Raw genomic sequence first — 57671 nt, 5'->3', positions numbered from 1 at the left:
GCAATTTGTCTAAATAATGATTTATTGATCATTACAGGCGATGTGACTGTGGTTGCCAATTCGGCTGGACCAATAGCAGCTTATGGCCAAAATCCCCAGGATGGTCTGACCATCTCCGGCAATGCCAATGTAATGGCCTCGGGCGGCGGTGAGCAGAATATCTACTCAAACGGCACGATTACCATTAATACCACCGGAGAAGTGAATGCACCGAATATTAGAACAACAGCTGATTTTACATATACGAGCGGTACCATGACCGGTTCCTTGGTTCTTGAGGGCAAGGATAACTATTACGAAAATTTTGTTTATTCGGTTTACGGCGATTTTGCATTGACCACAGATCAAACCATTAATTCCTGTTCTGGGGAAGATGGTCTGACCGTCTTAACTGGCGCAACACTGACCATCGACGAAGGGGTAACCCTGACGATAGAAGATGGTGCGGAAATCACAAATAACGGTACCATTATTAATAACGGCACCATCAATTTTATGGATGAAAGCATCACCGCTGAAACGATTAATAATTTGAATTTGAGCGGCTGCGGCAAAATCCAGATAGACAGCAATAATGTTTTGCTGATTGGCGGCGAATTTAATACAGTTTACTCTGATATCAGCAATGATAAACTTGACTTGAATACGGACACTCCCACTGAAAAACGCTTCTACACCGCAGGCGATGGCTACGTTCTGTGGGAACCAACGTTGGACGACAGTAGTGTGGTTACCAGCGGAACCTTGACCCTGCACAATGCGACGATTAACAACACAAGCGGTGGTGCACTGTACCTGCCTAACCTTCCTGTTACCATTGAGGTGGAAGGAGAAAACAATATCACATCATCCTCCACTGGGATTTTTCACGATAGTGGCGATACCGACATCCAGGGGAGTGGGATATTAAATGTTACATCCAATGGTAGTAGTAGCGATGGGATTTGTCAAGGCAATGATACTTTGACAATTACAGGTGATGTGACCGTAGCAAGTGCAACGGGTAATATGTCTTACGGCATTAACGCCCAGAAGGCATTGACAATCTCCGGTAATGCTAACGTAACAGTATCTGGAGTTTCAAGGGGAATTTATTCCAATGGCAGTATTACCGTCAATACCATTGGAACTGTGAACGCGCAGAGAATATCGACAGGTTACTTTTCGTACCAAAGCGGTAACTTGACTGGCTCTTGGGTCTCGGAGGGCAAGGAAAACTATTATAATAACTTGGTTCAGACAGTTTATGGAAGTTATGAACTGACCGACGATAAAACCATTACTGCTTGGACTGATGAGGATGGGCTGACTGTGGCATACGGCGGGACGCTGACCATTGACGATGGAGTGACCATTACGGTTGAAGACGGCACGGAAATTACAAATAACGGTACCATTGTTAATAACGGAACCATTAATTTCCAAGGCGAAACTATTTCCGCCGCAACGATTACGGCATTGAACCTCACGGGGGACGGTAGTGTTCAGGTGAACGGCACCCCTGTTTTAGTAGTTGACGGAAAATTTTATTCCCCTAACATTGAAATCAGCAATAGTACTCTCGATTTAAGTACAGGTGCCCCAACTACTGACACTGTCTACATAGCAGGAAATGGCTATGTTCTGTGGAAACCGACGGTGGAAAGTGAAGCCGTTACCGCCGGCACACTTACACTTCACAATGCGACCATGGAAGCAAACGAGTACAAAGCGTTGATTACCCTTCCAACCGTTGACGTTATTGTTGAACTTGAGGGTGAGAATAGCTTGACCAATAATGTTGATGCAAATGATATAATTGCTATTATTAAGCAGGGCGGTATCGCAGTGATTGACAAGGACAATCCTGTGAAACAAGTTCCGCAGGACTACAAACTAACTTTCTTAGGGGATGGAACCTTAGAAACGGAGACAAATAGTAAAATACCAATTTCCACAGATGGTACACTGATTATCGCAAGCAGTGGAAATATTGATACAGAAAACATCTACGCAGTTAATTTTGTCATGGATAGTGGTTATCTTAAAGGCAATTTATATTCCAGTGGAGATACCGTGATTAACGGAGGAACGATTTATAACGAAAAAGCTGGTATTTGTCAGGGAGATTTTTCTATGACGGGTGGAACAGCCAACTATCATTCTTTAGATTCTTATGGACTGGTATGCATCGGAACAGTTACCTATACCGGCGGCACACTCAATGCCAGTGTCTTAACTGTAGATGCTGCCAATTTCATCATCACTAACACGATTTATGGTGACTGTGCATTGTCTAATGAAACAATGCAAACTGGCATATCGCAGTATTCCGCTAAATATATTCTTAGGATCTCCAGTGGCAGCAGATGGACGATCGACAGTGACTCTAAGATGTATACGGCAGGAAATGCTTCAGGATTAGTTATGTCGGGAGTAACGGCGGATAACATCGGAGAATACATTATCAATAATGGGACTCTGGTTAACAATGGAATCATTCTTTTGCCGAATGGGCTGACAGAGGTTCAGGTCAAAACAATTGCCCAGAATGTTTTAAAAGCTTCAGGCACCGGCAAAATTCAGGTGTATGATGGAGTTGATGGAACAAACAATACTATTTATTCCAATAGCGGCGAACGAATTACCGTGATTCACGGTGATCTTGATTTGGCACGCGGTGACCACAGTAGTGCAACGCTTGCAGACGATGGTTACACCTGGACAGGCAATAGTACAGACGGCTACACGTTGACTTTGGGTGGTGCTTATGTGGACGGCAATCTTACCCTGCCTGACAATTCCCCTGTGAAGATTCACACGACTGCAGACAGCGTCATTAATGGTGTTATCCAGGGTGCTGGCTCCTATCTTATTGATTTTACCTTTACCGGAACTGCAGAGCTGAGTATTAACGGAGATATTGTCGGTTTTACGAATGGCGATACGATTACCGTGCAAGACGGCGCACAGTTAACGATAAACGGACTTATTTCCATCGGTGCTTCCGGAACAGACGGTACGTTGGTAGTAACTGGGGAAGGAACTACCATGTCTATTCCTTCTACTGGTGCTTACGCCATTGGTTGCGATACTGTACGGGTAGAAGGGGGTGCAACGTTAAATGTAAGCGCAGAGTATTACAGTATACATACTTTAGACGGTGGCATTTCTGTCACTGACGGATCGACACTTACAGTGGGATGTGACTACGGCGTGTATATAGAGGACGGAACCTTTACTGTGGATGATTCCAGTATCTTCACCGCAGATGCAGCAGTTGCTGCAATTTGTGTAGTGGATAAAAGTACAACAAAATCCCAGAGTGAGACACTGAATGTGTCATCGACATTGCTTCCAAGCGGCACGGAAATTGCCAGTGCCATAGGCGATAGAAGTGGCTATGGGTATACCTACTGGAGCATCGTAACGAGCGGTAATATCCTGTCCGCAACCGATGAAAATTATACACCAGTAACCCTTTCCAATGCAGTAGGTGAACTGACTCTGAAAAAGAATAGTAGTTCAGGTGGAAGTAGCAGCACAACATCATATACCATCACTGCAACGGCAGGAGAAAATGGTAGCATCAGTGCTAATGGTAAGGTCAATGTGGTTAAAAATTCAGACAAAAGCTTCACCATTACCCCTGACAGTGGGTATGTTGTTTCTGATGTCTTGGTAGACGGAGTGAGTGTAGGAGCAGTAACATCGTATATCTTTGAAAATGTTGCAAAGAATCATACTATTACAGCTAGCTTTGTTAAGTCTGTTGAGCAACCTGAAACAATTACCTATGATGATGTAAAAGATAGCGATTGGTTTAAGGATGCAGTTTACTACGTTACTAATGAAGGTCTTATGAGCGGAATGGGCAATGATGAGTTTGGTCCTTATATCAACACTGACCGTGGGATGATTGTTACTATCCTTTGGAGATTGGAAGGACAACCTGAGGCTTCCAGTGATGCCAGTTTCTCAGACGTTACCGAGGGCAAGTATTATGAGGATGCAGTCAACTGGGGGGTAGAAAATGACATCGTGAAGGGCTATGGAAACGGAAACTTTGGTCCTACAGATACCATTACTCGTGAGCAGATGGCGGCAATTTTGTATCGATATTCGCAGTTTAAGGGATATGATACGACACAAGGCGGTATGGCTGTCCAAAAATTTTCTGATTACGACATGATTTCAGATTGGGCGCTTGAGTCGGTAACGTGGTCCGTAAACGCAAAGTTGATGTCTGGTAAGGACAATAATGTGATTGATGCACGTGGAGAGGCTACTCGTGCAGAGGTTGCGACAATTTTAATGCACTTTTGCCAGAACGTGTCTAGGTAATTCAATCTTTTTGAAGTAAAGGTGACCGGGAAATTCCCGGTCACCTTTTGTAATTGGGGCATTGTATCATTCGGTATGGTATGATAAATAAATTTTATAAGAGTTTAAATCAATTTTATAAGCAAAAAATTCATAAGTCGTAAATAGGCTAAGCCTTAGGTCAACTTAAACGACCTACAGACTTAGCCTATTTTTTATGACCAAAAACAAAAAATCGGCTTTACACCGATTAATCTATGTGGACTTTTATATACTAATTGTAATATAATTCGTAAATATTCCAAATAATTTATATTTTAGGCATGTGTTTGGGTTTATGAGAAATGTAAAAAGTGGTAATATAAGTTTAACATTACGTTGGAGGGGATAACCTTGTATAACATATTAATTGTAGAGGATGATTTAGTTTTAAGCAAAGGTATAACACTTGCTCTAAAACAAGAAAACTATGGATTTACCTGCATAAATACTATTAAAGAAGCTAGATGCCTTGTAAACGAAAATAAATATGACTTAATAATTTTGGATATAAATTTACCAGATGGAAACGGGATTGATTTTCTCATAGACATAAGAAAATCTTCATCTATGCCTGTAATTATGTTAACTGCCAATGATTTGGAAACAGATATTGTGACAGGGTTAGAAATGGGAGCAGATGACTACATAACGAAACCATTTAGCCTTATGATTCTACGTGCCAGAGTTAATGCTCAGCTAAGGAAAGCTATAAACTCAAATTCCCAGATAATATTAATAGATAATTTCAAATTCTGCTTTGAAAAAATGAAGTTTTATAATAATGGACAAGTTATTGAACTTAGCAAAACAGAACAGAAGCTACTTAAAATTCTAGTAGAAAATAAAGGAAATACCGTAGCAAGAGCTACACTTGTTGATAGAATCTGGACCGACAGTACGGAATATGTTGACGAAAATGCTCTGTCTGTGGCGATAAAACGTCTTAGGGATAAACTGGAGGATAAGCAGCCTTCGCCAAAATATATAAAAACAGTCTATGGAATTGGATACACATGGGCGGTGAAATAATATGAGCCTAATTAATTATGTTTGTATATTAGTCGCTACTTTTTCGATTATAATCTCCATTTTTCTAGTGTTTAGAGAACGAAAAAATACTGATAAAACACTTTTAAATTTAAAAAAAATGTTGGATAGTGCAATAGATGGAAGTTTTAATGAAGAAATTTATGATGAAACAAAGGTTTCTGCAATAGAGTCGCAAATGGGCAGATATTTGGCTGGTTGTGTTGTCTCTTCAAAGAATATAAAGAAAGAAAAAGAGAAAATAAGCACACTAATTTCGGATATTTCACACCAAACAAAAACAACAGTATCCAATATTCTGCTGTATTCTCAACTACTTTCTGAGTATCAGCTCAATGATGAATGTAAAGAGTTAGTTAATAATTTAATATATCAATCCGAAAAGCTTAGCTTTTTAATAGGATCTCTTGTAAAAACTTCAAGGCTAGAAACAGGAATTATCTCTGTTTTACCAAAGAAAAATAGTGTAGTTGATTTAATATACTCGACTATAAGTCAAGCCAAACCAAAAGCTCAAAGCAAAGGAATAAAAATTATTTTGGAAAAGTGCGATTATACAGCTAACTTTGATATGAAGTGGACTATGGAAGCCGTTTATAATATTCTAGATAATGCTATAAAATACTCTAGCCCAAATTCTAAAATCAATGTTAAAGCTAAGATGTACGAAATGTTTTGCAGAATAGATATTAAGGATAGTGGAATAGGAATAGAAGAATTCGAACAATCAAAAATATTTGCAAGGTTTTATCGTTCTATATCTGTAGCAGATAAAGATGGAGTCGGAATAGGATTATATCTTGCAAGAGAGATAATTTTTGCCCAACAAGGATATATAAAAGTTAAATCCCAAAAAGGGAAAGGTTCCATTTTTTCTGTTTTTCTGCCAACTGAATGTCCAGACTAGTCGTAAATCTTTCAAAACTGTTAGATTCTCGAAAGATTGTGGAAAGAAAGGTTTGCTAAAGTCTATATATAGAGAGAAATAATTATATATAGATTATTTACTGGAGGTAGTAGAATGACAATTCTAGAAACAAGCGACTTAAAAAAATATTATGGCAAAGGTAGCACCACAGTGAAAGCTTTGGACGGTGTTAATCTAAAAGTTAAAAACGGAGAATTCGTTGCCATTATTGGAACATCGGGTAGTGGTAAATCCACATTATTGCACATGCTTGGAGGATTGGATAGACCAACAAACGGAACTGTTTTGGTGGATGGCAAAAATATATTTACACTAAAAGATGATGAATTAACCATCTTTAGGAGGAGAAAAATAGGCTTTGTATTCCAGAACTATAATCTAGTTCCAGTTCTTAATGTTTATGATAATATTGTGCTTCCAATACAGTTGGATGGAAATAAGCCAGATGAAAAATATTTGAACCAGATTATTAAATCTCTTGGTTTGGAAAGCAAACTATATAATCTACCAAATAATTTATCTGGAGGGCAACAGCAGAGGGTTGCAATTGCACGGGCACTTGCAACAAAACCAGCTATAATCCTAGCAGATGAACCAACAGGTAACTTAGACAGCAAAACAAGCCTTGATGTTATGGGGCTTTTCAAAGTGACTAGTAGCAATTTCAACCAAACTATCGTTATGATTACTCATAATGAAGAAATTGCACAGATGGCAGATAGAATTATCCGAATTGAAGATGGAAAAATCATAGGTGGTGTGGATAATGATTAAAGTTAGCAACCAAAAAACAATTAGTAATCTTGCTAAAGCCACTGTTAAATTTAATAAGCTGAGAAATGTTTTTGCGATTGTAGGAATTATATTGACAACAGTTCTTTTCACAAGTGTTTTTACAATTAGTATGAACATGATTGATTCTATGGAAGAGAGCACTATGCGTCAGGTTGGCGGAAGTTCTCACGGTGGTTTTAAATATTTAACCGAGGAACAATATAATAAGCTAAAAGACAACAAATCCATAAAAGAGATTCACTACACTGTTGTTTTAGGCAATGCGGAAAATAAGGAGCTTATAAAGCGTCCAACAGAGATTCGTTATGCTTCTAGTGATAGAGAAGCTGAACTAATGTTTTCTAAACCTACTGCAGGAAGAATGCCTGAAGACAAAGGCGAAATTGCAGTAGATACTATAGTTTTAAATAAGCTTGGAGTTGAGCCTAAATTAGGTGAAAAGGTAACTCTCGAATATTCTATACACGATAAAAAGCATAAGGATACATTTACTTTGGTTGGCTTTTGGAAAGGCGATAAAGTGATGAAAGCGAGCCAAGCTTGGCTTTCTAAAGACTATATAGAGGAAAAACTGGAAGGTTATGTTCCAAATAATGAATATGATTTTATCGGAAGAATTAATGCAGATATTAACTTTTCCAACAAATATAATATTGAAGATAAACTGACAAAAGTTATAGAGGATAGTGGATATAAAGCAGAAGATATTTCTATCGGTGTAAACTGGGCATATATAGGTTCTGGCGAAGTGGATATGGTTTCTGTTGTAGTAATTGTGGGAAGTTCCTTGCTTATAACACTTTGTGGATATCTAATAATCTCGAACATCTTTTACATTTCTATAGCAAAAGATATTCGCTCCTATGGTCTACTAAAGACTGTGGGAACAACAAGTAGACAGATACGAAAACTTGTAAAGAAACAAGCATTATTTTTGTGTATTATAGGAATACCAACAGGTTTAGTTTTGGGTTATTTAGTTGGTGCAATATTAACTCCTGTTGTTATTAGTATTACAAATGTCAGTGTAATAAAAATGTCTTTAAATCCGTTAATATTTATAGGTTCAGCACTTTTTGCACTATTTACAGTACTTATTAGCGTTAATAAATCCGCAAAAATGGCAGGAAAAGTAAGCCCAATAGAAGCTATTAGAAGCACAGATATAATGGAGAAAAATATTAGAAAAAATACTAGGAAAAGCGGTAAAGCTAGTCCTGCCAAGATAGCCTGTTCCAATGTTCTTCGCAACAAGAAAAAAGTAGTACTAGTAACTCTTTCTTTATCTTTAAGCTTAATAATGCTCAATATAACATTTTCGGCAGTCAATTGCTTTGATATGGATAAATTTTTAAAAGGTTCTATAGTAAGTGATTTTGCTGTTGCCGATGCACGGTATTTTAATGTTTATAACGGATATAGTAATGAGAACACATTAACAGATGAGTTTTTAAATGAACTTTCCTCGCAAAATGGTGTAGAGGAAATAGGAAAAATATATTTTATAGAGCTACCATATAAAATAGACGAAAACATTATGAGAGCTTTGCAAGAAGCGGATGCAAAATCCCCTTTTTCGGAGAAGGATAAAGAAATGTACCAGTATTATATAGATTCGGGTATTGCCAGTGGGCATCTTTATGGATTAGATAAAATGTGTGTAGATGCAATAGAGGTTTATGCTGGGGAGATAGATTGGGAGAAGTTTAAAACAGGAAATTACATTATAGTTTCTTCATTTGATCGTAATGGAGAAGTTAACTATTATAATGTTGGGGATAAAGTTGGCTTGGATTTTGAAGATGGAAATATAAAGGAATACGAGGTAATGGCTGTTGGAAATATAGAGCACAGCGTTTCTGTTCGTCACTCCCACCCAATAGACCCAAATTTTTATCTACCATCCAAGGAATTCCTAAAAGAATATAGCGATAGGGCCCCAATGATAACAATACTTAATACAAATGATGATAGTGAAGATGATATGGAAACTTATCTAAAAAACTATTGCAACAATGTTAACGACGAAATGCAGTACGAATCCAAAGCAGTATTTGAAAAAGAATTTGAAAATCTACAAAAAACGTATCTGTCTGTTGGATTAGTTCTAAGCTTTATAATAGGGTTTATAGGAATAATGAATTTTATAAATACAATAGCAACATCGGTTATTGCAAGGAGAAGAGAACTTGCTATGCTCCAAAGTATAGGCATGACAAACAGCCAGTTACGACAAATGCTTATGACTGAAGGGTTAATGCATGCATTCTTAACTCTAATATTTACATTAACTATAGGAAGTATGCTAGGCTATTTTGGAGTTAATACACTTGTTGGAGATATGTGGTTTTTCACACCTCACTATACAATAATTCCAGTTATATACTGCGTGCCAATATTCATAGCTATCGCCATTTTAGTACCTATATTGTGCTACAAATTATCTGCCAAAGAAAGCATAGTAGAAAGGCTTCGAGAAGTTGAATAAATCAAAACCCTAAAGAACATAATACTGCTATCTCTTAAGAGGTAGCTAAAAATTCGACAATCGAAGATTTTTCTCAGGATACTGTTAAAGCCACTTTTTCATTGCCTATTTATTCTTGTTCTTGTCTAAAATGTTCTCTTTAGAAAAAACTCTTTTATCTGAAAAGAATCCTGATGAAAAAAGAGACTATGAAATAATTGAAAATATAACAATAAACGGACAATAGACAAAAAGCCCCCAATTGTAGGATAATAAAACTACGATTGGGGTTATAATTATGTCTGGGAAAAAAGAAATAAAGCAAAAGAGATAAGAATTGAGATAATAGAAAAACAGAAGGACGGACAGACTGCACGATCTTTAAATAAAGAATACGGAATCAGTAGATGGTCAATTAGGTGTTGGTGTGGGCTAACAAATATGTCAATGACGGTGATAAAATATAAAATAACATTGATGAAAAAATCGCTAATATCAATAACACAGCGCTTCTATTAGAGTTAGCTAATCAGGTAAAAAGAATTGAAATAATATTTCTTAATATTGGAGAGTTTATTTCAAAATTGAAAGATGGACTTTGAATCCTTATTCAGTAACTTTTACTTTCAAGAGAGGTTTGATAGTTGAGGAAGATTGCACAGCAAAGAAATAATTGATGTTAATATTATTCAAATGCCCGTCACCAAAATCGTAAAAATTGTCCATTTATTTATGATTTTTTGCGCTGTACTTATTTCTCAAGTTATTAATTTCCATGATTACTGTTCTCAGACTGTTCAATCTTTCTTCCATAACTCCGGATATGCAAAGTCTTACTGAATCATTACCTTGAAAGCAGTTTGACGGATAGCAATTTGTTGCTGTCTTTATGAGAATGCCCTTGTGCCTAAGATTGTTTTCGAGCTCCTCTCCCCTTACACCGAAGGGCAAGCTGAGCCACAAAAATATTCCGTGGTGTGGAACGTGAAAGCTTACATCCTCACAAGAAGAGGTTTTGAAAATCGCATCACAGATTCTAAGCTTTGCTTCATATGATTTTCTGACTTTTTTAATGTGTTTTTCATACATCCCAGACTTAATAAACAAATCAAGAGCCGCCTGAGGGATCAAGGATGTATTTAAATCGCTCACGTGCTTAAGATTAAGCACATCTTCGTAAATTGATTTTGGAAGAACCGCCACCCCAGTTCTTATTCCAGGCATGAAGGTCTTTGAAAAGCTTTTTATGTACACAGAGCTTTTCGTTGTATCATAGTAGTGAATGGGCATAAACCCTTTTGCAGAGCCAAGGTCTGCAAGATAATCATCCTCTATTACAAGAACCTCGTATTTTTTAGAAAGCTTTACAATTTTAAGTTTGTCATTTTCCGAAAGAGAATAACCTGTTGGATTGTGGTGCCTTGGTATTATGTAAAAGCACACTATTTCACCTGTGCGAAAAATTTTTTCCATAGCATTGTAGTCAAAGCCATCAACTTTTTTTTCGATTCCCACAGCTTCAACACCTAATTGTCTTGCCATGTCAAGAACAAGGCTGTAGGTGGGAGATTCAACAAGAAGCTTTCCATTTCTTGTCCTAAAAGCAGACTGAAGCACAAGCCACAGTGCCTGCTGGGCTCCGTGAGTTATTATCATCTGCTGAGAAGAAGTATACACACCGTCCTTTTCAAATTCAGTTTTAAGAGTATTTCTTAAAGAGCTGAGCCCTCCCTCATGCTCGTATCCAAAGAGCTCACCTTTGTATAAATCCACAGCATTGTTCATCACGTGGGCAAACTCTCTGTAGGGAATAAGTTTTTCATCAGGCTTGACAGTGCAAAAGTCAACCAAATCATCTTCAGTGTCCCTTGAGTTCTGAGCTGAATCCACAAGATAGAATCCTCCTCTTGGAATGCTGTATACTCTGTGCTCATCCTCCAATTCATTGTAGGCTTTGTTTGCGGTAATTTTATTGACTCCAAGCTTTGAAGATATTTCTCTGCAGCTTGGCAGACGCTGGCCTGCTTTAATTTTTCCTGACTTAACTTCATTAAAAATATAGTTTTTAACTAAATCAACCTTACTTATTTCCATAACACACCTCAAAGAAACTGTAGTAGTACAGAATGAAATATTTGCAATTGAACTATTATACATTATATTATATATTAAAAATGAAAAAAATAAATCATTATTGGAGGAAAAAAATGAACAAATCCTACAATGACATGCATATTAGAATGTTTCCTGATCCCAGCGTTTCCATCACTGCCGTTAAAGCTTACGGAACAAAACTTCTTACTGAGGAATACGGAGAAATTATTGATTTGGAATCTGGCTGCTGGGCTGCTGTCTTAGGTCACTGCAACTATGAAATTACTCACGTACTTCAGGAAATGGCAGGCATGCTGTTTCACACCAATCAGATGATAGGTACAGAGCATCCGGGAGCGTTGGTGAAGGAGCTTGGAGAAGCTGCAAACTTCAAATGCAGCTACAAGGGTACATTTATGACATCAGGAAGTGAAGCTGTATCTCTGTCAGTTGTTCTTGCAGAGCTTCTCACAGGAAGAGAAAAAAAACTCTGCTTTTCAATTTCTAATTTAGGTTCGGCACGAGAGCTGCGAATGCCGAGAGATACAAAATTTTGGAATGATGTGAATATAAATGATTGCCTTAACTGCAAAAAAAATATAACATGCGGCGAATGCGGCAAATTTAATTCTATTGATTTTTCAGAATATGCTGCTTTTGTATTTGAGCCGGGTAACTCAGCAGGTCTGGTTCTTTGTCAACCACAAAAGCTCATAGATTTCTTTGTGCAAAAATGCAGAGAAGAAGACTGCCTGATAATAGCAAATGAAGTAACAACAGGCTTTGGAAGAACAGGAAAGTGGTTTGGATTTCAGCATTACAACTGCTTTGACAGCAAAGAAAATTTCCCTGATTTAATATGCCTTGGCAAAGGCCTCGGCAACGGATATCCCGTGAGTTGCCTGCTAATTCGTTCAAATCTTGCAGAAGCTACAGAAAAAACTAACTTTAAATATGTGCAGTCCCACACAGATGATCCACTGGGATGTATTGTGGCAAGAAAAGTTGTAGAAATTATAGAAAAGGAAAAGCTCATAGAAAAATCACAAAAAACCGGTGAATATTTCAGAAAAAGGCTCTTTGAAATTGATGGCATTGGAGAAATAAGAGGCAGAGGCATGATGAACGTGGTCATGCTCAATAAAACTTTTAAATCCAAGGTTGTATTTCACAAGCTTCTTAGTAGCGGTTTCTTTGTTGGTTATTCTGAGCTATATAATTTTATTCATCTCTATGCGCCTTTGACCCTTTCAGAAAGTGAAATCGACAGCTTCTGCAGTGCTCTTGAAAAAATTTTGAAAGCTTACCATTTAAATTTCCAAGAAATATAAATGGTACTACTAACTGCTCAACATCTTGGCAATGTAAATAAAGTGATTCCAATTTGTACAAACAAAAGTCTTTAATTATAACACTAATATTGTGGTGTATCTTCTAGAAAAAATATATTTATAGTAATAGAAATTGTAACAAAATTGTGATAAGCTTTTGGTAGAGATTAATATATCTATTGCCTACAAAGTAGCATTAATAATTACTTAGAGAAATAGAGGTGGGAGCTGAGATGAAAATTAAAAGGTTGTCATTCATGGAATTGGCTTTCCTTTGCGTATGCATGATTCTCATTTTTTTGGTTCGTACAAAGTATGTATTCTCATTCATATTATCTTTAATGGTATTAATTGTTTTCGAGAATCAATTAACAAATTATAAAGTCGAAATAAAGAAGGAAAAAAAATTTTTATATGCATTTATTTTAGTTTTTATTGCATATATGATTATTCAGATTATTGCTAATTTAGTGAATACAGATCACTATACGCTTAATCAATTGAGACTGTTATTTCAAGTGCCATTGACAATGACTATTTTATTAGGATATTTATTTAAAGTTAGGCTGAACGATTTCAACTGGGCTATTACTACTAAAAGTTTTTTTATAGTTATAATGATATTTATTTTGTTGGAGTCAGTAACAATTGTTGACTTGCAAACGGAGAGCAATACGATTAGCTTTTATATCAAAAATTTCATACAGAAATTATTTTATCCAAGTATAATAGAGGAAGTACTTTTTAGGGGTCTTTTCATAAATGGGCTGCTTGCATTTCATATAAGAGAAGATAAAGCAAATATAATTCAATCTATTATTTTTGGTATAGTTCATATTGTTGGTTATAAAGAAATATCTATAGGCATACTTCTATCAACTTGCATTCAAATGTTTATAGGATTTATATTTGGGAAAATATGTATTCAAACAAAGTCATTAACACCATGTATACTATTACATGCACTTATAGATACAATTTAGAGAACAGGAAACAGAGGAACTCAGAATAGTTCAGCTTGGTCGGCAGCCAATCGAGTCCTTCGTAAAACGAATTTTGAAGAGAATTTTCAAGAAATATGAGCTTATGCCAAAAGGATATCTGAATTGCATGAAAAAGCACATAAAGAAGATAGAGAGGTACTATGAAGCGAGTGTTAGAAGAAGATTTGATTTATGAGATTCTTTCCGTTGTAGAGGAAATTCCGGAGGGTAGTGTTGCTACATATGGACAAATAGCAAGGCTAATTGGAAGAGATAAAAATGCAAGACTTGTTGGAAAAGTACTCAGCAGGGCAGAATGTTATGGAGACTATCCTTGTCATAGAGTAGTTAATCATGCTGGTAGACTAGCGCCAGGATGGGTTGAACAAGGTGCATTGCTTCGCAACGAGGGTATTCCTCTAAAAGATGAAACCCATGTTGACTTAAAGAAATGTCAATGGGACTGCTGACAGTAAAACTTAGAGATGATTATTGACTTTTCTTATTGTTAATTACATATAGTGAATCGGTAAATATTCTGATTTCGTAAAGAAGTAAAATGAAAATTATTAAAATATAATCTAAATCGAAGTTCATCTTATTATGGATGAACTTTTTTGATGTTATCAAAAATTGACTTGAAGGTTTATTTATAAGATTAAATACATGAAAAAAGTCTAGGCTAATTTGTTTGAAGAAAAGAATGGAAGTGTAAAAATTGTTAAAAAAATAATCAAAGTCTATTGACAAAAAAAGATCTAATGATTAAAATATAACCAATTGATTATTTTGTGAAAGTTATAACTTAACATTATTAATAATTCATACATTTGAGGAGGCAAAAAATGGCAAAAATTGAGACAAAAAAGGGGAAAATTGAGTGGTTGCGATTTGGTATTCTTACAGTTTTTTTAATCTTGTTTATTCTAGGTTCTCTAATAAATGGTAGTACTACCTACAAAGCGATTATCGTAGGGTTTAACTTTATTTCAACAAATCTAGGTGGCCTTACACAAATTTTGATGTTTCTCTTATGGGTGATTGCACTTTATGTTGCAATATCAAAATTTGGAAATATTCGTATTGGCGGCAAAGATTCAAAGAAAGAAACAAATACCTTTAGTTGGTATGCTGTTATCATTACAACAATGCTTGCAGGTGGAGGAGTGTTTTACGCAACAGCAGAGCCATTTTATCATTTTATAAATTTGCCTCCGCATTTTAATGGAATAGAGTCTGCAACAACAAAAGCAGTAGGATATGCTTTAGCTCAAAGTGCATTTAATTGGGGATATTTGGTATGGGGGGCAACAGCTTTCTGTATTCCACTATTAGCTTATGTTATCTATGAAAAGGGTTTACCAAATAGGCCAAGTTCTATGCTCTGGTTAATCAGTGGCGAAAAAGTAACTAATGGTGTATTAGGTAAGGCTTTTGATATATTTTCTTTAATTGGTGTTGCAGCTGGAACGATTGGACCTACAGGATTTCTAGGGCTACAAATTGCCTTTGCGCTAAATGCGGTGTGGGGAATTCCAAATACAGCATTAACACAAATTGTTGTTATTTTAGTAGCTTCCATTACATTTGTAATTGGTGCAGCGACAGGCTTGAAGAAAGGTATTGATTTATTATCGAGGGCAACAGTGTATCTAGGAGTAGTTTTTGCTGCGGGCATTTTGACTTTAGGATGTGGAATGTTTGTATTTGATTCCTATATCAATAGTCTAGGTGTGTTTATGCATAATTTTTTTGTTATGGCATTTACAAGAGTAGACCCTACTTGGTTAGGTAGTTGGACAATTTTCTATCAGATTTGGTTCCTGGCATACGGGCCATCTATGGCGGTATTAGCATTAAGTATGTCTAAAGGGCGTACATTAAGAGAAGTGATGATTGGAATTGGAGTAATCTGTCCAATGATTGCGGGTGTGTGGTTCTCGATTTTTGGTGGAGTCGCAATAGGATTTGAAATGCAAAACGCTGGAATATTATCAACTGTTATGAACACAGATGGGTTACCAAGTGTTCTTATTACCTTGCTTCAACAGTTACCCCATTCTTACATTATGATTCCTTTAGCCTTAATATTAATTACATTATTTCTTGTCACGACAGGCTCTGGAGCTGCATACAGTATGTCTGTTCAGGTCACTAATATGGATGTGCCATATGCATGGATTCGAGCCCTATTAGCAATTCTACTAGGTGCTTCAGCTGCAGCTTTAGTTCTTATTGGAGGAAATGATGCAATGAGCGCTATGCAGAACTTTATAGTTATATGTGGATTACCGCTTATTGTATTTTATATTATGTTAATTCCAAGTGTTTTTAAAGCAGCTAGGTTGCTATATCAAAACAAGCAACTGAGAGTTGAGGAAGGGATACTAGAAACAGAAGAGTAATTTCTTTATCGGTTCTAATTGAAAATTATTAAAATATAATCTTAATCGAAGTTCGTCTTATTATGGATGAACTTTTTTGATGTTATCAATAAAAGGTTTGAAGGTTTATTTTTAAAATTGAACACATGAAAAAAATGTCCAGACTAGTTTATTTGAAGAAAAGAATGGAAGTGCAAAAATTGTTTAAAAAAATAAATAAAGCCTATTGACAAAAAGCAATCAAGTGATTAGAATGTAATCAATCGATTATTTTGTGAAAGTTATAACTTGAAATTATTACCAATCATACATTTAAGGAGGCAAAAATGGAAAAAAGTGAAATGAAAAAGGGAAACATTGAGTGGTTACGATTTGGAATTTTGGCAGGATTTTTAATTCTATTCGTAATATGTTCATTAGTTAATGGTGAAGCTACATACGGAGTCATTTCCAATGGATTTAATGTTGTTGCTAATTACTTTGGCGGATTTATACAGCTGATGATGGTAAGTTTTTGGTTGATAGCGTTATTTATAGCAATTTCAAAATTCGGAAATATAAGAATTGGTGGGAAAGATGCAAAAGTAGAAACTAATACATTTAGCTGGTATGCAATTATCATTACAACAATGCTTGCCGGTGGTGGTGTTTTTTATGCAGCAGCAGAACCATTTTATCATTTTGTAAATGTACCCCCACATTTTGAAGGTGTTGAAGCAGGAACATTTACAGCAGCTGGCTATGCTTTAGCTCAAGGTGCATTTAATTGGGGGTATTTGGTATGGGGAGCAACAGCTTTCTGTATTCCACTTTTAGCTTATGTAATTTATGAGAAAGGACTCCCAAATAGACCAAGCTCTATGCTTTATCTAATTGGTGGTGAAAAAGCAGCAAATGGTGTTGCAGGTAAAGCTTTTGACATTTTTGCTTTAATTGGTGTTGCTGCAGGGACAATTGGGCCAACAGGCTTCCTTGGACTTCAGATTGCATTTGCTTTAAATGCTGTATGGGGCATTCCGAATACAGTTATGACACAAATAGTGGTTATTCTGATTGCAGCAGTAGCATTTATATTTGGTGCGGCTACAGGGCTTAAAAAGGGTATGGATTATCTTTCTAAAGCGACAATATATTTAGGAGCGATATTTGCTGTATCTATTTTACTTCTTTGTACTGGAATGTTTGTAGTTGACAATTATGTAAATAGTCTTGGAATTTTTATTCAGAATTTCTTCATTATGTCCTTTTCTAGATTAGATATCGCATGGATGGGTGGATGGACAGTCTTCTATCAAATTTGGTTCCTTGCTTATGGGCCATCAATGGCAGTGTTAACCTTAAGCATGTCAAAAGGACGTTCTTTACGCCAGATATTACTTGGTATAGCAGTTGTATGTCCACTTATTACAGGAATTTGGTTTGCTATTTTTGGTGGCTCTGCAATTGGTTTTGAAATGTTAAATCCAGGAGTTCTTTCAGAATCGCTTAATTCGGCAGGGTTACCTAGTGTATTAATAAGTTTGCTACAGCATATTCCGGGTTCATTCTTTATGATACCGCTAGCTCTTAGTTTGATTGTATTATTCCTAGTGACAACAGGAGCAGGAGCTGCGTACAGTATGGCTGTACAAACTACTCGTATGGAAGAACCGTATCCATGGATTCGTGCTCTTTTTGCAGCTCTTCTAGGCGCTGTAGCAGCAGCTTTGGTAATAATTGGTGGAAATGATGCAATGAGTGCTATGCAAAATTTTATTGTAATTTGCGGGTTACCTTTAATCTTCTTCTATGTTGCACTAATTCCGAGTGTACTTAAAGCTGGAAAGCTTTTGTATAATAATGTATTATTAAGAATTGATAATGAATAGGTTGAATGGGATAATGAAACCTAGATAAGAAATATTAACAGTGAAATAAAATAATATTGATAATTTGTTGAAATAGAAAAGTAACATCTGGAGAAGGAAGAACTCCTTCTTCTGTTATTAGATAATAAAAATGTATTAACTGCATAGCCATTAGTGGCTACGACATTAATTATACTAGGAGGCTTATAAATGGAAAAAATGGTATTTATTTATGAGGAACAAGTTAAAGAAACAATGAATATGAGTCTGGCTCTTGAAACTATAAGAGAAGCATACAAGGCTTCTGCAGAAGGAAAAAGATATGCACCAGGTAGGGTTGTTGGACCAATCCGAGGAGAAGAAAATTGTGGTCAATGGCTAGTGGCAAATTGTTTAGATGTTCCATTCTTTGGATCTAAGTTTTCTGCAGTATTTAAAGACAATATTACAAAGGGACTGCCAAGCGTAATTTCTAAAATTAGTCTTTATTCTGCCGAAACTGGAGAACAGGTTGCTTTAATCAATGCAAATTATCTAACTGCAATTAAGACTGGTGGTAGTGCTGGTGTTGCCACAGATGTAATGGCTAGAAAAGATGCTCATTGTTTGGGTGTAATCGGAACTGGTGAACAAGCCTATACGCAGGTTCTTGCTGTACAGGAAGTTAGAGAACTTACAGAGTTAAGAATTTATGATTCACTTCCTGATAGAGTGGATAAATTTGCAGAGAGAATCGCAAAAGTTCAAAATAAACCGTACATAATCATAAAATGTAAATCAGCTAGTGAATTGGTATCTAATTCTGATATTATTTGCACATGCACACCTTCCCTTACCCCAGTATTTAATGGCTCTGAATTAAAACCTGGTACTCATGTCAATGCCATAGGCTCTTTTACACCATTTATGCAAGAAATTGATGAAGAAACAGTTGTAAAAGCAGCGCGCATCATTACAGAACATGTTGAAGGACTTTGGGAAGCTGCAGGAGATATCCTAATTCCTGTAGAAAAGGGAGTAGTTTCTAAAGAAAAAGTCGTTGGATCTGTAGGTGATTGCCTTGTTGGCAATGTTAAAGCTCGTGAAAATGATGAAGAAATCACTCTATATGAAAGTGTTGGATCTTGCGTACTAGATGTATCTATGGCTATAGCAACATATGAAGCTTGTAAGTAATTAGTTCTCGTAAATTTAAATATATCTCACCTTCAAGGTTTAATAATAAGCCTTGAAGGTATTTTTTAAATTATGCAAGTTAAATTATTGTTGATTAAATCTGCAGTTTAGTGATATGATAGTTTTATAAAAAATAATCATTTGATTATAATAAGGAAGATTAGTAATGAAAACGAATATTACATTAAAAAAGAAAAGAGTTATGTTATATTTTATAGAGTCCGCAGCTAATATTATGGCAAATGAAGGTGTGGATCAGTTAACAATACGTAATGTTTCGGAAAGAGCAGGTTATAACAGTGCTACATTATATAACTACTTTGATAACTTTGATGAGTTGAAAGAATGGGCATCTATCTATTGTATAACTGATTACTTAAGTGAATGCTGTGATATTCTTGCGCAGAGAATTGATAGTCTCGATAATCTGATGGAAATTTGGTTGACATATTGCCGATATGCATTTCAGAATCCTCAATTATATTCATATATATTTTTTTCATCTCAATCGAGTAATATACAAAGAAATTTAAAGATAGTTTCAGAAGCGTTTCCAGATTGGCTACATCGTGATCTTCGCAATGAACGCATTGAGAAGTTTGTCAATGGTCCAAATACAGAAGTTCGTTCTCTTTATCTTGTAGAATTATGTATTCAAGATGGTTATTTTAAGGAAGAAGATAAGATTGATATTAATAATATTGCGGGTATTTTAACAGCAGGTTTGCTCCAGGAATTATATGCTAAAGGAGAATTAGTTAATCAAGAAATGATCGAAGCTGCTTTGGAAAAATTTAAGAAGTATTTTGGTCAATATATTGCAGCTAAAAGAATTAGATAAAAATATGAATGCTAAATGCGAATCCGCTGGTGTAATATCGGTGGATTTTTCTTTGGAGTTAATAGTCCATACGGATATAAGTCTGATGCAGAAAAAATTGGGAAAGAATGAAGAAGAGCGAACTATTCGGGGAAACCGAATAGTTCAATTATTTTAGGAATGAATAGAATTAAAGAATCCTCAATTAGGATAATAGATAAAGATTTAGGAACTGAATTAATATATGTCATTGAGCAAAATGCAGAAATTTGAACTCGAAGTGAAAGAACCAGAGAGCGAAGGATTCGTTAGAAATTTACGGAACGTGATAATAAGGATAATTAAATATAAATATAAAATTTAGCATTGACATATTAGTCTATAGAGGATAGACTAATAGCGTGAGGTCGATATTGTATAGACTAGGGAGGCTTGTCATGAAAGAATATAAACTTACTGAGAGTGAAGAAAAGTTTGCGGATATCATTTGGCGTAATGAGCCCATAGGTTCTGGTGATCTTGTCAAGCTATGTGAAAAAGAAATGAAATGGAAAAAGTCCACAACATATACAGTACTTAAAAAATTATGCGAAAAAGGTATTTTTCTAAATGAAAATGCTGTTGTTACATCGATAATCACAAAGGAAGAGTATTACTCAAATCAAAGTAAACGCTTCGTTGAAGATACTTTTGGAGGGTCATTACCTAAATTTTTGACAGCTTTTATTGGAGGTAAAAAATTAAGTAATCATCAAGCAGAAGAATTGAAAAAACTGATTGATGATCATAAGGAGGTATGAAATGAGTGAACTATTTCTTGCTATTTTGAACATGAGTATTACGGCTAGTTATGTAATTATTTTTGTTATACTCATCAGGCTGGCGATTCAAAAAGCTCCAAAGGTTATTTCCTATGCATTATGGGTTGTGGTAGCTTTTCGCCTTGTTATCCCATTTTCATTTGAGAGTGTATTCAGTTTATTACCGCAGACTGCTGCTCCTATTCCTCATGATATAATTTATCAACAAAAGCTACTGATAAGTAGTGGAATACTATCTGTTGATACGATGGTTAACGAAGTACTTCCTTCACAGGTTATAGGTGGTAGTGTAAACCCTATGCATATTTATATAGAAATAGGTGCACATATTTGGATGATAGGTATAATTACATTACTTGCATATAGTCTTATTTCTATTTTTCGCCTAAAAAAGCTATTAAAAAATGCACAATTAATTGAGCAAAATATTTATGAAGCTGATAATTTAAAAACCCCCTTTGTATTGGGTATTATAAGTCCCAAAATTTACCTGCCAGCGGGACTAGATAAAGAAGAATGGAAATACATTCTTTTGCATGAACAGACACACATTTATCGAAAAGACCACATCATTAAGATAACAGCCTTCATAATATTGACAATACACTGGTTTAATCCTCTTGTGTGGGTTGCATTCATGTTAATGAGTATCGATATGGAACTTTCCTGTGACGAACGAGTATTGAAAGAAATTAATATTGATATTAAAAAATCTTACGCTAATTCATTATTGACACTTGCAACCGGAAGACGTATTTTAAATGGAAGTCCTCTTGCTTTTGGCGAGGGTAATGTGAAGTGGAGGATAAAAAATGTGTTAAATTATAAAAAACCAAGATTTTGGGTTGTTGCTATTTCAACTATCGTTGTGATAGCGGTTGGAATTGGTCTAATAGCAAATCCTAAAACTGATTCACTAAATAATGCTATTACAGATTTAAGGCCAATGATTATGGTTAACGGTGAGCTATATCTTGATACGGGAAAACAAATACCTGTTGAGATAGATGAAAGTGCAATAATTGGTGAAGTCAGTTCTTCGGTTGACCAGTCGGAAAAACCTACTGAAGAAGGACAAACCAACTTTGGAAGCATAGGTTCAAAGTATGCTCATTTTGAAGAGAATATTGTTGTTTTAATTAATAATGAATGGGTCCTTTTTGAGAAGGAAACGATGGATTAAAAATAATTACCAAAGCATTTACCTAAAATAAACACAAAATGCTTAGAAAATAACTTAAAGATGCAGAAACATCATAGGACATGTGATTTTAAAGTGCAAATTTGGGGCAATAATCGGCTTAAAGAGAGGGACTTTGCCCCTTTAAAGTTGCGGAAAATTGCAACTCAATCACAATAATATTTTTTAAAATAGCCAGGATTGATATATTTACCACATGGATAATATTCTCCCATAACTTCAGGTGGAACAATATTACCAGGTGGAATATTATTTGCTGAATAAGGAAAGTCTTGAGAGACTATCTTATTTCTATAAAAAAGTTGAAGGGGAATTAAAGGAAGATGGCTCGCATCGATCCAAGTAAATCCGTTTTCTGTTGTCAAACAAGATGGACGTGGTGCACCGAAACTGATTATTAGATTGACATAACCATTCTTATCAATAACTGTCTCAAAATCTGCAAGTGTATAAAGTCCCAATAAGCCTACTGGGGATATAAATGACATACTCCAGTATCTCATGTCTTCATTTCCTAAAATCCCAATGTTGTGATACGTATCTGGGAATGCAGGGGCTTTCCAACGAAGAAACAATAACCTACTTGGGTCTCTTTGAAGTTCATTAGAAAGTATATAGGCATCATTATAATCATATTGTATAAGTGCAGATGAGCGACCTAGGGTACTCCAAGATAGATCGCCATTTTCTTTACAATTCTTTTCATTAGAAGAAATATACCATTTATTATGTTCGAAATTATTTTTTTGTTTTAATGCAGGATTAAAATTGGCTTTACTTATTGGTTGAGTGGTTAGTGAGTATTTATTATTATTTGGTGTGTGATTATACATGATTATAGGAAAACCTACACCTCCCGTAATGTCATTATAACCAATACTTGGAGCATAAATACGGAGACCTATGGTTCCATGCGTATTTTGTAAGCCATTTTTTAACGTTCCTGCATAAGCTATGTTATTACCTGCTGCTGGAACAAAATGATCAAACCCTTCTGGTGGTGGAGTAAAACGGATTTTTAAAGTATAATTACGATTTTTGGCGTTCCAATTAGCACCAGGCAAAAAAGGATTCGTACTTCCTGGATCAGGAATTAAATCTCGGTCAGGTATTGTGGCGATAGTAAGGTCTGATTTACCTACTATACTATAGGATAAATATCTTGCATAGGGGAATTGTCCTTTGATTACAATCTCAACATTAGGATTCACTGTATACGGAAAAGTATTATAGCTAGCATTAAAATCTCCCAATAGAGTTAAGCTGTCGCTAGATTCATGAATCCATTTTTGCATACTTAATGGTAACGATGGGCTTGGAAAAATATTTTTTGGAGTGTTGTCGTAATGAGGACAGGTATATTTATTATACATATTGATAACTCCTTTCATTTAATATACATTAGTATATGTTTTGGTTTAAAGAAAGTGCTCAGTTTTAAAGAACCTTAACGATACTGTGCCAAGTGATGGATCGGCTATAATAAACGGGGTGGATATAATTATCATAGCTGCAAATTTTAACTGCTATTCCATCAGTAATTGCATTATCGATGGTATTAAGATATATAGATTTTTGGAAACTGGTAATGTGTAATTAGTCTATGAGCATTTGCAAAACGCTAATTAATATGGTATGATTTTCCAAGGTGTAATAATAAAAATTAGCTGAAAAATTGATTGAGGAGGTTCTAAGATGAGTAGCATTTTCTTGAGAATTAAAAATGTATTGAATTATAGGAAACCCTATTTTTGGTTGGTTATTATTGCAGTTGTTGTAGTTGTAATTGCAGCTGCATCATTTGGAACTGATTCATCAAATGGCTCTTTTGGCTCTGTTAGTTGGACCGATGAAAACAATAACCAAATCCAATATGTATTTACGCTTGGAGATCAGATTGTATTTGATGATGAAGTGTATAAGTAAAATGTGAAATAAATTATTTGAAAAATAGGAGTTATTTATAATGAAAAGGGAAAGATTTTTTTTACTAATACTAATTGTTACCATTGCAATGGCTTTAGTTGCTTGTTCAAACAAAGCAACTTTACCTAAACTCTTAACTAAAGAAGGAATTGTGCCATACGAATTATCAGAAAATGAGAAATATATATTACAATCTTTTGGGATGGAAGGTAATTCACAACTTATTTCTTTTCATGCACCAAAAGAGGCAATAACTTTAAAAGTAAATGTATGCAAACTTGAAAACGACAAAAACTGGAGCCGCATCGGTGGAGGAGCTATTTCAATAGGCACAGAGAGAGAACCTATTAAACAGTTAACTGGTACTTTCGCAATGCAGCTTAAAGAAAATTATGCGATTGATTTAAATATAAATGCTGGTGGAAGGGCTTCGTACAGAACAGATGAAATCATGCTTAGCGCAGAAACAATGTCATCTACTAAAGGCTTTTTACAGGAATTCAAGAAGATAGAAATCAATAAAGAAATTCCTGTCGCGCTTATGGTTTATGATAGCGGTACAAGTATGAGAAGCTATTCACTTCAAGACTATTTTAGTCCGTCTAAGTTTGGGGGAATGGATTTAGTGCAGGTAGTTACATTAACATTTAGTGATAAAGAATTGTAAAATTTTCATTATTAACATTATGTAGTTATTGCGATATACGCGTTTTATATAGGCAAATAGATAAATAGTTAGGAGATAGTAGCTTCCAATTTTAGACCATAAATAATTATTTAAAACTGAAAATGAAAACTTTAAATGCACTGAGATATAAAAATCTTGGTGTGTTTTTTATATAAACGAAACTTGGCAACAGTTAGCTTCTTTTTTTCTACCCAATTGTTGACATATATGTCTAATGATGTTAGACTATAAATGTCTAAAACTATTAGACAAAAGGAGGCATTTCTGTGGAAAAATATAAGCTTGGTGAAATGGAACAAAGATTTGCAAATATTATTTGGGATAAAGCTCCTATTAAAACTCGAGAATTGATAGAAATATGTACTGAAGAATTTGAATGGAAGAGAACGACAACATATACAATGCTAAAGCGGCTATGCGAGAGGGAGATTTTCAAAAATGATAACGGAACTGTTGTAGTATTGATAAAAAAGGAAGATTTTTTAGCAGAAAAAGGAGAAGATTTTTTAGAAAAATCCTTTGGCGGATCTTTGCCTAGGTTTTTAACAGCGTTTACTAGGAGAAAAAAATTAAGTAAAAAAGAGATTGATGAAATACAGCAATTGATTGATGAATATAGGGAGGGATAGGATGTTGGAAAAATTATTTTTACAAGTTATCAATATGAGTTATATTGGCAGTATCGTTATTATGTTCATATTATTTGCAAGAATACTTCTTAAAAAAGCTCCTAAAAAATATTCGTACATATTATGGACAGTTGCTCTATTTAGACTTATTGTACCAATTTCATTTGATAGTATTTTGAGCCTTATTCCTGTGAACCCAACACCTATATCTAATGACGTCATGTATAATCTAGAACCTTATATTAATACGGGAATGCACAATATTGATCAATCTATCAGTGGTTCGCTTCCAACAGCAGATGCAGTTGCTAGTGTAAATCCAATGCACGTTTGGATCTTTCTTGGATCGTTGATTTGGGTCTTGGGGATTGCTGTACTTTTAATATATGGAGCGGTGTCGCTTACAAAAATAAAAAAAAGATTAAAAAATGCAAGCTGTGAAATGAATAATATTTACTACTCAAACAAAGTAGAAACACCGTTTGTTTTAGGCTTAATTAAACCGAAGATATATCTGTCTGCTTCTTTGTCAGAAATAGAGAAGGAGTATATAGTGCTACATGAACAAACTCATATCAAGAGATTTGACCATGTTATTAGATTTATCAGCTATCTGGCTTTATGCATTCATTGGTTTAATCCTTTAGCTTGGATTGCGTTTTGGTTGAGCGGTAAAGACATGGAGATGTCTTGTGATGAATCCGTTATAAGCCAATTAGGTCACAACGTAAAAAAAGACTATTCGCAGTCATTGCTGAACTTATCTATAAAAAGAAGGAATTTTGGTATGACACCTCTTGCCTTTGGCGAAGGGGAGACCAAAGGACGAGTTAAAAATATAATAAATTTTAAACAACCAAAGTTTTATGTTGTTGTGATAGCAACAATTGTTCTTTTAGTTGCTGTAGTTGGATTACTGTCAAATCCTAAGAATGAAGAGCCTGATTTGTCGTTGTTGAATATTAATAATTTCTTGTCTGCAATGGCAACCTGCGACTATATTGCTGTAGAAACTGAAGATAATGATTCTTTAAGTGTTTCTCCTAATTCAAGCTTTCTCGAGATTTTTGAACAGGAAAAATGGAAAGAAAAAAGGATGAATCCTCCAATAGAAGGTACGGCAACACTTAGAATTATTTTGCATGATGGATATTATATCAACTTTTATTCTGATGAAACTTATGCAATGATTTATAATGAAGACACCCAAGAAAAATATAGATATTATGCAGTTTCTGAAAGTGTATATATTAATTTACAGAACTACGTTTTAGAAAATGGAAAAGTAATTGATGCCAAGGTTCCACCTACAACAGATTCGGAAGAAGTTGGGGAATTCACATATATTGGTTACATTTCTGGGTTCGAAGAATCTGATGGAAACCAAATTATATTTGATCCCATCGAATGGATAACTTTAGAGGATAATGATAGAATTCAGGAACTTAAAATAGAAGAATTTGATATGCCTAATGGATACTATATTTATAATCCAGAAGTTGAACAAATTGTATACGAAGTTGGTGAGAATGCAGAATACAGATTTATTGATTGGGGAAATGATTTCGCAAGCAGTGATGAAGACAGATTTCACTATAGCACAAAAGATAAGGAAGAGTTTATTAGATATCTAAATACTTATTCAAACAAAGCAGTTAATGTGCCGTTTTGGATTAAAATGCAGGACAGTGTTGTGGTGATAATTGAAGAGCAGTATGTGCCTTAAATTTTGAATCTAAGTAACGTGGAGCATGAATTTAAAATTTGCTTCCATTATGTAATAATAGTTGTAAAATTAGTTCCATTAGTTTTTTCAGTATTGTAAACTTCAGTATATGGGAGAAAGTGAAAATGCTACATATCGATCATAAAAGCCAACAACCAATTTATCAGCAGATTTATGAACAAATAAAACATGATATTCTGGCGGGAAAACTACCTATCGGTACGAAAATAACGTCTACGAGAGCATTGGCAAGAGAATTGCAAATTGGACGAAACACAGTAGAAAATGCCTATGCTCAATTGGTATTGGAAGGCTATCTTACAAATGTAGCAAGCTCCGGTTATTTAGTGAATAACCTGCAATTTAACCTTAATCCAAAAGAAGCAAAAAAAACTAACACGAGCACAGAATTAGCTGTTTCTTCCAACCATAGAACAGAATCTATCAGGTATAATTTTCAATACGGAAATCTTGATGCTGCAAGCTTTCCTGATAAACTTTGGAGAAAATATTTGACTGATGTATTGGATGGCGCAGAAATGCAAGAGGTTCACAGCTGCGGCGATGTAAAAGGTGATATTAAATTGAGGACTCAACTGAAAGAATACTTGTATCATAGCCGCGGTGTCAATTGTCAACCGGAACAGATTGTAATGTGTAGTGGTACACAATCTGCCCTTGAAATCATAATAAAAATATTTCCTTATGCGAAAAAACAAATTGCTATGGAGGAACCCTGTTATAATGGTGCCAGCATTATTTTTCGCAGTAATGAATTTGACGTTTTACCTATACCTGTTTATGAGGATGGGATTGGAATAAACGAGCTTTCTTCGTCATCTGCAAGGATGGTTCATATTTCACCATCCCATCAGTTTCCAATGGGCGTTGTTATGCCAATACATAAGCGAATCAAATTATTGAACTGGGCACAAGAACATGACAATATCATCATTGAAGATGATTATGATAGTGAATTTCGCTACAATGGGCGGCCAATTCCCGCACTCCAATCAATTGATGAATATGAACGTGTAGTTTATATTGGAACATTTTCCAAAGCACTTTCTCCCGGGCTTCGCATGGCATATATTATATTGCCTTCATGGATGCTTTCTAAATATCGAGAAAGGTTTATTGGGTATCAATGCACTGTTCCAATGATAGACCAGAAAATTATAGCTCGTTTTATGGAAGATGGACATTGGGAAAAACATATGCGGAGAATCTGTCTATCTCAAAAGAAGAAACATGATATTCTTATTCATGCAATCAAAGACAGTATTGGAAATAAGGTACGAATTCATGGGTATCAAGCGGGATTGCATATTCTTCTGGAATTTTTGGATGGGCAGCAGGAAGAGGAGCTTGTTCAAAAAGCGCTTGACCATAAAATAAAGGTATGCCCTGTATCTCCTTTTTGGCTGAATAAAAAGAATTATAGGAACAATGCTCTTATATTAGGATATGGCATGATTTCAGAGGATGATATTCCAAGGGCAGTGGAGATTTTATCGCAGGCTTGGTTTGGTTAGATTATCTGTATCCTATAAATTTATTTAAACCGGCTCTTATAGCAGAGCCGGTTTTGTAGTATAGTGAAATGAAAACTAAAGGTATAAATAGGAGGATGTACTATTATGCAACATCGAATGAAAACGCACCGCCTTACTGAGCAACAAATGAATCAACTGCTTGAACAAGTACAAATTGGAAGTTTTGCGACACTTAACTCTGATGGCACACCATATATTACTCCAATGCATTTTGTTTATTATAATAATGCAATTTTTTTACATGGATTGCCTAAAGGTAAAAAGCTTGACAATATACACAATGATCCAAGAGTGGGATTCTGTGTTTATGAAATGGACAAACTGCTGTTGGACCCAAATGGAAATCCATGTGACACAAATACAAAATATGAAAGTGTCATTATTTCTGGTACTCCTAAACTTGTTGATAATATTGATGAAAAAAGAAGTATACTGAAAAAAATTGTGGAAAAATACACACCTCATTTAGCAAATAAGGAACTACCAATTAACATGGTTAAAGGTACGGCGGTAATACAAATTGATATAACTGAAATGACCGGAAAATACTATTCGTAACAAACCATATACCACAGTTGATGCGATCCAGGCTACTATCTTTATGCAGGGATTGACTGGACTATTCCTGGAGCATGACAGTAAAAAACACTTGCTGAGTTGAAAGCAAAGATTGACCTTGGAATACCTGTACTCCTGCATTGTACAGGAACAGGTGAAGGTGTGGAGCACTGGGTTGTAGTATATGGCTATAAGGAAGCAGGAACTGCAAAGTCTGATTTTTTAGTAATTGATTCTGCAAACACAACACAAGGTACTACTACACCAAACTACGGAAGATATGACACGCTAACAGGTGCTATGTCTTGGAGTTATGTTACAGGTGATGGGGGCGTGAATGACTTCACTCTTAAAGAGGCATATTATGTAACAGCTAATAATTAAATTTAAAAAAGAGGAGAGATCTTCTCTTTTTTATTTATAACCAGTATGAGCGTAAACTATTGTTGAAAGTCCAAGGTATATTGTATGATATTGCCATATTTTAAGGAAATAGACGGAAATCTTTGTGTAAGAAACATAGAAGATATACATAAAGAATATACAAGAACCTATAAAATGGAAACCTTGGAGGTGTTAAATGTAAGTGACACAGGAGCAAAACTGCAAATAAAGTATTTAGATTGGAGCAATCAGGAAAAGGTATTGCAGTTTAACATGTACCCAGACACTGACGTATACTGGAGATGGTTACCTGATACCATACTTTAAATAAATTAAGGTGACCTCATTATTTCAAAATCGTTGAAATCTAATAACATATAGTATAAATAAAAGTAACGATAAAATATATTTGCAATTTGAAAACATGGAGACTGAATCGAAAATTGAAGAAAATACAGTTTATGATTTATAACTTGGACTGGGCAAGTTTTCAGCTACAGTAAGCTAAATGATTAATTTAAGGGGGGCTTGCATGCACAAAATAACTTAAAAATTCTTCTCTTTTACATAATTGTTTCTGCAATTATCACCCACTTATCTATTGCTTTCTGGGGTTGATTAAGTAAATTTATTTCGCATGTATCTAGAATGCTTTCCTGACCAAAAAGATGTTTCTTTCAAGAATTAAACTTATCTATAAATGAAACAATATTTTTTTGTGTCAATAAAAACTTTTGTTAATGCGTCTCCTACTCACGAAATTGCTTTGGAGTGTAACAGAAAAACAAATGTTAAACTTAAGATTTTATAAATAATATTGTTGCAAATTAAAAAAATAAATGGTCTATATATATGAAAGGTAAATAATAACAAATTTATTCAACATAGCATTTGAGATATAAATAAATTATGTCAGGAGGTGAGCATCTGGTAAACATATTCAATGTGGCAAGAAAATTCACATCTGGAGGTAAAAACTTCATGAATAAAAAAAGTTTTTTAAAAAAGCTTATAGGAATAGTTAGTTATATAATTGGAATTGTATTAGTTATATATCTGCTTATTATTATTCAAGGTGGTAGATTTATATTTTCAATGTTTGGGATTATAATAACCTTTTTATTGTTTTCTGCGCTAATGGCTATTTTCGCCTATACAACAATAGATTCTAATAAAAGCAATAAAAAGAAAACAATAAAATTTATCGTTTGTCATTTGTTTGCATTTTATATTTTTGTTTTATATTCAGTATTGTTTCAGAATAGTCTTAGAATAGATTTTGCAAAAAATGCATCGACAATTGATTTTGTGACATATTGCAGATATAATACAAATTTAATTCCTTTAATGAATATTTTTCATTCTGCTCAAATTAATGCTGGAGTTGTTATAAAAAATATTATAGGAAACGTATTAGCTTTTATCCCTATGAGTATCTTTACTTTACACTTATTTTCTGCACAAAACAAAAAAAAATTATTTATTTTTGTAAATATTTTAATTATATTCTGCGTTGAATTTTTACAATTAATTACTCGCAGAGGCGTATTCGATATAGATGACATAATTTTTAATCTAATAGGAGTACTCTTAGGGTATGTTACCTACAAATATATAAATATTTATGTAAAAGCAAAGCAAAAAATGAATGTAATGACTTAATTGATTATCATTACTGTAATTACTATGTATGTACTTGCGTCAATAGAGTAGACACAGGTGCAATCAACATCTGCTGTATACGGAAAGGTGTCAGCGACATATACTGCATGGACCTCAGATAATGTGACAATGTCATTTAATTAATATGTACTTGCAAAGTAAGGGGCGGGATAGCTTATCCGGCCCCACTGTTAGTTTATATAATATAACTAGCTATGTAATTTTGGAAATAATTTTATAAATAGTGAACAATATTTGTTGGAATAAATGTACGCTATAATTAATATTATTTGTTTAGCTGACGTGGTTCTAATATAACTTTATATTATGCGGAACTTTTTATACAAATATATCGTCGTATAAACAAATAGTATTGAATACAGGGGGGAAAAGATGAAAAATAGATTTATATATAATTTTATAGCTGTAATAGCAGTAGTATTATTTCTTTCAAGTGAAAATGCATTTGCTGCCGACAAAAATGCAAACGTTAGCCTGCCGTCCTTCAAGGTTACATTAAATGGAAGTGAAATAAACAATTCATATAGCCAATATCCGTTGATTGTTTATAAGGATATCACTTATTTTCCTATGACATTTGGAGGGTGCAGATACCTTGGTTTGGAAACAAAGTGGGATCAGGAAGCAGGACTTGAAATTAATAAAACAAATATCAGCTATCCTTTTGAGGAATATAAGACAAATCAGAAAAATTCAACTGAATACACTGCTTTAATCCCAGAATTTAATATTAAGATTAATGGAAAAACAGTTGATAAAAGCAATGCTGAATATCCACTGTTGTCCTTTAGGGATATAACGTATTTTCCGCTTACGTGGGAATACGGTGTGAATGAGTTCGGATGGGATTACCATTTTGACAATAATAATGGACTTGTGATTAAATCCCAGAATGCATCTCCAGAGATGTTGGAGCTTGTTGACCATTTACACGAAGAGGATAGGTGTGGTGGTTTTATTGTACAGGGCGATTATATATATTACACCGGTAATAATGGCACTATATATCGAGCACCTTTGAATGATTTGAAGAATAACAGGAAAATATATCAGTTGCCAAAAGATACTTATTTTGGTGAGGATGAAGATATATATGTGAAGCCATATTTTAATCATCGTGATGGAAAAGTAATTTTTTCATACAGTGCAAGCGGAACAAAGGGAATGACGTATGAAATTGCAATAAAGGCGGACGGAACGACAATGGAGCCCGTAGCTATAGGACCTTTCATTGCACCTGAAGTATCTGAAGAAGGATTTCTGATGTATAAATCAAAATCTAGTTATGAAACGGACAATTACCTGTATATGATAACATCAAACATAAACGTAGATAATGATCCGCACAAAATTTACAAGCTGAATAAAGAAACAGGTAAAATAACATTGGTTAACAAAAAACCTGCAGAAGCGTTTAAATATCGTAATGAAAGATTGTATTTTGTCAGTGATGACAGTATGCTTTATTCACTGTTCTTAGATGATGAAACAATAAGATTGGAAAGCAGCGGACCTGTATATCGAGAAAATTACGAAGTGCTTGGAAATGATATTTATTATATTAACGACAAGGACCAAAAAGTATACAAGGAGGGAGATACAAATTCTCTTAACTTGGGCGAAACAGGTGAAACAATAAAAATGACAGGTGACTATATTGTCTTAAATTTCAATACAACATTGGACAAAAGTTACAGGAGCATAGTATACGACAAAAACGGAAATGTGGCTTTTATTCTTCCAAGAATAATGAGCGAAGTATCTGCTGATTCAAATATAATGACATATTTTGATGAATTTGATAAGAAAGTTTTTTTAGTCGAAATGAGATAAGGCTGCTTTAATTGTAAAAAGAAGAACACATACAGTAATTTTAAAACAGAGTTTGCTTAAAGCTTCTAAACTATATAGTTTAGAGGCTTTTATAAAGAAAAGGCGTCTTAATATACTTGATTTTAATTGGACGTTGGAATGTTTTTGTACGGGTTTGTTTTATGAAAATTGGATAATAACAAAGAATTATGCAGTATGAAGAATTAAGTGGGGGTGTAAATCCTACCAATGCTATAAAACTACTAAGACTAAAAATTTCAGCGCTGAGATTTTTATTGTTGGCAGTTTATAATTAAATAATATATCGAAAAATGGAAAATTTTATGATATATTATTTGTAACAGTATAATATGGACTAGATTTTTTTATTTACATGTTGGATTCTATAATATGGATATTTTAAGATCACTGAAAAACTAAATACATTTTGGAAAACAAGAAGTAAAAAACATGTATAGAGTAAAATAAAGCACCAGGAAAATATAGAAGATAAATGGGGGGATAATTGTGGTTATTGCAATTATAATGGCTATTAAGGATGAAAATGAAAGAAATTTTATTGAGGAATTGTATATAAAACATAATAAGTATATGTGGAAATATGCAATGTACTTGACAAAGAATAAAGATGAGGCAGATGAACTGCTCCAAATTTCTTTTGAAAAGATAATAAAATGTATTGATGCTGTCAAAAAAATAAATTGTTGCAAAATGGATTCTTATATGGTCTCTATAGTTAGAAACTCTTATAATACAATGATGCTTAAAAAGTATAAAGAAAAAGAAAGTCTAGAATACATAGATAGTGATGAATTATCTGACTTAGATGCATATGATGATTACGAAAGTGTGTTAGAAAGAAGCAGCTCCTCCGATATTTTGGTGGCATTAGAAAATATGCCTGATAAATATAAGATGGTTCTGAAATTAAAGTATGTTTATGAATTTGACGACGACCAGATAGCTAAAACTATAGGAGTGCAAACAAACAGCGTTAGAATGTATAAAACAAGAGCGCTGAGGATGTTGGCGGATAGGCTGAAAGGAAGTGAATATAGTGAAAAGTAACTTTAATGATGAATACGGAGAAATTTTACTCAGAAAAGCTGCAATACTTTTGTCTGAAGAAGATAAAAAGATTTATGATAAATTACGAGATGATGAAACTATGGCTAACCCGGATCAGGAAGAGCTGGATAAAAAAATATTGGGAATGATAAAAGAATGTGAAAAAAAAGAGAAAAGAAAACAAAAGCAGAAATTAATAAAAAAGCTTGCATTAAAAGCAGCAGTTTTAATTGCTGTAGTAGTGGTAGGATTTGCAGTAGCATTTAACACAGTAGAAGCATTTAAAATCAATGTATTAAATTTTATTATGGAGCAGAAGGAAAAGTTTTCTTTAATATCATTATCAGAAAACAATAATACGGATGTACCGGCGGAGTTAAATGAAAAATATTACCCTCATTATTTGCCAGAAGGCTATGAAATTAAAAGTACATTTATTAATGATAGTGGAGTTGAAATATCATATATAAATAAAAACAATGAAATAATTAATTACTGTTATTTTGATAAGGATGCAAAAACAGGAATCGATACGGAAAATAGAACGGAAACAAGTGTGTTTATTAACGGATTAAATGGAAGTATATTCAGTAAAAATGGTCATAGTACCTTGGTTTTTAAATTTGATGAATATATTTTCATAATAGAAGGCTATATAGAGCAAGAAGAAATTATTAAAATTGCGAAAAGTATAACAAACTAGTTTTATAGGAATTTTAAATATTGTTGCAAAATAAAAAAACGGATGGTCTATATATATGACGGATAAAATTGAAAGACATAATTGCTAATAATTCAGTGCGATGTGTTTTGTTTGGAGGTGATTCCTTTGGGGGTTAATTTTAGTTAAATATTCTATAAGTATTTAGTTTTAACAAGTTTTGACATAGGAGAGACACAAAATGAAGATATTAAAGAGTAAGTTGTTTAAATATTTAACCATTTGTACAATATTTATTGCTTTAATTGGAACATCGATTAAAATAGTTTTTCCGCAAGTGCTCGATTTCCATTTATTAAAAGGAACAAATGAAAATGGACAAACATATGGCTTAGAATCAGAAGATTCACCTGATCTTATAGCTGCACAAGGCATAGATGGTACATATGGTTATATTTTAAGTAACGATTTATATGGACCAGAATTTAGTACGCCAGAGGAAGCCGTTAATTGGCAAGAAAAGCATAACGGGAAACGAGTAATACCGTTATATGCAAGTGATGGTAAAACTGTAATTGGTGAATTCAAATTAGAAGCTTCAGGTGGTATTGAATAAACAATCAAAAACACTAAAAGAAGAAGGAGAATTAAATAAAAAATATTATTAAGGTTAGAATATGGTATGGCAAAAGGCGCGCCACAGATGATTTGTCTGAGTCGCACCTTTTGGGTATTGTCAGTGTTCCAGCCCCTTGCGTATGCGGGGAGCCGTATAGGCGAATACCAGAGCTGTAATTGCTAGTACGATACCGCTGGTCAGCAGAAGATTAATCCATGTCATACTACCGTTTAGGATGGCGATGTTGCCCTTGTATATCCAGTAGAAGGGAGACCAATACAGCACCCACTGCCATTTAGTCGCTAGAAATTCGTATCCGGCGACCGACGCCGCTAACGGGAGCATAATCATCTTGGTAGATGCCATTGCCGTCATAACATCATCGCTGGTTAGCCCTTCCAGGAAGCCAATCATAATGCTTATCAGCGAAGAGACTAACACAAAGATTAACAGCTGGATAAAGTTAATATTACCCGTTACTCCCATAATCAGTAACATGGCTATACAGCCTGCCAGCGCTAATAAGATACCGAGCAGGCTTTTACTGAATATCCATACCATACGCGAAACAGGTGTTACGTTGATTGCGCTGACGGTATTGTCCATCTTCTCGTCCACGATATTCAATGAAATTAGCATGCCTGCCAGTACAGTCATTAGAAGAATTCCAATGTTTGCCCACAGCATCTTGACAGGCGGTGTCTTTACACCAAACTCTTTTATCGTCGCAGTGGAATCTTCTGGCTGGCGGTCGTATTCGAAGAAGGTCTTGAGTACCTTGGCATATTCCACCACCTCATTTGGCTCGTTGCCCTGTACCAGAATATAGGAGTCACTTCCTTCACCGACGATGCCAATAAGATTATCCCTTTTCATGATCCGTGTCTTAAGCGCTTCGTAGTCCTCATACTGTTGAACATTGGCATATTCTTTGAGATATGAAACCATTTCCGGGTTTTCCCCTTTGAGGAAGGCAAGATTAACGGTGGTATCTTCGATTCCGGGTGCGAATAGATTTACCGCAATGGCCATAATAATGGGGATAGCAATCATCATAAGGGACATAAAATCCCGTATACTCATATTAATGTCCCTTCCAAATATAGCAAATATCTTTTTTAACATACTGTACCTCCTATACCAATAGTGTCCGCTTAAAGCGGGCATTCGACCATGCGAACAGAAGGACGGCTGCCGCAAGATATCCCAGTGCAATCAGCAGGACAAATCCCATATCGCCATTAATAAAAATTTCTTTGAAACCGGATACGATATAGTAGCTGGGGATGAACTTCAGCCACAAGGGGTCCCAGCTTGGCGAGAAGTATGCAAGGACCGGAATGCCCATTGCGATCATAATCAGGTACATGACCCCAAATGATTTGACCATGCTGTTATAGTATCCTGCTATCATAAGGCCCAGCCCGGAGGCAAACAGCCCCGTAGGTATCAGAAAAGCTAGCAGCATCAAGTAATTGATACGCATACCCATTAACGGTACGATTATTACAAGGGATGTCAGCAGCATAGTTGTTGTCAGAACCATGACCTTGCTCAGCAGGTACTTCCACACCGGGGACGGTGTGACGGCATAGGCTTTTATAACGCCTTCCTTTTTATCCAGAAAAATGTAAGCTGCAATGATAAAAAAGCCCATCAGAGCCCCGTTGAATGTTAGAAAAACGGGCAGCAGATTTTCTCTGTCGGTAAGTTGTGTGCCTGCATTGGATAGACTGCGTATCTCCTGATTTTCCACCGCATTGCTAAGCAGCTCGTCATCCTGTCCGTGGATGATCATCAGCAAACTTTTTAGCCTATCTGTTTCATTACCCTGCAGATAGTAGGTGTAATGCATTTCGTAGTTGCCTTCGTCCATGGTGACGGCGGCGCCAATCTCATGCTTATTTTCGGCCAGTAGTATCATGTCTTCCTCGGACTCCAAGAGATAGATCTTCTTATTCGCCGTTTCATAGAGCAGGGTGTTGATTTCATTTTTTTCAACTTTCAGTGTTACGACCTCCGGCTGTCCGTCCAAATCTTCGAATGCTTCAATGTATGATTTTTTAATAGATGCAGTCGGAAAGTCCAGATACAGATATTCATTTTCTTTGCTGTTAAATTGTTCCGGCACTACAAACAACAGTAACAACAGCATGATAAATGCCATCGCTATCTCGATGTAGAAATAGAATCCCCGTAATGCGATAGTTAGTTCTTTGACGAAACTGGACCACAGCTTCATTTACATCAGCTCCCTTCCGGTCACTTTTATGAAAATTTCTTCAAGTGTTGCCTCTTTGGTATGCATGGTACGTATATTCTCTTTTTCAATCAGCTCTATGAGCTTTTTTTTGTCCTTTTCATCGATGGTGGATAAGGTTTCACTTTGTAAACGGCTGTTTTCTCCATATTCCACTTTGACCAAGTCTTGACCGTACTTGAGCTTCAAATTTTTGGGACTATCGATAAGCTTGATCTCACCTTCGACAATAAAAGCTACGCGATCACACAGCTCATCGGCGATATACATGTTGTGAGTAGTTAGAAAAATAGTGACTCCCTTCTTATTCTCTTCTCTGATAATACCTTTAATAATCGAGGCAATGGCAGGATCCAATCCGGTGGTGGGTTCATCCAAAAACCACAGTTCAGGATTGTTAAGCATGGAACGGGCAAATGTGAGCCGATGCTTCATTCCCTTAGAAAATTCACTGGCTCGGATATCACCCTTGCTGTTCAGGCCTACCAACTCTAACAGTTTTTGGGGGTTTCTTGTAGGAACATCAAACAGTTTGGCATAAAATTTTAGATTCTCTAAAGCAGTCATTTTGCTGTATACATTGGATTGCTCGAAGGAAACGCCAATCTGATTGAACATTTCCTGTTTAATCTTTTCTATATCGTAACCGGCTACTGTAACATGGCCTTTCTGCAATTTCAAAAGCCCTGTGAGAATACCCTGGGTCGTTGATTTTCCAGCCCCAGACGGGCCAAGGAAACCAAAGACTTCGCCCTTGGGAATCTCGAAGCTTACATCTTTAACGGCATATGTTTCGTCATTGGAATAGGAATGATATAGGTGTTCTACTGTGATCATTTATTTTCCCTCCTTGAAATACTTAATTAACTATAAAAAGCATCTTTTAATATGTCTATATAATGTCTTAGGTCTGTTGTTGTGTGGCTGTGATTCAGTCTGTTTTCCTCGCCAAGAGAGCAGTTGTTCTTTCGTATACTTCTTAAGAGATTATGAAAAATATACAGTTAATTGTAGCCTATCCAAATGTATAAACAACTATACCAGAGCTGCTTGGTATAATAAATTAGGCAAACTATTTGTCTGTTGTAAAATTAAGGTATGATGTTGGCAGTATTTAAACTAATCTTTCTGCATTAAAACTGAGATATTTTAGATATAGAATATGGCTGCGTTGAGGGTTTGGAGTTTTCAATAAAACTAATGTCAGTGACATAAATGAAACGAGGGAGAAGAATTCTTGAGGATACATCGCCATATGAACTTACTGACATAGTTGAAAAAACAGAGAAAGACGGTATAATAATATTTAAAGGTGTAGTATGATTACGAAAATTATGAATAAGTCTATAAGGAAATGGTAGGTTATAATATGAAAAAACAAAACATAAAAATAGAAAATATTCCGGCAGTCTTATATGGAGATACATCAATAAATTTATATCTTTATATTCACGGTAAATGTGGCTATAAGGAAGAGGCAGAGGCTTTTGCAGAGATTGTCTGTCCCAAGGGGTATCAAGTTCTTAGCATTGATTTGCCTGGACACGGAGAGCGGAAAGATGAGATGGATTTGTTTGTGCCGTGGAAAATAGTGCCGGAACTGAGATTTGTTATGGAATTTGCAAAAGAGAGTTGGAATCAGATTTCCTTGAGAGCTAATAGCATAGGAGCATGGTTTGGAATGCAAGCGTTTTATAATGAAACCTTGGTGAAGAACCTGTTTGTTTCCCCTGTTCTAGATATGGAACAATTAATAAAGGATATGATGCAATGGGCATCAATAACTGAAAAAGATTTAGAAGAACAAAAAGTGATACCAACCAGTTTTGGAGAAACTTTGGATTGGGAGTATTATCAGTATGCTAAGATGCATCCGATAGCAGATTGGAAGGCACCAACAGCAATTCTTTATGCAAGTAAAGATAATCTTACCAGTCGATATATTGTGGATAATTTTGTTAGCTGTTTTAAAAATGAACTGACGGTGATGGAGGATGGTGAGCATTGGTTCCATACACCAGAGCAGCTTATGGTATTAAGACGATGGGAAAGTGAGAATTATTAAAAGAGACTTGTATATTCGGAACTGATTTATATTGAAGAATTAATGAATTTTAGAAGAAAAAGTATGGTATAAATTAATACAAACGATTACATATTTGTGGAATTAGGCGAACTAAAATGATAATGGAGGTAAGTTTTCTATGGAAAATAAAGGGATAAGGACAATCTGGTACAGTTGGGCTGTAGCATTTTTGTGGTTAAACGTCCTTACAGATATACCCTACTTTTTTTCAGCATTAGCATTTTGTTGCATTATTATTGGTAATATACGCAGTAGGCAACTATGAAAAATCAATAGAAACTTGTATTTGGGCAAGCAGAATTTTGGATCGGCTATAATTAAATAAACCAAGAAATGTAAAGTTAGAACTCCCTTTTACTCAACACATTGAGTACTAGAGGGAGTTTTTTTAGTCAGTTCTTATGGATAATTAGAAATAGGCTAGATTCATCCACCTCTTGCACCCAGTAGGGACATCCTGACTCCTCGCCAATTTTCTGTAAGTCCTCAGGTGAATAGGTTGTTGCCTCAAAGCCTCCTTTGCAGACAATCACACCGTTTTGGGTTTTTGCATAGTCAATTTCACCCAAAAGCCCTTTGGAGGATTGCTCTTCAAACCATTTCAGGCGAAAATCCCAAAATTTAGCACTATAACTGCTGAAATAAGCCGTCCCGCCCGGTGCCAACGTTTCAAGAATTTTATTAATTACGGTGGAATCAGCACGCATGGCAGACAACCCGTTTTGCAGGCATAAAATGACATCAAATGGCCTATGGAAGTTCATTTTGTGGACATTCATCGCAACTATGCTCGCGTTTGGGCAGTCTTTGAGATACTCTCTGCCTAACTCAACGCTTTCCACCGAGATATCTATTCCGACAATAGATCCGCAGAAGGGAGCCAATTCCTTAATAATTCGACCATATCCGGCTCCAAGCTCCAAAACGCTTTGTGTTTTTGATAGATTTTCCTTGACAAAATCTATCTCCGCTTGTAAGTACTGCTTGACACGAGGAATTTGTGTTTCATATACTTGATACAACATTTGAGAATTTAATTTTCCGGCATAGTAATTATCCATACTTCGTATCCTTTCTCTTTATAGTAAATTAGTTCATTTAACATTGATGTAATTTTAATATATTTTTACAAATATTACAATAGTTGTTCAAGGCAGCAGACAAAAAGCGTTTTTGCATGAGGTTTGATTTTTGTAATGTTAACTTGACATATACTGTAACTGTTGATAAAATTAAAGTAAGGTTAACATTACTTTGCAAACGGCAAAAGGAGAAAAATTGGCTTATGAAAAATCGTATTAAAGAATTACGAGAGAAAAAAGGGCTGACACAGGAACAATTGGGCAATTTAATAGGCACATCTAGACAAGCTGTTAATGCCATTGAAACAGAGAAGTTTGAACCATCTATATGGATTGCATATGACATTGCAAAGGCGTTTGGGTGTACAATTGAGGAAGTTTTTTTGTTTGAGGAAAGCACTAAAAAATCACGTGCCGAAAGAAGCAGGGGGGGATTATAATGGCAATTCGTGAGATTCGTTTTGATGGTGATGAAATATTAGAAAAAAGATGCAAGGAGCTTCCTGTATAATTCAAATATAAGGAATTCCAAGAAAGAAGGTTGAGAAAAAAATACCTCAGTGTACAATAAGATTACTGACTTTGCCGGTTAGTAAAAAATCTTATTAAACAGAGAGGTATCTAGAAATGAATTATAACACACAGAACGCAAAATTAGGAACTATTACAGAAAAAACTTTAGTGGTTGGTATTGATGTCGGAAGTGAACTACACTATGCCAGAGCTTTTGACTGGAGAGGTTATGAGTACTCAAAGAAGGCCTTCTCATTCAGTAATACAGAAGCTGGATTTAACAGTTTTTTGGCATGGATGCATGAACTGGGAGAAAAGCATGAGAAACAGGCTGTACTTCCAGGGATGGAGCCAACAGGACACTACTGGTTTGCACTAGGAAAGTTCCTACAGGACAACGGCATGAGACCGGTGCTTGTCAATCCTCATCACGTAAAGAAATCCAAAGAACTAGATGATAACAATCCAACAAAGACTGATCGCAAGGATCCGAAAGTAATCGCAGGACTAATCAATGAGGGGCGATTCTCTTACCCTTACCTTCCGGAAGGTGTCTATGCAGAGCTTAGGACGGCTTCAAACCTGAGATTTCAGGCGCAGGAGGAACTTACAAGAGTTCTTAATAGGATTGCAAGATGGTTCAGCATTTACTTTCCAGAGTATAAAGACGTTTATGGGAAGAAAGATGCAAAAAGCGGATTGATGATTTTAGCACAGGCACCATTGCCAGCAGACATTGCAGCGTTAGGTGTGGAAGGAGTGAACAAAATCTGGCGGGACGCAAAGCTGAGAGGCGCTGGACGAAAGAGGGCAAAGACCTTGGTAGCAGCTGCAGAGCATAGCATTGGCAGTCAGGAAGGTTTGACAGCAGCACGTATGGAAATAAAAAATCTGCTCAGTGATTATGAGGTTTATAGTAAAAGAGTCAATGAACTAATGGCTCTAATAGAAGACTTGATGAGTGGAATTTCATACACAGATAAGTTGCTGGAAATTAAAGGTATTGGAAGTAAGACCGTATCTGGATTTATAGCTGAAGTGGGTGACATAAGACGTTTTGATAACCCAAAACAGATACAGAAGCTAGCAGGATATGCACTGGTGGAGAACAGTTCTGGAAAACATAAGGGCGAGACAACGATAAGCAGACGTGGTCGCAAGAGACTGAGATATCTGCTGTTTGAGGTTGCAATGTCATTAGTTGGAAAAAATAAAGAGTTCAGGGAACTGCACCATTATTATACGACCAGACAGAATAATCCATTGAAGAAGATGCAGTCGCTGATTGCAGTTGCCTGTAAGTTGCTTAGGGTGATTTACAAGATTCTAACAACAGGAGTCAGCTATGATCCTGTAAAAATGCTTGGAGACATCAAGAGACCACCGATATCAGCACAGGCAGCATAAAAAGTAAAGCAATAAGCTTAAACCTCTGTTGAAAGATATCGCGGTTGAATTTAATTATCAAGGGTACGTTAGTACCGCTAAAGCGGCAAGCCCTTGACAATTAAATCCAGCCACGATAAATAGTAAACAAGAGGTTAAGCTGGAAACTGCCACAAATGTGGCTATACAATAAACAGAAAGCAACAGGAAAACGTCCGTTGGAAACAACGCTGTTGTAGGAGCAAAATCAGTAATCAAAACAAAGAATGAGCCAGTAGTCGGCAGGAATATTTTCCATAGGGCATAGACCCTGTTAAGGAGCTAAGCTGACACCCTGGTTATGGATAGGCAGGACGAAGGTAGTTAGGACGCATGCGGAAACGGATGGAGATCCTGGTGGATACAGGAGGTTAGCTGCCATAGAGGGATGGGTATACACAAGGCCATGTAAAGCGAAAAACAAAGACGTTTTACTTCGTGTACCCTAATACCACTATTTTAGTACTCGATACAAGAAATATCCATGACTATGGCCATTTATCTGAGATAAAGAAACAAAAAACCTTGATTTTTCAAGGAAAAAAGCTTGACTATATGAGGAGGTTATTATAGTAGATGATCATGTACGCACTCTTTTAGAGGATATGATGGAAACACTTCATACAACTCCTAATGGAGCTGCATTAGCAGCTAATCAAGTGGGTATTTTGCGTCGCCTTGTAGTAATTGATTTTGATGGTAAGTGTTTAAAATTAGTTAACCCTAAAATTATTGGCAGCAGCGGCTCTCAGGAATGTATTGAAGGTTGCCTGAGCTATCCGGGACGTTTTGGAAAAACAATTCGTCCACAGTCGGTTACGATTCAAGCACTTGATGAGAACGGAGAGAAAATAATTTTGACCGAAGAGGGAGAAATGGCAAAATGCTTTTGTCATGAAATCGAACATTTAGATGGTGAGATTTTTCTAGATAAGGTAATTGAGTTCTTAAAGTAATTTTGTATTGAGAGTATTAAGATAAAGGCAACAGAATGGCTATTTTTGCTTTGGTCATTACTCTTGTGTTTGAATTTCTTTCTCAAACACAGATTGTAGCTGAAATTTAAATATGGTATAATGAAATAAATGGAATTTAAGCAATATGATAAAAAGTTAATTTATACTATTTGTGAAGGAAGTTTTTTCTGTGTTTGAAATGATTTTTGATAATAACAAAGTGTTAAGTGCCATATTATTAATAGCTGTTTTAGGAGACTTTATAGTTCCATATACTCTTGCTCCATTTTATAAAGGTTATTCACATTCAACTTTTGTTATGAGCTCTTTAGGAAATCCTAATAGTCCAGTACATAAAATATATAATTTTTGGTTAATTCTTCTAGGGGTATTATTATTGTTATCCAGTAAATTAATATATATTAAATATCAGTTTATTTCTACAGGGCTAACAATTTCTGTTATTATGTTGTTGAGCACTTTTGCAATAGGAGCAGGAATAATTTCAGGGTTATTCAGTGTCAATGAAAGTAAAGAGGTTGTCACAACAGCATCAAAGGTTCATGGAGTTGGTGCATCAATTGGTTTTATATTTTTGTTATTTGTACCTTTAATGCTATCGATACTTTCCTTCAAAGGTAAAATTATATGTGACGGAATAATATTTCTTGTATGTTTTATTTTAGCTTTTATTTTTTTTATATTATTTATTGCAGCAGAAAAACCAAAATTTAAGAATACTATAATTGCAAGAGAGGGCATGTGGCAAAGGCTAACATTATTATTTATGTATATGCCCTTAATTTGCATTGCTATTTCGGAATTGATGTGCATAAAATAAGCAACACATGTCTCTTAACCTTAAATATAGTCCAATTACAACGAGCAATCTTTCAATTTGAGAGGTTGTTTTTTATATCCTAAATTGAGAAGTGTGTTGTTTGTATAAATGCGGCAAAGAGCAATGATACAAGGAAAAATCGTATGGAAAGGAAAGTGAAAGATAAATTTTAAAATAACTATTGACTCTCACATTATGATATACTCTACAATATAGATAAGCTCAAAAATACACATATATGTGAGGAAATAAAAAATGTTAAGAATAGGTGATTTTTCGAAATTATCAAGGATTAGTATACGAATGCTACGGCATTACGATGAAATCGGTTTGCTTATACCAAAGACGACTGATAGCTTCACTGGATACCGACATTATGGTGAAGATCAACTGCCAACAGCGGGTAGGATTACATCTTTAAAGGATATGGGTTTTAGTCTTTCTGCCATTGGAGAAATTCTCAAAAGCTATGATAATCCACAGGCACTGGCTGAATTCTTGACAATAAAATATGCAGAAGTCCTAGAAGAGACTAAAGAAACAAACCGTCGTTTACTGCTTCTTGATACAGCCATTCAAAGAATGAGAAAGGATGAAACTGCTATGAATTACAATGTGTCTTTAAAAACTTTACCTGAGCGATATGTTGCAAGCGTAAGAAAAACAATTCCTTCTTATGAGCATGAGGGAATGTTATGGGGAATCTTAATGCAGGAAACTGCAATGCTTAAAATGCAGGATGGCGATCCTTGCTACACCATGGCTATCTTCCATGATGGAGAGTACAAGGAGTCTGATGTGGATGTAGAGGTTCAGAAATCTGTTAAAGGCAAATATTCTAATACAGAAAATGTGATTTTTAAAACTGAACCTCCGATAGAGATTGCTTCTGCAATCTACAAGGGAAGCTATGAAAAAGTAGATGAAGTAAATGAAACTGTAGCTACTTGGGTAAGAGATAATGGATATGATTTTGATGGACTATCCTTCAATATCTATCATGTCAGCCCACATGAAACACAAAACCCGAATGAATACGTCACTGAGGTTTGCTATCCCGTTAAAAAGAAATAACATGATTATGAAGATGCCGTCTGCTGAAATTGCAGGCGGTATTTTTATGAGGAAACATTTTATACTATTTTGCGTTTCAAGTTCTGTTGACATATATTTATAGCTGTAATATAGTTATTTAAGCAATAAATTTGTAAGACACAATAGATTTGTTACATTTAAATATGTTTTTAAGACGCTAGGATGCGTGGGAGGATAAATTATGCTTAATAACACAGCTATTCAAGGCAATGCTTTTTATTGTATAGATTTCAACAAAATCAAATATGTTAACAATGGTATATTTTGTGTAAACAATGAAGGTTATATAGAGGAAGTTTACGAAGAAGGGCATAAAGATTACGATTTAATTAGATCTAAGTATTTAAAGAGTGGAAAATTAAGAATACTTTCCGATTCGGAAGTTATGCTTCCGGGATTTGTGGATTTACATATTCACGCTTCTCAATGGCCACAGGCAGGTACCGCTTTAGACAGGCCCCTTGAGACATGGCTTGGTGAATATACCTTTCCTTTGGAATCAAAGTTTAAGGATTTAGAATTTGCAAACGAAGTATATCGAGATGTGGTTAATACTACACTAAGGCATGGCACAACTTCAGCAATGTATTTTGCTACTGCAGATAGAGAATCGTCCACATTATTAGCAAGCTTATGTGGAGAATTGGGGCAGCGCGGTTTGGTTGGAAAAGTTGTAATGGATGATCCAAATAGTAATTTAGAGTTCTATAGGGATGCTTCTCCGGAGGAAGCTGTTTATGAAACTGAAAAGTTTATAAATGAAGTATTAGAAATACAAAATTTATACAAGCAGAAGGTTTATCCTGTTGTAACACCAAGATTTATTCCAAGCTGTACTTCCGAAGCTTTAACGGAGTTAGGGAGGTTAGCAAAGAAGTATGATGTTCATATACAGACCCACTGCAGTGAAAGTGACTGGGCACATCAATTTGCCAAAGATAAGTATGGTGTAAGTGATACACAAGCATTAGATAATTTTGGCTTAATAACTGAGAAAACAGTTATTGCACATGCGCCATTTTTAGAACCTGATGATTTAAAGATTATAACTAATAAAAAAACAAGTATAGCACATAGTCCATTGTCAAATGCTTACTTTGCAAATGCTGTACTACCTTTTAAGGATTTTAGCAGCAGGGGTGTTAACATAGGGATGGCAACAGATATATCAGGGGGCTACAGTCCAAGCATGTATCAATCTATAAGGCAAGCTGTAATATCTTCAAGAATGCTGCAAGAAGGTGTTAATCCTTCGCTGTGTCGTGACGAGAGAGGGCGATCATGCTCTTCTATAACTATTAATAATGCTTTTTACTCTGCTACCGCAGCAGGTGGCACAGCGCTGAATTTACCAATAGGAAAACTTGATAAAGGCTATTCATTTGATGTACAAATAATAAACATAGAAAATAATATACCAAGATTCTACAAAGAAAAAAATCCTGAAGATTTGCTTCATAAAATACTGCTACTGTCAGAGTCATCTAATATAAAAGAAGTGTGGGTTCAAGGAAGCAGAGTAAGATGAACAAGAGAACTAACCAACAACATGTATATGCTAACTTATATTTATTACACTATCTAGGGAGAAAGAATATATGAAAAAATTAATATTAACTGTACTATTAATATTGGTACTAAGTGGATGCAGTAAAGATAGTAGCAGTAAATTAACAATAGCAGATGATATTTCATATGAAATTAAGGTGGATAATTTAGATAATACAGAGTTAAATGCAATATTGTATTATCAAATAGGTATTGCGAAGTCTTCAAAAAAGGAGAATTTTTATTGGAAGGACAAGGTTGTATATAACCAAAGCCCTACTGTCGGAGGCTTTGGTGGATTAACTTATCCGGAGGATTCCTTTAAAAAACTTGTTGAGCTTGGTAAAAAACAAGGACTTTTTGATAATCTGCAGCCTATGGAGCTTGATGAATACTATTGCAATGAGCGCTATGAGGTCTTTGTAGGTACTGATAATGAACGTAGCGAATTATATTTCCTTATTGATGGTGAACTAAAATCTCTTTATTTAGAACTGGATACTAAAGAAAGTTTTCACATACTGGATGCTACTGATAGCACCTTAGTATGTGGTGGTGAAATTATATATAATATTGATATTGAATCAATGGCATATAGGACTATTAAATTGCCATCTATGTCACCTAATCTAATTGATAATAATATGTTTTATGGAGCTTATATCAAGGATAATATAATGAATATAAATCAATATAATGCAAATACAGATGAGTCAAAAGCATTATCAATCCAAGTAGATAATATTGTTAGGTTGGAAAAGCTAGCTAAGCTAGGTGACACAATTGTAGCACTTTGTACGGAGGACGAGACTTATAAGCCTATTCTTTTGTATTTTGACACTGATTTTAATGTTAGGGATATAAAGAGGATTACAGCAAGCAGTGAATATAATTATGTATCCTATTACGAAGGCAGAAGCTTTAAGCAATATGGAGATAAGCTTTATGGGACATTTGGGGTTGACGGAAAACGTATCAACGAGTTGGTTATAATAGATATACCAACTGGTGAACTTTTATTTCAAGCGGAGATATTCCATAAAAAGAAAAAAGGAAGGTACCTAGCTAATATTACCTTTATCAAGGAAGCAAATGATAAGCTAATAACCTTACCACAATTTGATATAAGCGGTGAAGACGTTATAAAATAAGGAAATTGTAGGGAATATCTTAATGATGAATTAATTGCTTATGGGAGAATTACGAATAATTGCGATAGTATTTTCGGAAGTACCAATAACTAATAGCATTGATAAATTTTCAGGAGAATAAAGTATAAGACAAGATTGGTGGATAGGTCTTAGAAGAGCAGTGGAAACTGCGAAAAATAAAAATTAGAAATCTAAAATCAAGAAGATTTTTAATTTATCACCTGTTAAAATTAAGTAGTAAATGAAGGTACCTTAGCTAAGCGCAAATTTAGACAGGAGGAAATATAATGATGAAAACGTATTTTAATCCGGGCTGTGCTTTGAGCATATATAAGCCTGAAGTTGAAAATAAAATTATAGAATTCTTGAATAAAAACTATGGGGAAGTTGAATTGCATAAAGTGTGCTGTCGTCATAACCCGCAGCTTAAATCAGGTTCGCTGATTATCAATGTATGTGCTGGATGCGACAGGCGCTTTAGAAGCTTATATGAGGGTATATCAACCATTTCTTTATGGGAAGTGCTTGATAAATTGGATACATTTCAATATCCTGACTACAAAGGTTTAGAGCTATCGGTGCATGACCCTTGTCCAATTCGTGAAAAGCCTCAAGTACATGAGGCAGTGCGTAACCTTCTTAAGAAAATGAACATTAATATTATAGAAGCAGAATTTTCAGGCACAAGATCGATATGCTGCGGAGATGACTTTTACCCTAAAATGCCTGTTAAAAAGGTTCGCGAAAAAATGAAAAAACGAGCAGACTCAATGCCTTGCGACGAAGTTTGTGTATACTGCGTTTCATGTGTGAAGTCAATGCATATTGGAGGGAAAAAACCTAGACATTTAATTGACCTTCTAATGATGGAAATAACTGAACCACAGATATATGATACTGTAAAATGGCACGAACAATTGCAAGATTATATTGATAAACACTAAGGGGTAGTTTCTATGACAAATGAAGAAAAATGGAAAGCGGTAATTAAAAATAATGCTGACAGTGATGGTAAATTTTTTTATGCAGTTAAAACTACAAGGATTTTTTGCAGACCATCTTGCAAATCAAAATCTCCTCTTAAAACTAATGTAGTTTTCTTTGATAATAAACTGCAGGCAATGGACGCCGGATATCGCCCCTGTAAAAGATGCCGGCCTGATCTTCTGGAGTTCTTCCCGACAGAGGAATTGACTCAGAAAGCTAAAGATGTGATAGATACGCATTTTGACGATAATGAAAAGCTTACAAAACATATTAAAAATCTGGGTGTGAACAAAAGCTACCTGAATAAATTATTTCTACAATCCTATGGTAAAACAATGACGGAATATCTGCGTTTTGTGCGGATAAAGAAAGCTAAAGAAATGCTGCTTGAAGGAGCAGCTATTGTTGATAGTGTTTTTGAATGTGGTTTTGGAAGTATGTCTGCCTTTTACTCGAACTTTAAAAAAGAAACAGGATATTCTCCAAAAAATTTTTTAGTAATAACAAAAAATAATTTATAAAATATAGGGTATAATTTTTACTACCAGAGATTAACAAGACAGCTTCTCGCATAAAGCTTTGATATGGTCAGAAGCTTCATAAAAAAGTTAGAGGTAAATAAATATGGAGAAAGTAAAGCTAACAATTAATTAAGCCATCAGCTTTACTACATATGCTGGTGGCTTGATTTATAATCTTGACTGTCTGGCTGCTTATTTAGCTATTTTTAGCCATATTTCCATGCTTGTAGTTTCCGGAGTGTGGCTTTTGTAGCGCTCTGCACCAAAAGGTTCTATTTGTAGATTGTGCTTTGGTAACCATGTGGAAAAGAGATATTGATTTGATTTGTGAAGCGCATCCATTACCAGCAATTCAAAGTTTTCAGCTTCAAATGAACATACAATATAGTCTCCCTTCGGCAGCTCCCAGTTAGCACAGCTGTTTGTGATTGCCGTTGTTTCTGCTTTTGCTCCTGCAAAATAATTAAAAAATTTTGTGTCAGTGCAGGGATAGGATACACCTATTTCCTCTGCATCTGCAGCAAGTCCAAGCTCAGCTGTCTTTTGATTATGAAATTTTCGCCAAAGTGTATCCAATGCGTTCACACCGGATTCGATTCCCAATCCTTCTACAAACTGAGCAGGCATCTTCTTTTTAAGGCCGATAAATTGGATTGGTTCTGTAAGTTGACGCCTGTTAATTTCAAGAACAATGCCATCAGTGATAAGCGGAACCCCCTCGTCAATGAGAGTATATCGTAGCAATAACTCTGGTTTGGTCATTCTGTTGAGTGTTTGCGGATTTTTACGATATTCGTCCGGAGTCATTCCAAAGGTATCTTTAAACGTTCTGGAGAAAAGTTTGTGCGATGAAAAGCCAAGCTCCAAAGCAATATCTAAGATACGCATGTCTTTTTGGCACAGTATTTCTGTTGCTTTTGCCATACGTCGCAGTTTCACATATTCTGCCACGGGTTTTTTCACTAATCGACTGAAAAGTCTTTGATAATAAAATGGGGAAAGTGCTGCTGTCTTTGCAAGGCTTTCAATATTAATTTCCTCGCCTAAATGGTCCTCAATAAATTCTATGGTTTGCTGTATTTGTTCCCATGCGTGCATGATATGCACCTCCTTTGAGAGTAGAATACCACAGAGGGTTAGATATCGCTTGACTGTGTATGCCCTTTTTATAACTGAGGTAAATTTATTTTAATAGAAACTCACTAATGAATTTAAACTCTTTTTAAACTGTACTGTAAATAAAATTGCTGTAAATATTACAGCGATTATATCGGCAACAGGCTCTGCCGCATAAACTGCCAACACCTGATTGTTCTTGAAAATCTGCGGCATTATATATATTAGCGGTATGAGAAGAACGAATTTTCTAACTACGGCAACAATTATTGAAGACTTAGCGTTTCCTATTGATATAAATGTCATTTGACAAGCAATCTGTACTCCAAATATAAACATAACAGTAAAATATGTTCTTATTGCGCTGATTGAAAAACTCATAAGCCCTGAGTTGTCAGTAAAAATACGGATAAAAAGCTGAGGGAACAGCATAATCATCAGCCATATGATTGTAGAAAAACCAAGGCTTATTTTTAATAAAAGTTTAAATGTGTCCTTTACTCTTTGGGAATTCTTTGCACCGAAATTGTAGCTTGAAATAGGCTGAGCTCCCTGAGCGAGGCCTTGTAGGGGAAGCATTGCAAATTGTAGAACGCTGACAATAATTGTCATGGCTCCCACAGCTACATCTCCTCCATGCTTCAGCAGTGAAGAGTTGAAGCAAACGGCAAGAAGGCTTTCGCTTGCGGACATAATAAATGATCCAAGACCTAAGGCAAGACTTGGCAAAATATAAATTGCTTTTAAGCGCATGTTTGACAGTCGTATTTTTAGTATGGTATTATTTCCGGTCAAAAAAAGTATTATCCAAACAGAAGATAAAAATTGCGAAATTATTGTTGCAAGTGCCGCACCGCTGACACCCATATTCAGAGCATATATAAAAATAGGATCTAATACTATATTTGTAATTGCACCAATCAACACAGAAATCATTGCTGTTTTTGCAAAGCCCTGTGCAGTTAAAAATGCATTCATACCTAATGTGGTTTGAACAAAAAATGTACCGATGGCATAAACGCTCATATATGCCGTGGCGTATTGAATAGTGTTTTCACTTGCACCGAACACCATTAAAATATCACGATTCCAAATCAACAGTACAATTGTTAAAATTATAGATATAATAATTTGAAATGTAAAACTGTTGCCGAGAACCTTCTCTGCTTCATCAACATCTCCTTCCCCCATCATAATTGAAGCACGGGGAGCACCGCCGGAGGAAATAAGCATGGCAAATGCAGTTATTATCATAATTATTGGCATACATACACCTACACCTGTTAGGGCAAGAGCGCCGTTATTTGGCATATGCCCAATGTACATACGGTCAATTATGTTATACATCATATTTATAAGCTGTGCAGTTATAGTTGGTATTGCCAGCTTTCGTAGAAGTTTTCCTATTGGTTCTTTGCCTAAAAATTCATTGCTGCTCTCAAGTTGCATTATGTTTACTCCTCATTAAGTCCGTTTATAGCATTATTAACTATTCTTTCATAAAATTTTTGGTGCTGATTTATTTCTTCTTCAGTAAAACCTGTATATAACTGTGAAAAGAAGTTGTTTTTTAATGAAACAAAAATTTCTTTAAGCATGTCTATATCTTTAATCACATTTAGATGAATGCGTCTGCGATCATTCTTGTCGGGTAATCTTTCCAAGTAACCTTTTTTTATTAGTGTATCAATGGTAATTGATACGCTTGCTTTTGGGAAAAAAAATAAATTGACTATGTCACTTGCTGTATCCTTATCAGGATTGTTAATAAGAAACATCAACACTCTCATTTCCGTCATATTCAACTCAAGTAGATCACAAGCCTGCTTTCCGTATTTTTCAAATAATCTCGTAATGGTTTGAAGACTCAAAAGTAATTCTGCACCGTTAATCATAAGTTTCACCTCAAATAATAGTTTAATAATAAACAGTTTATTTATGAACTATTATAATCTGATTGTTTTATTTGTCAATAGGAAATTGAATAGTAAAATTATACAAATGTGTAATTTGCATAAAAGTTTAATAGATGAGTAGTCTTGGATTGTAAGCTGAGTAGTTTATTACAATAGAAATACGAGCCGGATGTCATATAAAAAAACTATGATAGTATTTTATTACTATCATAGATAGAGTCCATGCCTTTTATGAGTGATCTTGCTTACCGTCTATTTAATTGACTGCCCTTTTTCGGCATATCCTCCAACATAACCGTTTTGCCTGGATGTCATGTTTGCGCGATTTTTTTCCTGAGGGTTTGCTATGCTTAGTTCTCTTGAAACTTCCATTTTAAATTGCTGTAATGCTTGTTTCGCTTCAGCAGATATTGAATTTTTTGGATTATTCATATATTTTCTCCTTTCATTTTATGCTGTTATTATTTGCATAGGAGATGAAATTAATCAAAAAATAAACTGTTTTAATATTATTGTAATATAAGTAATTTTACAAATTTTCATGGGAATATTCCTTTATTAATATAAGTTTTTATGCCCTCTGATAAAAATAAAATAAGGACCGACTCTTTATAGGGAAGGTCCTTGTTGCACTCACTAAGCTTCAACATGCCTGCTATTATATAAATACATGCTGACTGCGGAAAAGCATATAATAACATAGCCTAATACGCTGTGAAGATCCGGAATCTGTTGCAAAAAAGCAAAGCCTATTAATGCTGAGAATATAATTTGAGAGTAATCATATATGGATATTTCCTTGGCAGGAGCATAAAAATATGCCTTGGTTATCGCAAATTGTCCGACAGTTGCCATTATTCCAGCGCAAATAAGAAGTAATAGCTGGTTTAAGGACATTGGTGCAAATCTTCCCAGCATGAAGGGAATGCTTGCAATGCATGAAAAGCCGGAAAAAAACATAATGATGATTTTCTTTTCAACGCCTCTTTTTCCCAATAATCGCACCATTGTATAAGCTGCTCCGGCACCCATTCCGCCAAGTGCTGCTATTATTGCCGGAAAGCTGCTTATGTTTCCCGTAGGTTTTACTATAAAAACTGCTCCTAAAAAGGCGGTTAAAACCATTAATCCTTGGAATATAGTAATCCTTTCTTTTAAAATAAAATAAGAAAATATGATAACAAAAAACGGTGACAGCTTATTCAGCATGGAAGCATCTGATAAAACCATGTGATCAAGAGCATAAAAATTGCATATAATTCCTATGGTGCCGAATGTAGATCTCAAAATAAGAAACTTGTAATTCTCTTTTTTGATCTGTATTTTTTCTCCGTTTTTGATAAATATACTAAAAGTTACAGCAAAAGCAATAAGATTTCTGAAAAAGCTTTTTTGTATTGCCGGCAAATCTCCGGACAGACGTATAAATAGACCCATAAAGGCGAAAGCCAACCCCGCCAGTAAAATGTGAAAAATCCCTTTTGTTCTTGAATTCATTTGTTAACCTTTCATATGTTTATATATCCATGTAGTTTATGATTCAAAACTGTAGCCATTATATAATATAATTAAAGTTAGTGCAAATTAAATTGACGAATTCCCAAGTATTTAGGAATTGTTATAAAAGAAGAGTGTAACTTATTGATGCGCCATTGCAGCAAATTTAAAATTTAAATGTTAAACCGGTATTTTATTCACTGCCACGATGTAATGATATTGATGAATTCCTGAAAGTAACAAAAGAGATTTCTCAGTTATAATAACTAACTATATAAAATGCGGCTTGAACAATTTATTATAAGAAGGTGCCTAAGCATTTAGTATGTTAAGGCACCTTTTTCTTATTCCAGTTCAAAGCCTCCCCACTCAATTACTGTAAAGCCTTCCCGTGTAAATGTCTTAAGCTCTTGAGGGACAATATCGATAGGTTGGTTTAGAGGTTTGTAAACCATAAATATCCTCAATAGGCTGTCGGGCTTGGGAGTAATATTAAGCTTTGCGCTTTTTTCATAGGCGACTGTTTGGAATGTTATCAAATTATATTTGTTTTTATTCATTCGAGGTAGCCAGTACACGATAAAATCGTTTATTTCTTCGGAATTTAACCCCATGTATTGAAGCTTATTCTGCAAAAATTGTGAAGTGTCTTCTCTGGCAATAATAAATCCCTTTGACAGATCCCAGCTTGCGGTTCCTTCCCCTTCCCAGAATAAGTATGAATATTTCCTTCCATCGGCTTTATTTATCAAAGTTCCGTCAGGTTCAGCCGTAACATTCCAGCCGCCGTTGTAATCAGGATATGTGCATGTAAGCTCTCCGTTAAAATCAAGCCGTACAGAAACATCAGCTTTTTCTGCAGGGTATAAATATATTATGGGCTTTGCAAAATCTCCCAGAAACTTATATTCATAATATTGCTTGCCAGAATCGTATGTGCCAAGGTAATAGGAATCAACCAAGTCAGCAATATAGTAGCTGAGCATGCGTTCTGTCACAGGGATTATGTAAGGCTTTTCACCCGGTACAGCTACAGACATGGAATAATTATATAGACTAAAGGAAGAATCTTTCATATCCTTGCAATAGTCCTCCTTTATCCATCCTATAAGTGCCCAGTCTCCATAAATTGAACTGAATTCTCCCCATTTAAGCCTTGTAAATTCCTCGCCAAGGGATTCATCAAAAAAAGTTTCTTCTTCAAACACCATCGGTTCTCCATAATAATAGTAAGTGTCATGGGAGTCCTTGCTGAAGACCTCTGTGAATACAAGTTTGTCTCCTTCTAAATTAAACAGATAATCCGTATCGGAAATTTCACCGCTGTTTCTGTCCTTATAAGACATGTTGAACCATGCTTTACTGCCGTCATCGAGTTTTTTAATACCCAATCTGTTGCCAAGCTCATAAACCACTGTATGATAATTCCAGAGTGTATCAATATATACAAGATTATCTCCGTCAATGCGGTAAACATCCACATCTATTGTTTCAACACCATTTTCATCTTTCATCTGGTTCCAGTTATCTGGGTATTTGGAAACCATAACCTCAGGAGTTCCATCAAAATCAAGATCAAGAAGGGAGATACCTACAACAGAATCAGAAATTAAGGTATTATAATTTGAAGTTAAAATATTATATGCAGTCGTCATTTCACTGCTTTTGCCGCTGTTTTCTATAGTAAATTGCTGAGACAGTATTTTTTCGGCATCCTCAGAAATTAAATTGTATCCGCAAAGCTCGGCAGTTGAATTATATCCCGACACTGTTCCGTAGCTGCAACTAAAATTGTTGAACTGCAGGCGGGCATAAACATAATCTGCACCTAAACTTTCTAAATAACTTTCAATAGACTCATCAATTTTAGTAATTGTCAAACTGAGTGTGTCTGCCTCTATATCAATACCGTTAATCTCATATCTGCATAATTCACTTCTTGGGTGATATACAGGAATCCCTTTCATGTAGGCAGGGTCAATTATAACGTTGCAGCCATCTTGATTTTTTTTAATAAATCCGTACAAGGTCAAATTATCAATAGAATAACTGTACTTAATTTCTTTTATTTCCATATTAGACATATCAGAATCAGTGCATTCCAGAGATAATATCATATCACCATTCAAAATATTGTAGTCAGTTTTAAAAGATTCATCAGCCATGCCTTTATTTTTAAAATACAAATAATCCCTGCTTGCTATGGCAGTATCTATAGCACCAGTTCCGTATTCGATGTCAATTCCGTTGCAATATAGAGCCTGGCTGGAATTTCTTAAAATTTTGTAGTTGTAGTCGGAAACTGCAATTTCACAATCTGACAATCTAATAGACGATCCCAGATCGCCTGAAAATAACCATCGATTATCATCTCTCATTTCAAGATGAATGCTTTCAAGCTGTCCCTCTGTCAAATCCATAAGAGAAAACCTATTATCCACAGCATTTTCTTGGTTTTCAGGTTTTTCAGATTTCTCAGGTTCCACTGGATTTTCGGGTTCCTCAGGCATCTCTGGCTCTACGGATACATTTATGCCGGAATCATTATTGGTAATATCATCATTTGTTTTGTACGTATTTTTGCAGGATGTTAAAACAATACAGAAGATAAGTACAATAATTAATTTTTTCATAATTCACCTTCTTAAAAGTAGTTATATATATAATACCCTGACAATATTTATTTGTAAATGTTTCTTAAAAAAACAAAATATGGATAATAATTACTGAGGCTTATTTCAGCAGAAATGTTTGAAATACATTTATGACATTTAATTATCAAGTAGATAACAAAAGATATATGTGCTATAATCATAAGAAAGATAAAAAAATGACAATCACGTAAGACAGGAGGAAGCAATGACGGAGAAAAATTTTAATACACTGGAAATAAATGAAACTATAGCTTATATGATTGATGATCATTTTTTGGTTTGTAGCTTAGATGGAAGAATTATTTTCTCCAACAGGGCTATGCAGTCATATTTGGGCTATACTGACAATGAACTAAAACAAAAAAAATTTTTGGACATTGTTGCTGACTTTCAGATAAATAAAACTAAATCTTTTATTGCAGACACAACGGAAAAACCTTCTGAGCCGGAAGAA

Annotated in this window: 49 protein-coding genes and 2 pseudogenes (2 of these 51 running past the window's edge); 39 read left to right on the top strand and 12 right to left on the bottom strand. The window is 35.1% G+C overall.

The window, feature by feature from the left end; genetic code table 11:
- The 5 genes from RBQ61_RS00825 to RBQ61_RS00805 form a co-directional block, all read left to right on the top strand.
- Positions 1 to 4323, top strand: the 3' portion of a protein-coding gene (locus tag RBQ61_RS00825) for an S-layer homology domain-containing protein (protein WP_308138657.1). It extends 606 nt beyond the left edge of the window; only the last 4323 of its 4929 coding nucleotides appear in the window; its start codon lies beyond the left edge, outside the window; the stop codon is at positions 4321 to 4323.
- Between the two features lie 372 nt (positions 4324 to 4695).
- The gene (locus RBQ61_RS00820; protein WP_308138656.1) at positions 4696 to 5373 is read left to right on the top strand and encodes a response regulator transcription factor; all 678 of its coding nucleotides are present in this window, start codon (positions 4696 to 4698) and stop codon (positions 5371 to 5373) included.
- Between the two features lies 1 nt (position 5374).
- Entirely contained in the window at positions 5375 to 6298 is a 924-nt protein-coding gene (locus tag RBQ61_RS00815) for a sensor histidine kinase KdpD (protein WP_308138655.1), read from the top strand.
- Between the two features lie 114 nt (positions 6299 to 6412).
- On the top strand, positions 6413 to 7093 hold the full coding sequence (locus RBQ61_RS00810; RefSeq protein ID WP_308138654.1) for an ABC transporter ATP-binding protein: 681 nt from the start codon (positions 6413 to 6415) through the stop codon (positions 7091 to 7093).
- The gene (locus RBQ61_RS00805) at positions 7086 to 9602 is read left to right on the top strand and encodes an ABC transporter permease (RefSeq protein ID WP_308138653.1); all 2517 of its coding nucleotides are present in this window, start codon (positions 7086 to 7088) and stop codon (positions 9600 to 9602) included. Before RBQ61_RS00810 ends, RBQ61_RS00805 begins: the two co-directional genes overlap by 8 nt.
- Before the next feature lie 705 nt (positions 9603 to 10307).
- On the opposite strand, the gene RBQ61_RS00800 is transcribed toward RBQ61_RS00805, so the two are convergent.
- Positions 10308 to 11675 carry a PLP-dependent aminotransferase family protein gene (locus RBQ61_RS00800; RefSeq protein WP_308138652.1) on the bottom strand — a complete coding sequence of 456 codons (1368 nt, stop codon included), beginning with the start codon at positions 11673 to 11675 and terminating at the stop codon, positions 10308 to 10310.
- A gap of 113 nt (positions 11676 to 11788) precedes the next feature.
- Between RBQ61_RS00800 and RBQ61_RS00795 the strand changes: the two genes are divergently transcribed.
- From RBQ61_RS00795 to RBQ61_RS00750, 10 genes and pseudogenes are all read left to right on the top strand, one after another.
- Positions 11789 to 13006, top strand: a complete 1218-nt coding sequence (locus tag RBQ61_RS00795; protein ID WP_308138651.1) for an aminotransferase class III-fold pyridoxal phosphate-dependent enzyme — start codon at positions 11789 to 11791, stop codon at positions 13004 to 13006.
- A gap of 233 nt (positions 13007 to 13239) precedes the next feature.
- Entirely contained in the window at positions 13240 to 13989 is a 750-nt protein-coding gene (locus tag RBQ61_RS00790; protein ID WP_308138650.1) for a CPBP family intramembrane glutamic endopeptidase, read from the top strand.
- Between the two features lie 161 nt (positions 13990 to 14150).
- Complete coding sequence (locus RBQ61_RS00785) at positions 14151 to 14459, top strand: MGMT family protein (protein WP_308138649.1); 309 nt, start codon at positions 14151 to 14153, stop codon at positions 14457 to 14459.
- A 375-nt stretch (positions 14460 to 14834) separates the two neighbouring features.
- Positions 14835 to 16394: a BCCT family transporter gene (locus RBQ61_RS00780; RefSeq protein ID WP_308138648.1), complete on the top strand. Its 1560-nt coding sequence runs from the start codon at positions 14835 to 14837 to the stop codon at positions 16392 to 16394.
- Positions 16395 to 16699: 305 nt separating this feature from the next.
- A complete protein-coding gene (locus RBQ61_RS00775; protein WP_308138647.1) occupies positions 16700 to 18241 on the top strand; it encodes a BCCT family transporter in 1542 nt (513 codons plus the stop codon).
- Positions 18242 to 18430: 189 nt separating this feature from the next.
- Entirely contained in the window at positions 18431 to 19396 is a 966-nt protein-coding gene (locus RBQ61_RS00770) for an ornithine cyclodeaminase family protein (protein WP_308138646.1), read from the top strand.
- Between the two features lie 166 nt (positions 19397 to 19562).
- Positions 19563 to 20237: a TetR/AcrR family transcriptional regulator gene (locus RBQ61_RS00765; RefSeq protein WP_308138645.1), complete on the top strand. Its 675-nt coding sequence runs from the start codon at positions 19563 to 19565 to the stop codon at positions 20235 to 20237.
- Positions 20238 to 20241: 4 nt separating this feature from the next.
- The gene (locus RBQ61_RS00760; RefSeq protein ID WP_308138644.1) at positions 20242 to 20394 is read left to right on the top strand and encodes a hypothetical protein; all 153 of its coding nucleotides are present in this window, start codon (positions 20242 to 20244) and stop codon (positions 20392 to 20394) included.
- 259 nt (positions 20395 to 20653) lie between these two features.
- Complete coding sequence (locus RBQ61_RS00755; protein WP_308138643.1) at positions 20654 to 21016, top strand: BlaI/MecI/CopY family transcriptional regulator; 363 nt, start codon at positions 20654 to 20656, stop codon at positions 21014 to 21016.
- Position 21017: 1 nt separating this feature from the next.
- Positions 21018 to 21938 (top strand): annotated as a pseudogene (locus RBQ61_RS00750) (M56 family metallopeptidase); the annotation flags it as partial.
- Positions 21939 to 22384: 446 nt separating this feature from the next.
- On the opposite strand, the gene RBQ61_RS00745 reads toward RBQ61_RS00750, so the two are convergent.
- On the bottom strand, positions 22385 to 23611 hold the full coding sequence (locus tag RBQ61_RS00745) for a hypothetical protein (RefSeq protein WP_308138641.1): 1227 nt from the start codon (positions 23609 to 23611) through the stop codon (positions 22385 to 22387).
- Between the two features lie 322 nt (positions 23612 to 23933).
- On the opposite strand from RBQ61_RS00745, the gene RBQ61_RS00740 reads away from it, so the two are divergent.
- From RBQ61_RS00740 to RBQ61_RS00680, 13 genes are all read left to right on the top strand, one after another.
- The gene (locus RBQ61_RS00740; RefSeq protein ID WP_308138640.1) at positions 23934 to 24164 is read left to right on the top strand and encodes a hypothetical protein; all 231 of its coding nucleotides are present in this window, start codon (positions 23934 to 23936) and stop codon (positions 24162 to 24164) included.
- A 40-nt stretch (positions 24165 to 24204) separates the two neighbouring features.
- Positions 24205 to 24831 (top strand): hypothetical protein, encoded by a 627-nt coding sequence (locus tag RBQ61_RS00735; RefSeq protein WP_308138639.1) that lies wholly within the window; start codon positions 24205 to 24207, stop codon positions 24829 to 24831.
- Positions 24832 to 25118: 287 nt separating this feature from the next.
- Positions 25119 to 25481, top strand: a complete 363-nt coding sequence (locus tag RBQ61_RS00730) for a BlaI/MecI/CopY family transcriptional regulator (RefSeq protein WP_308138638.1) — start codon at positions 25119 to 25121, stop codon at positions 25479 to 25481.
- 1 nt (position 25482) lies between these two features.
- The gene (locus tag RBQ61_RS00725; protein WP_308138637.1) at positions 25483 to 27207 is read left to right on the top strand and encodes a M56 family metallopeptidase; all 1725 of its coding nucleotides are present in this window, start codon (positions 25483 to 25485) and stop codon (positions 27205 to 27207) included.
- 125 nt (positions 27208 to 27332) lie between these two features.
- Complete coding sequence (locus RBQ61_RS00720; protein ID WP_308138636.1) at positions 27333 to 28742, top strand: PLP-dependent aminotransferase family protein; 1410 nt, start codon at positions 27333 to 27335, stop codon at positions 28740 to 28742.
- A gap of 105 nt (positions 28743 to 28847) precedes the next feature.
- On the top strand, positions 28848 to 29321 hold the full coding sequence (locus tag RBQ61_RS00715) for a pyridoxamine 5'-phosphate oxidase family protein (protein ID WP_308138635.1): 474 nt from the start codon (positions 28848 to 28850) through the stop codon (positions 29319 to 29321).
- A 99-nt stretch (positions 29322 to 29420) separates the two neighbouring features.
- Positions 29421 to 29705 (top strand): hypothetical protein, encoded by a 285-nt coding sequence (locus RBQ61_RS00710; RefSeq protein ID WP_308138634.1) that lies wholly within the window; start codon positions 29421 to 29423, stop codon positions 29703 to 29705.
- Between the two features lie 84 nt (positions 29706 to 29789).
- Positions 29790 to 30032: a hypothetical protein gene (locus RBQ61_RS00705; protein ID WP_308138633.1), complete on the top strand. Its 243-nt coding sequence runs from the start codon at positions 29790 to 29792 to the stop codon at positions 30030 to 30032.
- 654 nt (positions 30033 to 30686) lie between these two features.
- Complete coding sequence (locus RBQ61_RS00700) at positions 30687 to 31367, top strand: VanZ family protein (protein WP_308138632.1); 681 nt, start codon at positions 30687 to 30689, stop codon at positions 31365 to 31367.
- Between the two features lie 393 nt (positions 31368 to 31760).
- Positions 31761 to 33221, top strand: a complete 1461-nt coding sequence (locus RBQ61_RS00695; protein ID WP_308138631.1) for a hypothetical protein — start codon at positions 31761 to 31763, stop codon at positions 33219 to 33221.
- Between the two features lie 507 nt (positions 33222 to 33728).
- Entirely contained in the window at positions 33729 to 34289 is a 561-nt protein-coding gene (locus RBQ61_RS00690) for an RNA polymerase sigma factor (RefSeq protein WP_308138630.1), read from the top strand.
- On the top strand, positions 34279 to 34992 hold the full coding sequence (locus RBQ61_RS00685) for a DUF4367 domain-containing protein (protein ID WP_308138629.1): 714 nt from the start codon (positions 34279 to 34281) through the stop codon (positions 34990 to 34992). The genes RBQ61_RS00690 and RBQ61_RS00685 overlap by 11 nt, the downstream gene beginning before the upstream one ends.
- A 199-nt stretch (positions 34993 to 35191) precedes the next feature.
- Entirely contained in the window at positions 35192 to 35566 is a 375-nt protein-coding gene (locus tag RBQ61_RS00680) for a hypothetical protein (RefSeq protein ID WP_308138628.1), read from the top strand.
- Between the two features lie 120 nt (positions 35567 to 35686).
- On the opposite strand, the gene RBQ61_RS00675 is transcribed toward RBQ61_RS00680, so the two are convergent.
- Genes RBQ61_RS00675 through RBQ61_RS00665 form a run of 3 tightly spaced genes read right to left on the bottom strand, consistent with a single transcriptional unit; the run spans position 35687 to position 38666 of the window.
- Positions 35687 to 36694 carry an ABC transporter permease gene (locus tag RBQ61_RS00675; RefSeq protein ID WP_308138627.1) on the bottom strand — a complete coding sequence of 336 codons (1008 nt, stop codon included), beginning with the start codon at positions 36692 to 36694 and terminating at the stop codon, positions 35687 to 35689.
- A 10-nt stretch (positions 36695 to 36704) separates the two neighbouring features.
- The gene (locus RBQ61_RS00670; RefSeq protein WP_308138626.1) at positions 36705 to 37811 is read right to left on the bottom strand and encodes an ABC transporter permease; all 1107 of its coding nucleotides are present in this window, start codon (positions 37809 to 37811) and stop codon (positions 36705 to 36707) included.
- Positions 37812 to 38666 carry an ABC transporter ATP-binding protein gene (locus RBQ61_RS00665; protein ID WP_308138625.1) on the bottom strand — a complete coding sequence of 285 codons (855 nt, stop codon included), beginning with the start codon at positions 38664 to 38666 and terminating at the stop codon, positions 37812 to 37814. It lies immediately after the preceding gene.
- 532 nt (positions 38667 to 39198) lie between these two features.
- Between RBQ61_RS00665 and RBQ61_RS00660 the strand changes: the two genes are divergently transcribed.
- Positions 39199 to 39894: a carboxylesterase gene (locus RBQ61_RS00660; RefSeq protein WP_308138624.1), complete on the top strand. Its 696-nt coding sequence runs from the start codon at positions 39199 to 39201 to the stop codon at positions 39892 to 39894.
- Between the two features lie 413 nt (positions 39895 to 40307).
- Here the strand turns inward: RBQ61_RS00660 and RBQ61_RS00655 are convergent, their stop codons facing one another.
- Positions 40308 to 40976, bottom strand: coding sequence for a bifunctional 2-polyprenyl-6-hydroxyphenol methylase/3-demethylubiquinol 3-O-methyltransferase UbiG (locus RBQ61_RS00655; protein WP_308138623.1), 669 nt, complete (start codon positions 40974 to 40976; stop codon positions 40308 to 40310).
- A 224-nt stretch (positions 40977 to 41200) separates the two neighbouring features.
- Between RBQ61_RS00655 and RBQ61_RS00650 the strand changes: the two genes are divergently transcribed.
- The 9 genes and pseudogenes from RBQ61_RS00650 to RBQ61_RS00610 all read left to right on the top strand — a co-directional run bounded on the left by RBQ61_RS00650 (position 41201) and on the right by RBQ61_RS00610 (position 50034).
- Positions 41201 to 41437 carry a helix-turn-helix transcriptional regulator gene (locus RBQ61_RS00650; RefSeq protein WP_308138622.1) on the top strand — a complete coding sequence of 79 codons (237 nt, stop codon included), beginning with the start codon at positions 41201 to 41203 and terminating at the stop codon, positions 41435 to 41437.
- A 187-nt stretch (positions 41438 to 41624) separates the two neighbouring features.
- Positions 41625 to 42917, top strand: coding sequence for an IS110 family transposase (locus RBQ61_RS00645; protein ID WP_308137223.1), 1293 nt, complete (start codon positions 41625 to 41627; stop codon positions 42915 to 42917).
- 575 nt (positions 42918 to 43492) lie between these two features.
- A pseudogene (gene def, locus RBQ61_RS00640) lies at positions 43493 to 43891 on the top strand (peptide deformylase); the annotation flags it as partial.
- Positions 43892 to 44090: 199 nt separating this feature from the next.
- A complete protein-coding gene (locus RBQ61_RS00635) occupies positions 44091 to 44732 on the top strand; it encodes a DUF998 domain-containing protein (RefSeq protein ID WP_308140077.1) in 642 nt (213 codons plus the stop codon).
- 255 nt (positions 44733 to 44987) lie between these two features.
- Positions 44988 to 45806, top strand: coding sequence for a MerR family transcriptional regulator (locus tag RBQ61_RS00630; protein ID WP_308138621.1), 819 nt, complete (start codon positions 44988 to 44990; stop codon positions 45804 to 45806).
- A gap of 202 nt (positions 45807 to 46008) precedes the next feature.
- Positions 46009 to 47355, top strand: coding sequence for an amidohydrolase family protein (locus RBQ61_RS00625; protein WP_308138620.1), 1347 nt, complete (start codon positions 46009 to 46011; stop codon positions 47353 to 47355).
- A gap of 70 nt (positions 47356 to 47425) precedes the next feature.
- Entirely contained in the window at positions 47426 to 48526 is a 1101-nt protein-coding gene (locus RBQ61_RS00620) for a hypothetical protein (RefSeq protein WP_308138619.1), read from the top strand.
- A 287-nt stretch (positions 48527 to 48813) separates the two neighbouring features.
- Positions 48814 to 49470 (top strand): (Fe-S)-binding protein, encoded by a 657-nt coding sequence (locus RBQ61_RS00615; protein WP_308138618.1) that lies wholly within the window; start codon positions 48814 to 48816, stop codon positions 49468 to 49470.
- A gap of 12 nt (positions 49471 to 49482) precedes the next feature.
- Positions 49483 to 50034: a bifunctional transcriptional activator/DNA repair enzyme AdaA gene (locus RBQ61_RS00610; RefSeq protein ID WP_308138617.1), complete on the top strand. Its 552-nt coding sequence runs from the start codon at positions 49483 to 49485 to the stop codon at positions 50032 to 50034.
- A gap of 192 nt (positions 50035 to 50226) precedes the next feature.
- Here RBQ61_RS00610 and RBQ61_RS00605 read toward each other — a convergent pair whose 3' ends face one another.
- The 6 genes from RBQ61_RS00605 to RBQ61_RS00580 form a co-directional block, all read right to left on the bottom strand.
- The gene (locus RBQ61_RS00605) at positions 50227 to 51132 is read right to left on the bottom strand and encodes an AraC family transcriptional regulator (protein WP_308138616.1); all 906 of its coding nucleotides are present in this window, start codon (positions 51130 to 51132) and stop codon (positions 50227 to 50229) included.
- A 90-nt stretch (positions 51133 to 51222) separates the two neighbouring features.
- Complete coding sequence (locus RBQ61_RS00600; RefSeq protein WP_308138615.1) at positions 51223 to 52599, bottom strand: MATE family efflux transporter; 1377 nt, start codon at positions 52597 to 52599, stop codon at positions 51223 to 51225.
- 5 nt (positions 52600 to 52604) lie between these two features.
- Positions 52605 to 53045, bottom strand: coding sequence for a MarR family winged helix-turn-helix transcriptional regulator (locus tag RBQ61_RS00595; protein WP_308138614.1), 441 nt, complete (start codon positions 53043 to 53045; stop codon positions 52605 to 52607).
- 273 nt (positions 53046 to 53318) lie between these two features.
- A complete protein-coding gene (locus RBQ61_RS00590) occupies positions 53319 to 53498 on the bottom strand; it encodes an alpha/beta-type small acid-soluble spore protein (RefSeq protein WP_308138613.1) in 180 nt (59 codons plus the stop codon).
- Positions 53499 to 53702: 204 nt separating this feature from the next.
- Positions 53703 to 54563, bottom strand: coding sequence for a DMT family transporter (locus RBQ61_RS00585; RefSeq protein WP_308138612.1), 861 nt, complete (start codon positions 54561 to 54563; stop codon positions 53703 to 53705).
- A 344-nt stretch (positions 54564 to 54907) separates the two neighbouring features.
- On the bottom strand, positions 54908 to 57196 hold the full coding sequence (locus RBQ61_RS00580) for a hypothetical protein (protein ID WP_308138611.1): 2289 nt from the start codon (positions 57194 to 57196) through the stop codon (positions 54908 to 54910).
- Between the two features lie 226 nt (positions 57197 to 57422).
- On the opposite strand from RBQ61_RS00580, the gene RBQ61_RS00575 reads away from it, so the two are divergent.
- On the top strand, positions 57423 to 57671 hold the start of the coding sequence (locus RBQ61_RS00575) for a SpoIIE family protein phosphatase (protein ID WP_308138610.1). The gene runs 891 nt beyond the window's last position; only the first 249 of its 1140 coding nucleotides appear in the window; it begins with the start codon at positions 57423 to 57425; its stop codon lies off the right edge, out of view.

The sequence above is a fragment of the Sedimentibacter sp. MB35-C1 genome, from assembly GCF_030913635.1.
Classification (GTDB): Bacteria; Bacillota; Clostridia; order Tissierellales; family Sedimentibacteraceae; genus Sedimentibacter.
This window is presented reverse-complemented; position numbering and strand designations above follow the sequence as displayed.

Bases quoted from the DNA above. Each gene is read 5' to 3' on its own strand.
- RBQ61_RS00800 (WP_308138652.1), bottom strand. From the start codon at position 11,675: ATGGAAATAAGTAAGGTTGATTTAGTTAAAAACTATATTTTTAATGAA.
- RBQ61_RS00810 (WP_308138654.1), top strand. From the start codon at position 6,413: ATGACAATTCTAGAAACAAGCGACTTAAAAAAATATTATGGCAAAGGT.
- RBQ61_RS00805 (WP_308138653.1), top strand. From the start codon at position 7,086: ATGATTAAAGTTAGCAACCAAAAAACAATTAGTAATCTTGCTAAAGCC.
- RBQ61_RS00795 (WP_308138651.1), top strand. From the start codon at position 11,789: ATGAACAAATCCTACAATGACATGCATATTAGAATGTTTCCTGATCCC.
- RBQ61_RS00815 (WP_308138655.1), top strand. From the start codon at position 5,375: ATGAGCCTAATTAATTATGTTTGTATATTAGTCGCTACTTTTTCGATT.
- RBQ61_RS00725 (WP_308138637.1), top strand. From the start codon at position 25,483: ATGTTGGAAAAATTATTTTTACAAGTTATCAATATGAGTTATATTGGC.
- RBQ61_RS00780 (WP_308138648.1), top strand. From the start codon at position 14,835: ATGGCAAAAATTGAGACAAAAAAGGGGAAAATTGAGTGGTTGCGATTT.
- RBQ61_RS00630 (WP_308138621.1), top strand. From the start codon at position 44,988: ATGTTAAGAATAGGTGATTTTTCGAAATTATCAAGGATTAGTATACGA.
- RBQ61_RS00785 (WP_308138649.1), top strand. From the start codon at position 14,151: ATGAAGCGAGTGTTAGAAGAAGATTTGATTTATGAGATTCTTTCCGTT.
- RBQ61_RS00655 (WP_308138623.1), bottom strand. From the start codon at position 40,976: ATGGATAATTACTATGCCGGAAAATTAAATTCTCAAATGTTGTATCAA.
- RBQ61_RS00740 (WP_308138640.1), top strand. From the start codon at position 23,934: ATGAGTAGCATTTTCTTGAGAATTAAAAATGTATTGAATTATAGGAAA.
- RBQ61_RS00610 (WP_308138617.1), top strand. From the start codon at position 49,483: ATGACAAATGAAGAAAAATGGAAAGCGGTAATTAAAAATAATGCTGAC.
- RBQ61_RS00645 (WP_308137223.1), top strand. From the start codon at position 41,625: ATGAATTATAACACACAGAACGCAAAATTAGGAACTATTACAGAAAAA.
- RBQ61_RS00770 (WP_308138646.1), top strand. From the start codon at position 18,431: ATGGAAAAAATGGTATTTATTTATGAGGAACAAGTTAAAGAAACAATG.
- RBQ61_RS00705 (WP_308138633.1), top strand. From the start codon at position 29,790: ATGATATTGCCATATTTTAAGGAAATAGACGGAAATCTTTGTGTAAGA.
- RBQ61_RS00735 (WP_308138639.1), top strand. From the start codon at position 24,205: ATGAAAAGGGAAAGATTTTTTTTACTAATACTAATTGTTACCATTGCA.
- RBQ61_RS00720 (WP_308138636.1), top strand. From the start codon at position 27,333: ATGCTACATATCGATCATAAAAGCCAACAACCAATTTATCAGCAGATT.
- RBQ61_RS00625 (WP_308138620.1), top strand. From the start codon at position 46,009: ATGCTTAATAACACAGCTATTCAAGGCAATGCTTTTTATTGTATAGAT.
- RBQ61_RS00670 (WP_308138626.1), bottom strand. From the start codon at position 37,811: ATGAAGCTGTGGTCCAGTTTCGTCAAAGAACTAACTATCGCATTACGG.
- RBQ61_RS00650 (WP_308138622.1), top strand. From the start codon at position 41,201: ATGAAAAATCGTATTAAAGAATTACGAGAGAAAAAAGGGCTGACACAG.
- RBQ61_RS00775 (WP_308138647.1), top strand. From the start codon at position 16,700: ATGGAAAAAAGTGAAATGAAAAAGGGAAACATTGAGTGGTTACGATTT.
- RBQ61_RS00600 (WP_308138615.1), bottom strand. From the start codon at position 52,599: ATGCAACTTGAGAGCAGCAATGAATTTTTAGGCAAAGAACCAATAGGA.
- RBQ61_RS00675 (WP_308138627.1), bottom strand. From the start codon at position 36,694: ATGTTAAAAAAGATATTTGCTATATTTGGAAGGGACATTAATATGAGT.
- RBQ61_RS00695 (WP_308138631.1), top strand. From the start codon at position 31,761: ATGAAAAATAGATTTATATATAATTTTATAGCTGTAATAGCAGTAGTA.
- RBQ61_RS00790 (WP_308138650.1), top strand. From the start codon at position 13,240: ATGAAAATTAAAAGGTTGTCATTCATGGAATTGGCTTTCCTTTGCGTA.
- RBQ61_RS00760 (WP_308138644.1), top strand. From the start codon at position 20,242: ATGAATGCTAAATGCGAATCCGCTGGTGTAATATCGGTGGATTTTTCT.
- RBQ61_RS00595 (WP_308138614.1), bottom strand. From the start codon at position 53,045: ATGATTAACGGTGCAGAATTACTTTTGAGTCTTCAAACCATTACGAGA.
- RBQ61_RS00745 (WP_308138641.1), bottom strand. From the start codon at position 23,611: ATGTATAATAAATATACCTGTCCTCATTACGACAACACTCCAAAAAAT.
- RBQ61_RS00585 (WP_308138612.1), bottom strand. From the start codon at position 54,563: ATGAATTCAAGAACAAAAGGGATTTTTCACATTTTACTGGCGGGGTTG.
- RBQ61_RS00615 (WP_308138618.1), top strand. From the start codon at position 48,814: ATGATGAAAACGTATTTTAATCCGGGCTGTGCTTTGAGCATATATAAG.
- RBQ61_RS00590 (WP_308138613.1), bottom strand. From the start codon at position 53,498: ATGAATAATCCAAAAAATTCAATATCTGCTGAAGCGAAACAAGCATTA.
- RBQ61_RS00665 (WP_308138625.1), bottom strand. From the start codon at position 38,666: ATGATCACAGTAGAACACCTATATCATTCCTATTCCAATGACGAAACA.
- RBQ61_RS00660 (WP_308138624.1), top strand. From the start codon at position 39,199: ATGAAAAAACAAAACATAAAAATAGAAAATATTCCGGCAGTCTTATAT.
- RBQ61_RS00700 (WP_308138632.1), top strand. From the start codon at position 30,687: ATGAATAAAAAAAGTTTTTTAAAAAAGCTTATAGGAATAGTTAGTTAT.
- RBQ61_RS00605 (WP_308138616.1), bottom strand. From the start codon at position 51,132: ATGCACGCATGGGAACAAATACAGCAAACCATAGAATTTATTGAGGAC.
- RBQ61_RS00620 (WP_308138619.1), top strand. From the start codon at position 47,426: ATGAAAAAATTAATATTAACTGTACTATTAATATTGGTACTAAGTGGA.
- RBQ61_RS00680 (WP_308138628.1), top strand. From the start codon at position 35,192: ATGAAGATATTAAAGAGTAAGTTGTTTAAATATTTAACCATTTGTACA.
- RBQ61_RS00635 (WP_308140077.1), top strand. From the start codon at position 44,091: ATGATTTTTGATAATAACAAAGTGTTAAGTGCCATATTATTAATAGCT.
- RBQ61_RS00580 (WP_308138611.1), bottom strand. From the start codon at position 57,196: ATGAAAAAATTAATTATTGTACTTATCTTCTGTATTGTTTTAACATCC.
- RBQ61_RS00715 (WP_308138635.1), top strand. From the start codon at position 28,848: ATGCAACATCGAATGAAAACGCACCGCCTTACTGAGCAACAAATGAAT.
- RBQ61_RS00765 (WP_308138645.1), top strand. From the start codon at position 19,563: ATGAAAACGAATATTACATTAAAAAAGAAAAGAGTTATGTTATATTTT.
- RBQ61_RS00755 (WP_308138643.1), top strand. From the start codon at position 20,654: ATGAAAGAATATAAACTTACTGAGAGTGAAGAAAAGTTTGCGGATATC.